This is a genomic window from Streptomyces sp. NPDC058864 (assembly GCF_042742985.1).
Classification (GTDB): domain Bacteria; phylum Actinomycetota; class Actinomycetes; order Streptomycetales; family Streptomycetaceae; genus Actinacidiphila.
In genome coordinates, this window is record NZ_JBHYMQ010000070.1 from 1 (window position 1) to 45,322 (window position 45,322).

The 45,322-nt window shown below is 73.7% G+C and carries 47 protein-coding genes and 2 pseudogenes; 31 read left to right on the forward strand and 18 right to left on the reverse strand.

The genetic code is table 11. The annotated features are described in order from the left end of the window. Positions 1 to 88: 88 nt before the first annotated feature. Both ACFW3D_RS34450 and ACFW3D_RS34455 read right to left on the reverse strand, forming a co-directional pair. Positions 89 to 274, reverse strand: a complete 186-nt coding sequence (locus ACFW3D_RS34450; RefSeq protein ID WP_500511181.1) for a hypothetical protein — start codon at positions 272 to 274, stop codon at positions 89 to 91. Positions 275 to 537: 263 nt separating this feature from the next. Beyond that, positions 538 to 984, reverse strand: coding sequence for a lamin tail domain-containing protein (locus tag ACFW3D_RS34455; RefSeq protein ID WP_500511183.1), 447 nt, complete (start codon positions 982 to 984; stop codon positions 538 to 540). Positions 985 to 1,311: 327 nt separating this feature from the next. On the opposite strand from ACFW3D_RS34455, the gene ACFW3D_RS34460 reads away from it, so the two are divergent. After that, the gene (locus ACFW3D_RS34460; RefSeq protein ID WP_500511185.1) at positions 1,312 to 2,175 is read left to right on the forward strand and encodes a methyltransferase domain-containing protein; all 864 of its coding nucleotides are present in this window, start codon (positions 1,312 to 1,314) and stop codon (positions 2,173 to 2,175) included. Here ACFW3D_RS34460 and ACFW3D_RS34465 read toward each other — a convergent pair. Next, positions 2,138 to 2,728 carry a TIGR03086 family metal-binding protein gene (locus tag ACFW3D_RS34465; RefSeq protein ID WP_500511188.1) on the reverse strand — a complete coding sequence of 197 codons (591 nt, stop codon included), beginning with the start codon at positions 2,726 to 2,728 and terminating at the stop codon, positions 2,138 to 2,140. The genes ACFW3D_RS34460 and ACFW3D_RS34465 overlap by 38 nt on opposite strands. A gap of 211 nt (positions 2,729 to 2,939) precedes the next feature. Here ACFW3D_RS34465 and ACFW3D_RS34470 point away from each other — a divergent pair, with 211 nt between their 5' ends. Continuing rightward, positions 2,940 to 5,381 carry a SpoIIE family protein phosphatase gene (locus ACFW3D_RS34470; protein ID WP_500511190.1) on the forward strand — a complete coding sequence of 814 codons (2,442 nt, stop codon included), beginning with the start codon at positions 2,940 to 2,942 and terminating at the stop codon, positions 5,379 to 5,381. A 115-nt stretch (positions 5,382 to 5,496) separates the two neighbouring features. On the opposite strand, the gene ACFW3D_RS34475 is transcribed toward ACFW3D_RS34470, so the two are convergent. Beyond that, positions 5,497 to 6,633 carry a PP2C family protein-serine/threonine phosphatase gene (locus ACFW3D_RS34475; RefSeq protein ID WP_500511193.1) on the reverse strand — a complete coding sequence of 379 codons (1,137 nt, stop codon included), beginning with the start codon at positions 6,631 to 6,633 and terminating at the stop codon, positions 5,497 to 5,499. A gap of 97 nt (positions 6,634 to 6,730) precedes the next feature. Beyond that, the gene (locus ACFW3D_RS34480) at positions 6,731 to 7,489 is read right to left on the reverse strand and encodes an IclR family transcriptional regulator (protein ID WP_500511196.1); all 759 of its coding nucleotides are present in this window, start codon (positions 7,487 to 7,489) and stop codon (positions 6,731 to 6,733) included. 339 nt (positions 7,490 to 7,828) lie between these two features. Here ACFW3D_RS34480 and ACFW3D_RS34485 point away from each other — a divergent pair. After that, positions 7,829 to 8,061, forward strand: a pseudogene (locus ACFW3D_RS34485) (DUF1905 domain-containing protein); the annotation flags it as partial. Positions 8,062 to 8,099: 38 nt separating this feature from the next. On the opposite strand, the gene ACFW3D_RS34490 reads toward ACFW3D_RS34485, so the two are convergent. Beyond that, complete coding sequence (locus tag ACFW3D_RS34490) at positions 8,100 to 9,086, reverse strand: phosphotransferase (RefSeq protein ID WP_500511197.1); 987 nt, start codon at positions 9,084 to 9,086, stop codon at positions 8,100 to 8,102. Between the two features lie 112 nt (positions 9,087 to 9,198). Between ACFW3D_RS34490 and ACFW3D_RS34495 the strand changes: the two genes are divergently transcribed. Together ACFW3D_RS34495 and ACFW3D_RS34500 are read left to right on the forward strand one after the other, a co-directional pair. Beyond that, entirely contained in the window at positions 9,199 to 9,936 is a 738-nt protein-coding gene (locus ACFW3D_RS34495) for a dienelactone hydrolase family protein (protein WP_500511200.1), read from the forward strand. After that, a complete protein-coding gene (locus ACFW3D_RS34500) occupies positions 9,936 to 10,226 on the forward strand; it encodes a DUF6295 family protein (protein WP_089223216.1) in 291 nt (96 codons plus the stop codon). Before ACFW3D_RS34495 ends, ACFW3D_RS34500 begins: the two co-directional genes overlap by 1 nt. A 12-nt stretch (positions 10,227 to 10,238) precedes the next feature. On the opposite strand, the gene ACFW3D_RS34505 is transcribed toward ACFW3D_RS34500, so the two are convergent. Continuing rightward, complete coding sequence (locus tag ACFW3D_RS34505) at positions 10,239 to 11,450, reverse strand: damage-control phosphatase ARMT1 family protein (RefSeq protein ID WP_500511202.1); 1,212 nt, start codon at positions 11,448 to 11,450, stop codon at positions 10,239 to 10,241. Positions 11,451 to 11,628: 178 nt separating this feature from the next. Here ACFW3D_RS34505 and ACFW3D_RS34510 point away from each other — a divergent pair. The 6 genes and pseudogenes from ACFW3D_RS34510 to ACFW3D_RS34535 form a co-directional block, all read left to right on the forward strand. After that, positions 11,629 to 11,808 (forward strand): annotated as a pseudogene (locus ACFW3D_RS34510) (hypothetical protein); the annotation flags it as partial. A 159-nt stretch (positions 11,809 to 11,967) separates the two neighbouring features. Continuing rightward, a complete protein-coding gene (locus tag ACFW3D_RS34515) occupies positions 11,968 to 12,546 on the forward strand; it encodes an HD domain-containing protein (RefSeq protein WP_500511269.1) in 579 nt (192 codons plus the stop codon). Positions 12,547 to 13,488: 942 nt separating this feature from the next. Then, positions 13,489 to 14,709, forward strand: coding sequence for a sensor histidine kinase (locus ACFW3D_RS34520; protein WP_500511204.1), 1,221 nt, complete (start codon positions 13,489 to 13,491; stop codon positions 14,707 to 14,709). Further along, a complete protein-coding gene (locus ACFW3D_RS34525; protein ID WP_500511207.1) occupies positions 14,706 to 15,494 on the forward strand; it encodes a response regulator in 789 nt (262 codons plus the stop codon). The genes ACFW3D_RS34520 and ACFW3D_RS34525 overlap by 4 nt, the downstream gene beginning before the upstream one ends. Positions 15,495 to 15,550: 56 nt before the next feature. Further along, complete coding sequence (locus tag ACFW3D_RS34530) at positions 15,551 to 16,759, forward strand: serine hydrolase domain-containing protein (RefSeq protein WP_500511209.1); 1,209 nt, start codon at positions 15,551 to 15,553, stop codon at positions 16,757 to 16,759. Positions 16,760 to 16,992: 233 nt separating this feature from the next. Then, positions 16,993 to 17,232: a WhiB family transcriptional regulator gene (locus ACFW3D_RS34535; RefSeq protein WP_500511211.1), complete on the forward strand. Its 240-nt coding sequence runs from the start codon at positions 16,993 to 16,995 to the stop codon at positions 17,230 to 17,232. Positions 17,233 to 17,507: 275 nt separating this feature from the next. Here the strand turns inward: ACFW3D_RS34535 and ACFW3D_RS34540 are convergent, their stop codons facing one another. Next, positions 17,508 to 17,834, reverse strand: coding sequence for a DUF3040 domain-containing protein (locus ACFW3D_RS34540; RefSeq protein ID WP_500511213.1), 327 nt, complete (start codon positions 17,832 to 17,834; stop codon positions 17,508 to 17,510). Positions 17,835 to 17,959: 125 nt separating this feature from the next. On the opposite strand from ACFW3D_RS34540, the gene ACFW3D_RS34545 reads away from it, so the two are divergent. Further along, positions 17,960 to 18,514 (forward strand): DUF5133 domain-containing protein, encoded by a 555-nt coding sequence (locus ACFW3D_RS34545; RefSeq protein WP_500511271.1) that lies wholly within the window; start codon positions 17,960 to 17,962, stop codon positions 18,512 to 18,514. Between the two features lie 62 nt (positions 18,515 to 18,576). Here the strand turns inward: ACFW3D_RS34545 and ACFW3D_RS34550 are convergent, their stop codons facing one another. The 3 genes from ACFW3D_RS34550 to ACFW3D_RS34560 all read right to left on the reverse strand — a co-directional run bounded on the left by ACFW3D_RS34550 (position 18,577) and on the right by ACFW3D_RS34560 (position 20,172). After that, on the reverse strand, positions 18,577 to 18,987 hold the full coding sequence (locus tag ACFW3D_RS34550) for an NUDIX hydrolase (RefSeq protein WP_500511215.1): 411 nt from the start codon (positions 18,985 to 18,987) through the stop codon (positions 18,577 to 18,579). Positions 18,988 to 19,227: 240 nt separating this feature from the next. Then, positions 19,228 to 19,494 (reverse strand): hypothetical protein, encoded by a 267-nt coding sequence (locus ACFW3D_RS34555; protein WP_500511217.1) that lies wholly within the window; start codon positions 19,492 to 19,494, stop codon positions 19,228 to 19,230. 291 nt (positions 19,495 to 19,785) lie between these two features. Continuing rightward, the gene (locus tag ACFW3D_RS34560) at positions 19,786 to 20,172 is read right to left on the reverse strand and encodes an SMI1/KNR4 family protein (protein WP_500511219.1); all 387 of its coding nucleotides are present in this window, start codon (positions 20,170 to 20,172) and stop codon (positions 19,786 to 19,788) included. Between the two features lie 194 nt (positions 20,173 to 20,366). Here ACFW3D_RS34560 and ACFW3D_RS34565 point away from each other — a divergent pair, with 194 nt between their 5' ends. The 4 genes from ACFW3D_RS34565 to ACFW3D_RS34580 all read left to right on the forward strand — a co-directional run bounded on the left by ACFW3D_RS34565 (position 20,367) and on the right by ACFW3D_RS34580 (position 23,335). Next, on the forward strand, positions 20,367 to 20,879 hold the full coding sequence (locus tag ACFW3D_RS34565; RefSeq protein WP_500511221.1) for a GNAT family N-acetyltransferase: 513 nt from the start codon (positions 20,367 to 20,369) through the stop codon (positions 20,877 to 20,879). Between the two features lie 213 nt (positions 20,880 to 21,092). Beyond that, on the forward strand, positions 21,093 to 22,298 hold the full coding sequence (locus tag ACFW3D_RS34570; protein WP_500511273.1) for a glycoside hydrolase family 64 protein: 1,206 nt from the start codon (positions 21,093 to 21,095) through the stop codon (positions 22,296 to 22,298). A 44-nt stretch (positions 22,299 to 22,342) separates the two neighbouring features. Next, positions 22,343 to 22,909, forward strand: coding sequence for a cysteine hydrolase family protein (locus tag ACFW3D_RS34575; protein ID WP_500511223.1), 567 nt, complete (start codon positions 22,343 to 22,345; stop codon positions 22,907 to 22,909). Positions 22,910 to 22,978: 69 nt separating this feature from the next. Further along, a complete protein-coding gene (locus tag ACFW3D_RS34580; RefSeq protein ID WP_500511225.1) occupies positions 22,979 to 23,335 on the forward strand; it encodes a hypothetical protein in 357 nt (118 codons plus the stop codon). A gap of 35 nt (positions 23,336 to 23,370) precedes the next feature. On the opposite strand, the gene ACFW3D_RS34585 is transcribed toward ACFW3D_RS34580, so the two are convergent. The 3 genes from ACFW3D_RS34585 to ACFW3D_RS34595 form a co-directional block, all read right to left on the reverse strand. Beyond that, positions 23,371 to 24,489, reverse strand: coding sequence for an XdhC family protein (locus ACFW3D_RS34585; protein ID WP_500511227.1), 1,119 nt, complete (start codon positions 24,487 to 24,489; stop codon positions 23,371 to 23,373). A 9-nt stretch (positions 24,490 to 24,498) separates the two neighbouring features. Next, the gene (locus ACFW3D_RS34590) at positions 24,499 to 25,344 is read right to left on the reverse strand and encodes an SRPBCC family protein (protein ID WP_500511229.1); all 846 of its coding nucleotides are present in this window, start codon (positions 25,342 to 25,344) and stop codon (positions 24,499 to 24,501) included. 262 nt (positions 25,345 to 25,606) lie between these two features. After that, the gene (locus ACFW3D_RS34595; RefSeq protein ID WP_500511231.1) at positions 25,607 to 26,566 is read right to left on the reverse strand and encodes a LysR family transcriptional regulator; all 960 of its coding nucleotides are present in this window, start codon (positions 26,564 to 26,566) and stop codon (positions 25,607 to 25,609) included. A 159-nt stretch (positions 26,567 to 26,725) separates the two neighbouring features. Here ACFW3D_RS34595 and ACFW3D_RS34600 point away from each other — a divergent pair, with 159 nt between their 5' ends. From ACFW3D_RS34600 to ACFW3D_RS34625, 6 genes are read left to right on the forward strand one after another with little or no spacing between them, the layout of a single operon-like run. Then, on the forward strand, positions 26,726 to 27,616 hold the full coding sequence (locus ACFW3D_RS34600) for an FAD binding domain-containing protein (protein ID WP_500511233.1): 891 nt from the start codon (positions 26,726 to 26,728) through the stop codon (positions 27,614 to 27,616). Continuing rightward, complete coding sequence (locus ACFW3D_RS34605; protein WP_375819695.1) at positions 27,613 to 28,113, forward strand: (2Fe-2S)-binding protein; 501 nt, start codon at positions 27,613 to 27,615, stop codon at positions 28,111 to 28,113. The genes ACFW3D_RS34600 and ACFW3D_RS34605 overlap by 4 nt, the downstream gene beginning before the upstream one ends. After that, the gene (locus ACFW3D_RS34610; protein ID WP_500511235.1) at positions 28,110 to 30,488 is read left to right on the forward strand and encodes an aerobic carbon-monoxide dehydrogenase large subunit; all 2,379 of its coding nucleotides are present in this window, start codon (positions 28,110 to 28,112) and stop codon (positions 30,486 to 30,488) included. Before ACFW3D_RS34605 ends, ACFW3D_RS34610 begins: the two co-directional genes overlap by 4 nt. Next, a complete protein-coding gene (locus ACFW3D_RS34615; protein ID WP_500511237.1) occupies positions 30,485 to 31,450 on the forward strand; it encodes an XdhC family protein in 966 nt (321 codons plus the stop codon). The genes ACFW3D_RS34610 and ACFW3D_RS34615 overlap by 4 nt, the downstream gene beginning before the upstream one ends. Further along, positions 31,447 to 32,349 (forward strand): AAA family ATPase, encoded by a 903-nt coding sequence (locus ACFW3D_RS34620; RefSeq protein ID WP_500511239.1) that lies wholly within the window; start codon positions 31,447 to 31,449, stop codon positions 32,347 to 32,349. Before ACFW3D_RS34615 ends, ACFW3D_RS34620 begins: the two co-directional genes overlap by 4 nt. Further along, the gene (locus ACFW3D_RS34625) at positions 32,339 to 33,643 is read left to right on the forward strand and encodes a vWA domain-containing protein (protein WP_500511241.1); all 1,305 of its coding nucleotides are present in this window, start codon (positions 32,339 to 32,341) and stop codon (positions 33,641 to 33,643) included. The genes ACFW3D_RS34620 and ACFW3D_RS34625 overlap by 11 nt, the downstream gene beginning before the upstream one ends. A gap of 57 nt (positions 33,644 to 33,700) precedes the next feature. On the opposite strand, the gene ACFW3D_RS34630 is transcribed toward ACFW3D_RS34625, so the two are convergent. Continuing rightward, positions 33,701 to 34,603 carry an MHYT domain-containing protein gene (locus ACFW3D_RS34630; protein ID WP_500511243.1) on the reverse strand — a complete coding sequence of 301 codons (903 nt, stop codon included), beginning with the start codon at positions 34,601 to 34,603 and terminating at the stop codon, positions 33,701 to 33,703. Between the two features lie 311 nt (positions 34,604 to 34,914). Further along, positions 34,915 to 35,823: a squalene/phytoene synthase family protein gene (locus tag ACFW3D_RS34635; protein WP_500511245.1), complete on the reverse strand. Its 909-nt coding sequence runs from the start codon at positions 35,821 to 35,823 to the stop codon at positions 34,915 to 34,917. A 266-nt stretch (positions 35,824 to 36,089) separates the two neighbouring features. On the opposite strand from ACFW3D_RS34635, the gene ACFW3D_RS34640 reads away from it, so the two are divergent. From ACFW3D_RS34640 to ACFW3D_RS34675, 8 genes are all read left to right on the forward strand, one after another. Next, entirely contained in the window at positions 36,090 to 36,851 is a 762-nt protein-coding gene (locus tag ACFW3D_RS34640) for a DeoR/GlpR family DNA-binding transcription regulator (protein ID WP_500511247.1), read from the forward strand. A 116-nt stretch (positions 36,852 to 36,967) separates the two neighbouring features. After that, positions 36,968 to 38,362, forward strand: coding sequence for an ABC transporter substrate-binding protein (locus ACFW3D_RS34645; RefSeq protein WP_500511249.1), 1,395 nt, complete (start codon positions 36,968 to 36,970; stop codon positions 38,360 to 38,362). A 7-nt stretch (positions 38,363 to 38,369) separates the two neighbouring features. Beyond that, complete coding sequence (locus tag ACFW3D_RS34650; RefSeq protein WP_500511251.1) at positions 38,370 to 39,344, forward strand: carbohydrate ABC transporter permease; 975 nt, start codon at positions 38,370 to 38,372, stop codon at positions 39,342 to 39,344. After that, positions 39,341 to 40,189, forward strand: a complete 849-nt coding sequence (locus ACFW3D_RS34655; RefSeq protein ID WP_500511253.1) for a carbohydrate ABC transporter permease — start codon at positions 39,341 to 39,343, stop codon at positions 40,187 to 40,189. Before ACFW3D_RS34650 ends, ACFW3D_RS34655 begins: the two co-directional genes overlap by 4 nt. Then, positions 40,186 to 41,175 (forward strand): zinc-dependent alcohol dehydrogenase family protein, encoded by a 990-nt coding sequence (locus tag ACFW3D_RS34660; RefSeq protein WP_500511255.1) that lies wholly within the window; start codon positions 40,186 to 40,188, stop codon positions 41,173 to 41,175. The genes ACFW3D_RS34655 and ACFW3D_RS34660 overlap by 4 nt, the downstream gene beginning before the upstream one ends. Beyond that, positions 41,172 to 42,119 (forward strand): carbohydrate kinase family protein, encoded by a 948-nt coding sequence (locus ACFW3D_RS34665; protein WP_500511257.1) that lies wholly within the window; start codon positions 41,172 to 41,174, stop codon positions 42,117 to 42,119. The genes ACFW3D_RS34660 and ACFW3D_RS34665 overlap by 4 nt, the downstream gene beginning before the upstream one ends. Before the next feature lie 75 nt (positions 42,120 to 42,194). Then, positions 42,195 to 42,566, forward strand: a complete 372-nt coding sequence (locus ACFW3D_RS34670) for an ASCH domain-containing protein (protein WP_500511259.1) — start codon at positions 42,195 to 42,197, stop codon at positions 42,564 to 42,566. 2 nt (positions 42,567 to 42,568) lie between these two features. Continuing rightward, positions 42,569 to 43,021, forward strand: a complete 453-nt coding sequence (locus ACFW3D_RS34675) for a DUF5990 family protein (protein WP_500511261.1) — start codon at positions 42,569 to 42,571, stop codon at positions 43,019 to 43,021. Positions 43,022 to 43,144: 123 nt separating this feature from the next. On the opposite strand, the gene ACFW3D_RS34680 is transcribed toward ACFW3D_RS34675, so the two are convergent. Further along, positions 43,145 to 43,303: a hypothetical protein gene (locus tag ACFW3D_RS34680; protein ID WP_500511263.1), complete on the reverse strand. Its 159-nt coding sequence runs from the start codon at positions 43,301 to 43,303 to the stop codon at positions 43,145 to 43,147. A gap of 239 nt (positions 43,304 to 43,542) precedes the next feature. Beyond that, positions 43,543 to 44,742 (reverse strand): PP2C family protein-serine/threonine phosphatase, encoded by a 1,200-nt coding sequence (locus ACFW3D_RS34685; protein WP_500511265.1) that lies wholly within the window; start codon positions 44,740 to 44,742, stop codon positions 43,543 to 43,545. Between the two features lie 284 nt (positions 44,743 to 45,026). Between ACFW3D_RS34685 and ACFW3D_RS34690 the strand changes: the two genes are divergently transcribed. Further along, on the forward strand, positions 45,027 to 45,263 hold the full coding sequence (locus ACFW3D_RS34690; protein ID WP_500511267.1) for a hypothetical protein: 237 nt from the start codon (positions 45,027 to 45,029) through the stop codon (positions 45,261 to 45,263). The last annotated feature ends 59 nt before the right edge of the window (positions 45,264 to 45,322 follow it).

Genomic DNA, 45,322 nt, shown 5'->3' on the forward strand with positions numbered 1-45,322 from the left:
CCCTCCCCCAACCCCTCAACCCCTCCCCCGGGGCCGCGGCCGGCGCCGGGGCCCCGGCGGTCCCCCGGCCGGGCCCCACGGCGCTCCGTCATCCCCGCCGCCCCCGGCCGTACGCCCAAGGGCCCCACCACGCGGGGATCGGCGGATCAGCGGGGGCGGACGTCGGCTGGTCCGGGTGGAGTCCGAGCCGGCGCAGGGCGTCGGCGTCGATCCTCACGCCGTGGGTGCAGTGCCAGTGGCCGTCCTCCCGGATCCCGCAGACGAGGTCGATCACCAGCTCATGGTCGGCGAAGGGCCACCAGTCGATCCCCCGGTCCCGCAGTCAACGTGCCGTCAGCTCGGTCGGCCGGGGGCGGCCCGGCAGGTTCTCGTAGCCGAAGAGGGTCACCCATGCGCCCGGTTCGCGGTCCATGCCGCCATGGTCGCGCAGCACGACGGCGTGCCGCAGCGGATTTCCGCCGCGGCACGCCGTGAGGGGGACGGGGTGGGCCGTGCCGGCCACGGGGATGCGGCGGCACGGCCCGGATCGGGTGCCGGTCAGCGGCGGCCGCTCCAGGACTTCACGTCGACGACCCGGCGGTGGTCGTTGCGCAGGGTCGCGGCGTCGCGGCGGTCCCAGACGGAGTTGCGGCGGTCCTGGAAGACGTCGCGCCGGGTGTCACGGCCGAAGCCGGTGTGCACGCGCACCTTCGAGTGACCCACGAGCCACACGTTGTTGAAGCGGTAACGGTTGCCGTCGCGGTCCGACAGGGTCCAGCCACGCAGGTTGACCGAGCCGCGGCCGGTGTTCACCACTTCGATCCATTCGTCACCGCCGCGGCCGAACCGGCCGTGGCCGTCGCGGGTGTTGACGTCGCCGATGACCACCCGGGACCGGCCGTGGTCGCGGTGGTCCGCCGCGGTGGCCGGCAGGGAGGCGGCGGCCACGACCGCTCCGGAGGCGAGGACGGTGGCGACGACACGACGGGTGATACGAGCAGACATGATGCCCCCTCAAAAAGGTGCGTTCCCGGCCCTTCCGGGCCGTTCCCGCGGTGCGGATGCTTCGGCGGTTGCCGATGACCCAACTCTGGCCCAGCGGCGACGCACACAACCGGAACAATCGCTTCGCGTTACAGAATGCGGACATATCCGTAACTGTTAGCTGTAAGCGACATCTGTCAGTCTCGGCTGAAATATCGACTGTCTGCGCGATGCACCCACCCGCTGGGCACCGCGTCCCGGGCTTTCCGGTGTCACCCACACGAGTGCCCTGATCGCCGGGCGCCCCCTGGTGGCCGGAGAAGGGCCCCGGTAACGGAGAATCGCGCCATGACGACACGCGGCACGGACCACGGGGGCGGCCCGGCACAGGACATGGGCTATCTGCTGGACAACCGGCGGGCCGAGGCGGGGACACGCTTCGCCGCCTTCGCGGAGCTCTTCGACCCGGTGACGTTCCGGCACGTCAACGCACTCGGCGTCGGGGCGGGGATGCGCTGCTGGGAGGTGGGCGCCGGGGGCGCCTCGGTGCCCCTCGGTCTGGCCGGGCGTGTCGGCCCAGGCGGTGCCGTGGTCGCCACCGACATCGACGTGTCGTGGGCGCGTGATGCCGCGGGCGGCGTGGTCGAGGTGCTGCGGCACGACGTCGCCGCCGACCCCGCGCCTCCGGGCGGCTTCGACCTCGTCCACGCGCGGCTGGTGCTGGTGCACGTCACCGACCGGGCGGAGGCGCTGCGGCGCATGGTCGGCGCGCTGCGCCCCGGCGGCCGGCTGCTGCTGGAGGACGCCGATCCCGGGCTGCAGCCGCTGCTCTGCCCGGACGAGTCCGGACCGGAGCAGCGGCTCGCCAACCGTCTGCGCTCGGGCTTCCGCGCGCTGATGGCCGAGCGCGGCGCGGACCTGGCCTACGGGCGGACGCTGCCGCGCCTGCTGCGGGAGGCCGGGCTGGAGGACGTCGGGGCCGACGCCTACTTCCCGATCACGTCACCGGCGTGCGCCGTCCTGGAGACGGCCACCGTGCGGCACATCAGGGACCGGCTCGTGGCGGCCGGGCTGGCCACCGACGAGGAGGTCGACCGCCACCTGGCGAACGTCGCCACCGGCACGCTCGACCTGGCCACGGCGCCCATGGTCTCCGCCTGGGGCCGCCGGCCGCTCAGCGCGGCGGGGTCCACCCCGGATCCCGGCCGGTGAGACCGACCAGCCGGTCCAGCGCCGGCGCCGAGTCCGGGACCGGTACGGGCCGGCCGAAGGGCCCCGAGCCGTCGCCGGATGCCGCCCCGACGGCGGTGAGCAGGGCGAACACGACCTGCGCGGCGGACTCGTCGGGCCGGTAGTCCAGCCCCGTCGCCCGGGCCAGGTCCCAGCCGTGGACCAGCAGCTCGTTCAGGGCGAAACGGCCCGCGGCGTCCGCGGGCAGGACGATCCCGCCGACCCTCGTCCCGCCCTCCCACGCCCCGGGGACGTTCCAGGCCTCCGCCACCTCCGTCAGCAGGACGGGCAGCACGTCGCGCCAGGCGGCCGGGAGCTCGGGGAGGGAAGCGCCGGGATCGGTGTCCGTGGTCGGCCCGAAGTCCTTGCGTGCGGCGTCGCGGAAGGCGGCGCAGAGCCCGGCGACGTGCCCGATGAGGTGCGCCACGGTGTAGTCGGGACAGGGCGTGGGCGCGTCGAGGTGCTTGTCGCCGATCTGCTCCAGCAGCGCGGCGACGTCGCGGGCGGCCGGTCGGAGGTCGGGATGAGGCGTCATGGGGATCCCCTGGGTCGGTTGTCGTCACCCATGAGGACCGGTAGGGCACCGGAAACTCATCGCCGTGCGCCACGACGGCCCTGTCGCCCGCGTCCGTCCAGGTCACCGGGGCGGAGAGCATGCACCGCGTGCCTCAGATCTTGACGGCGGGCAGTATTGGTCTGTGGGAATCCTTGGGTGTGCCAGGCCCGGGTGGGCGTGACGGGTGGACATGCGCGGCACGCTGTTCGCCGACGCCCCTGACGGTTTCCCCCGGTCAAGAGGCGACGCCTTCGCCGTCGTGGACGCCCGGGGCACGGTGCTGAACTGGACGCCCGGCGCCGAGCGGCTGCTCGGCTGGGCCGCCGCCCAGGCCCGCGGGCCGGTGTCCCGGCTGCTGTGGTCCCGCGCCGACGGCCCCCGCCTCGCGGGCCTGGTGTGCCCCGAGAACTCGGTCTTCCTGGGCCCGCTGCTGTTGCGGCACCGGGAGGGCGTGCCCGTCGCGGTGGTGCTGTGGGGGCATCCCCTCGCTCCCGACCGGTGGCTGCTGCAGGCGGAGAACGCCGAGGCGGTGCGGCAGGACGACCTGCTCGGCGCGCTGCTGCGCGGCCTGTTCACCGAGTCCCCGTTCATCATCGACGTCTTCGACACCGACCTGCGCTTTCTGGCCCGCAACGACTCCCAGATCCGCGCGACGGGCTTCCCCGACGACTTCATCGGGCGCACCATGCGCGAGGTGGCGCCCCCCGGGCTGCTGGACGCGGATGCCTTCGAAGCGCGCCAGCGGCTGGTGCTCACCTCGGGACGGGCCATGATCGGCAGCGAGGTGCGCGGCCGCGACCCCCGCGACCCGGACCGGGACACCGTCTGGTCGGAGACGATCCTGCCCCTGCGCGGCGCCGACGGTGACGTGGTGGCCCTGGCGCACATGGTCTTCGACCTCACCACGGAGGCACGGGCCCGGGAACGGCTCGACCTGGTCAACGAGGCCAGCGGGCGGATCGGCAGCACCCTGGACGTGCTGCACACGGCGCAGGAACTCACCGACGTGGCCGTACCGCGGTTCGCCGACTTCAGTTACGTCAACCTGCTGGACCCGGTGCTGGGCGGTGAGGAGCCGCTGCCCGGGCCGGTCGCCGAGGCGGTGCCCCTGCGCCGCGCGGCGGCGACGATGGTCCCCGACGGTCCGGCGCGGACCGTGGTCTCGCCGGGCGAGGTGGACCGCTTTGCGTCCACCCCCGGCACCCCGGCCGCCAGGGCCCTGGCCACCGGCAAGCCGGTCCTGCTGACGGGCGAGGAACTGCTGGTCGAGCTCGAGGCCGCCGATCCCGTCCGGGCGGAGCTGATCCGCGGCTTCGCGGTGCGGTCCTGGCTGCTGGTGCCGATGTTCGCGCGGGGGGCGGCGCTGGGCGTGGTGCTCTTCGTACGGTTCACCCGGGCCCACGCCTTCGAGGCGGACGACGTCCTGCTCGCCCAGGAGTTCGTCGCGCGCGCCGCGGTGTGCATCGACAACGCCAGCCGCTACACCCGGGAGCGGGCCACGGCCCTGGCGCTGCAGCGGAACCTCCTGCCGCAGCGGCTGCCGGTGCTGGCGACGGTCGAGGCCGCCTCGCGCCAGCTGTCCCGGGGCGGCAAGGCCGCGATCGGCGGCACCTGGTTCGACGTCATCCCGCTCTCCGGCGCGCGGACCGCCCTGGTCATCGGCGAGGCGGGCGGGCACGGTCTGCACTCGGCGGTGTCCATGGGCCGGCTGCGGACGGCGGTACGGACGCTGGCGGACCTGGACATGGCGCCGGAGGAACTGCTCACGCACCTGAGCGACCAGGTCAAGCGCTTCCAGGACGAACAGGGCGGGCCCGCCCCCGGGACCCCCGCCCCGACCTGCCTGTACACGATCTTCGACCCGATCACCATGCGCTCCGCCGTGGCGAGCGCCGGGCACGCGATGCCGGCGCGGGTGAGCCCCGAGGGCAAGGTGTCGGTGAGCGGCGGGGCCCCTGGGACCCCCGCCCTGGGCACCGGCGGCATGCCGTTCGAGTGCGCGGAGGTGGCCCACACCGACGGCGACCTGCTCGCCCTCTACACGGAGGGCCTGCTCGGCCCGGGGTCCGGGGACGGCGCGGCGCTCCGGCTGGGCGAGGCGCTCGTCGAGGCAGGGGCCGCTGCCGGGAAGGGGCCCGGCGAGATCGCCGACGGGGCATTGCGCCGTCTCGTGCCCGGCGGCCGTCCCGGGGAGGACGTGGCGCTCGTGGTCGCGCGGCTGCGCCGGCTGCCGCCGGACCGCTACGCGACCTGGGACCTGCGGGACGCGCCGGAGTCGGTCGGCCGGGCGCGCGCTCTGGTGACCGGGAAACTGGCCGAGTGGAACCTGGAGGAGCTGGAGTTCACCACCGAGCTGCTGGTCAGCGAGCTCGTCACGAACGCGATCCGCTACGGCTCACCGCCGGTGCGGCTGCGGCTGATCCGCGACCGCCGGCTGATCTGCGAGGTCGGCGACGGCAGCAGCACCTCGCCGCACGTCCGGCGTGCCCTGGAGACGGACGAGGGCGGCCGCGGGCTCTACCTGGTCTCGCAGCTCGCGTCGCTCTGGGGCACGCGCTACCACGCCCGCGGCAAGACCATCTGGGCCGAGCAGCCGCTGCCCACGCCCGACGGGGCGCCGGAGGACGCCTGACGGCCGTCGGCGGCCCGGCCCGGCCCGGCGCGGTCCGGGCGGCATCCGCGCGTCCGCCGACGCGTCTTCCCCCGGCCGCGGGATCAACCGGCCGCGGGATCAACCGGCCGCGGGATCAACCGGCCCGGGTGCCCTGCACGCCGCCGGTCACGGCGGGCACGGGCATTTCGACGACGGATGCGGCGCCGGAGGTGCTGCGCAGCAGGAGCAGCGCGGCGTCGTCGTGGAGCTTGCCGCCGACGTGGTCCAGCAGGTCGCCGTGGAGGGCGGCCAGGGTTCGCGCGGGGTCGTCGGTCAGGTGGCGGGTGACGCGCTCGTCCAGGGGGTAGAAACGACGGCCGTGGTCGCGGGCCTCGATGACGCCGTCGGTGTACAGCAGCAGCTGGTCGCCCTCGGAGAAGGGCACCACCTGGAGCACCGGCTCCTCCCCGGCGAGGGCGCGCAGCCCCAGCGGCGGGACGTGGCCGGAGGACTCGACGGCGACGACGTCGCCCCCGCGCAGCAGCAGCGGATGGGCGTGGCCGCAGTTGACGACCTCCATGCGGCCCGGACGGGGATGCCCGACGACGACGGCGGTGACGAAGTCGTCCGGGCCGAGGTTGCGGGCCAGGCTCCGTTCGATCCGGTCGACGACGTCGAGCAGGTCGGGCTCGTCGTAGGCGGCCTCCCGGAACACGCCCAGCACCAGGGCCGCGGTGCTCACCGCCGGCAGGCCCTTGCCGCGGACGTCGCCCACGATCAGCCGCACCCCGTACGGCGTGGGGACCAGGGCGTACAGGTCGCCGCCGATCCGGGCCTCCGCCGCGGCGGCGCTGTAGCGCACGGCCACCTGGAAGGGGCCGACGGTGTCCGGCACGGGCAGCAGCAGCGCCTGCTGTGCGGCCTCGGCGACCGAACGCACGGCCGCGAGCACACGCTCACGGCGCTTGCGGACCGCGGCGCCGAGCCCGCTCGCCAGGGTGACCGCGGTCAGCGCCCCCAGCACGATGGCGAGCTTGTCGCCGGGCGTGTCCTTGTAGGCGCCGAGGACGGCGGCCAGCGCCACGGTGATCACGCCCACCCGCAGCACGCGCCAGGGGCCCCCGATGGCCGCGGCGAGCGCCGGACCGACGGCGAGCAGGGGCAGCCAGTCCGGGCCGCTGCCGCTGACGAAGGCGACGAGGGCCACCGTGGAGATGATCAGAAAGGGCGCTCCCGTGGCGACGTGCCACGTCGGCCGGCCGCCGTGCCGCTGGTCCGGGGCTTGACTCATGTTCGTCCGCAATCCCTGCCTGTGCGAGGCGTCACACCGCCGCTGTCCGTTTCGACCAGTTAATGGGGGTATGACGCCGGCCACAAGGGCGGGAATTTCAGATAGTGAGCGACAGGCCCCGGGTCACCCGGCTCGCGATCGGGAGCAGCTTGGCGCGTACCTCGTCGAGGGCGCCGACCCGGTCCGCGCGCAGTGACACCCCGAGCGAGCCCAGCGTGCAGCCGCTGTAGACGGGCACCGCGATGCACACCGTGCCGAGGGAGTACTCCTCCAGGTCCATGACGGCGGGCGGGGCGGGGACGGCCTCCAGGCGCCGCAGCAGCTCGGCGCGGCGGGTGATGGTGCGCGGGGTCAGATCGGCCAGCGGGTGCCGGGAGAGGTAGTCGTTGCGTGCCTCCTCGCCCAGCTCGCGCAGCACGCACTTGCCGAGCGCGGTGGCGTGACCCGCCTCGTCGAAGCCCACCCACAGGTCGACGCGCGGGGTCCGGGGGCCGTCGACGATGTCCGCCACCCGGATCTCGCCGTCCTCGTAGAAGGTCAGGTAGGCCGCGGCGGACAGGTCGTCGCGCAGCGCGGCCAGCGCCGGCCGGACGCGGCTGAGCGGCATCTGCGGGCGGCTCGCGGCGTGCAGGGCCTCGAGCTTCTCGCCGAGGGCGAATCCTCCGTCGTCGAGTTTGCGCACGTAGCCGTCGTGGGTGAGGGTCCGCAGCAGGTGGTAGGCGGTGCCGAGCGGCAGTTCCGTCTCGCGCGCCAGCTGTTTCGCGGGCGCACCGCCTTCGTGTGCGCCCACCGCCTCCAGCAGGCGGAAGGCCCGCTGGACGGACGTGATGAGCGTCGGCCCGCCCTGAGCAGCCATGCCTCCAGCCTGCGCCCCCCGCCCGGCCCCGGCAAGCGACGACCGGGCCCACCCCGCGCACCTCTCGTACCGCTTCGCACGGATGCCTGCGTCTGCGCGCACCGCAGTGCCAAGTGACGAGCGATGCCGGTGGGCCTCGTCGTCACGACGCGGGCGCAGCCCGCCGAGGGGACGAGCTGCGCTCGTTCCGGCCCGGGCTGCTCGACGACCCCTGTGCACGGCGCAACGCCGAGGTGGTCCTCGCCGGGCGCGGCCCCGTGCCCGGCCGGTGATCCCCGCCGCCATGGAGCGCCGGATCCGCCGCGGTGCACGATGATCGACAAGTAGTTCTCCGCCGCGTTGCGGAAGAGCCCCGCCGAGGGCGGCTGGACCTACGTCGTCCGGCCCGAGGCGGCGGAGTTCTACGGCACGCGCGGGCCGGTCAGGGTACGGGGCACGATCGACGGGCATCCGTTCCGCAGTTCCTTCATGGCCCTGGGCGACGGCAGCCACAAGCTGCCCGTGAACGCCGCGATCCGCGAGGCCAGCGGCAAGGGCGAGCGGACACCGTCACCGTGCGCCCGGGGGAACGGCCGGACCACTGGGGGGGGTGTTCGGCCCCTCACCCCGTTCAGCCCGGCTGCGCCAGGGCACGCACCGTGCCGGACAGGGACCGCCAGGCCAGGTCGGTGTCGGCCGTGGCCGCGTGCGCGGAGCGGAAGCCGCCGAGGAAGACGGCGACGTCCTCCAACTGCCAGCGCAGCCCGTGGAGGGCGAGGGCCTCCGGATCCGGGCGGCGACCGGCCGCGTCCTGGTAGCGATCGAAGTCCTCGGGCCCGGTGACGACCAGCCACAAGTCGCGTTCGGGCAGGGCGAGGCCCACGGTGTCCCAGTCGACGAGGGCGTGTCCCGCGCCGCGGCGCAGCAGGTTGCCGGGGTGCGGCTCGCCGTGGGTGACGACGCGCTCCGCTCCCCCGCGTTCGAGGGCGGCGGCACGCCGGTCGAACTCCGCCAGCCGCCGACGGAGCACCGCGGCGTGTTCCCTCGTCAGGTCCCTGGCCGGCTCGGCGTACGGGCCCCCGTGCCAGGGGTCGTGCAGGCCGGCGAGCGCCGACTCCAGTGCGGGGCGCCCGGGGAGGGCCGGCCGGAGGCGCGGGGTGGTGGCCGGGGGCGGCGTCCGGTGGAGCACGGCGAGGGTGTCCAGCAGGGCGCCGCGTTCATGTGCGTCAAGGCGGTCGCCGAACCCGCCGGCGACGCCGTCGACGTGCGGGAAGACGCTCACCGCGTACCGCGCACCGATCCGGTGCACCGTGCCGCCCCCGGCGGCGGGCAGCGGGGCGACCACGAACTCCCGTCCCGCGTGCTCCCGCAGGGCGAGGGCGGTGTCCATGGCCCGGCTCAGCCCCTCGAAGGCGGCGTCGGCGCCCGCGCCGCAGTGGCTCTTGTGCGCCAGGTCGGCGACGGTGACGAACCAGCGCCGCCCCCGGGGGTCGGCCGCCGTCCAGTGGTGGTCGCCGAAGCCGACGGGCTCGTGGGTCCATGACACACCGTCGATCCCCCAGGCGCGCAGCGCGTCGTCCAGCTCCGCCTCGCCGATGCCCTCGGGCCGCTCCCTCATGCGGCGACCCTACGGAGCGGCCCCGACGGGGTCCAGGGCGGGGCGGCGGCAGGGGGAAAGCGCATGCGGCATAGAGTGCTGATCATCCGTCCCCCCGGAAGGATCGACATACATGTATGACGCACTCCTCGCCGAGACCGTGACCGTCACCGGTCACGGCGGCGACCGCATCGAGGCGTACTCCGCCCGTCCCATGGCCCCGGGTCCGTTCGGCGGCATCGTGGTGATCCACCACATGCCCGGCTACGACGACCCCACCAAAGAGATCACCCGGAGGTTCGCGGCGGAGGGCTTCGCCGCCGTCTGCCCGAACCTCTACAGCCGCGAGGCGCCCGGCGCGTCGCCGGACGACGCGGCCGCCGCGGCGCGTGCGCGGGGCGGCGTGCCCGACGAGCGGTTCCTGGGGGACGCCGCGGGCGCCGCCGAGTACCTGCGCGGCCTGCCGTCGTCCAACGGCAAGGTCGGCGTCATCGGTTACTGCTCCGGCGGGCGCCAGGCCTTCCTCGCCCTGGCCTCGCTGGACGTACAGGCCGGCGTCGACTGCTACGGCGCCTTCGTCGCGGGCCGGCCGCCGGAGGGCTTCCCCCTCCAGGTCGAGCCGATCGTCCACCTGACGAAGGACCTGCACGGCCCGCTGCTGGGGCTGTTCGGCGCGGAGGACAGCTACCCCTCCCCCGAGCACGTCGCCGAGCTGGAGGCGGAGCTCAAGGCGCAGGGCAAGCCGTACGAGTTCCACACCTACGAGAACGCGGGCCACGCCTTCTTCGCCGTGAACCGTCCGAGCTACCGCAACGAGGCGGCGGTCGACGGCTGGTCGAAGGTCCTGGCCTTCTTCGGGGAGCACCTCTGATGTGCACGTACCTCACCGAGAAGATCCGCATCGACGGCAGCGGCAAGGGCGCCCAGGGCTACTTCGGGCTGACCGAGGCCATGGTCTACGTCGACCACCCGCAGCACGCGCCGTACGAGCACACCGTCAACATCGACTTCCTCAACCCGGCGCTGGGGCCCTCGGCGCGGGTCGCCGTCGAGCTCACCGAGGAGGCGGCGCTGGCCCTCGTCGACGCGATCCGCTCCGCGCTGGCGGCCGCCCCGCCGGGGCTGGCCTCCTCCGGGCAGGCCGCGCCGGCGGCGCACTGACCGGACGGGCCGTCACCCCGGTACCGTGACCTGGATCAGGGCGTGGGTGCCGCTGGTGCGCCACGCGGTGCCTCCGGCGTCCAGCCGGGCCACGGTCTCCGGCGCGAGCCCGGCCACGGTGTCGGACTTGAGGGTGCGCAGGGTGGCCACCGGTCCCGGGAAGTAGCCGGTCACGTCCTCGAACGGCACGGTCGGTGGCCAGTGCCGGTCGTCCACCAGGCGCCGGTAGTTCAGGTCGCCCTTCATGACCGTCAGCTGCGCGGCCGCGCAGCGTTCCCGCAGGTCGCCCGGCATGTCGCGGTAGCCGAGCGGCGCGCAGGCGAAGGGGTGCGCGGTCAGGGTGAGCCGGCCCTCGCGCAGGGCCGCGAGCAGCCGTCCGCCGATGCGGGCGGCCTCGCCGGGGGCGGCGGTCATCCGGCGCAGGCAGGACAGGACGTCCTGGGTGGTGGCGTCGGAGACGTAGTACGGGCGCGGTTTGACGAGCAGGTCGACCTCGCGGGCGCGGCCGCTCGTGAGGAGGCCGTCGACGAGGGCGAGGTCGGCCAGGACCTCGCGGGCGCTGTTGTCGGTGACCACGACGACCGTGCCGCCGTCCAGCAGGGACCACATCCGCTCCGACTCGTCGGCGACGAACGTCCCGGACGCCTCGGGGCCGCCCGCCTCGGCCACCATGGTGAAGCCGAGGTCGGCCTGGTTGCCCCACACCGCGGCCGCGAGCAGTGCGTGTTCGCGGTCGGCGGGGGCGAGCCCGGGCAGCCCGTCCAGAGCGGCGAGGTCGGCCGCGAATCCGGGACCGTCCAGCTCGGCGTCCTTGAACGGTGCGAACAGGTCCACGCCCTGCCACGCCCCGGCGACGAGGTACCCGGCGGGGTCCAGCAGCCGTCGGTAGAAGTACGACTCCGACCACAGGAAGGGCAGTTCGGGCCACGGCCGCCCGAAGCGGCCCTCGCCCCACTCCTCCCACGCCCGCCGGTCGGGCGCGTCCCCCGGCAGCTCGGCGACCGTGCCGGAACGCGACTCCTCCAGCAGCGCCGCGAAGCCGCGGCGGCGCTCCGGGCCGTACGGGACGGCGTCCAGGATGCGCCGGATCAGCACGGGGTGCCGGTCCTGGAAGACGCTCCGGGCGAAGGACCCGGGCTCGTCACAGGTGATCGGCGGTGCCTGCGGAAGCGGACGCGAACGCGGATCCGCGGGGCCGGGGGTGTCCTCGGGGTGTCCACCCATGCGTCGTCGTCCTCCAGTGGTCGGGGGCGGGGGCAGCGGTCGCGGGCATTCTCACAGGAAGCGGAGGGGAAGTGCGGCACCCGGGCCGTACGTGGGCCCGCGCACGCGCGCTTCCCCTCCGGGGCTGCCTCGGGCACGCTGTCCGCGGCGGGGTGGTGGGGAACGACGGGGAGGACGTATGACCGGGCTGCGGCAGGTGGGAGCGGGGGACGGCGGGGTACCGGCGACGGTGGTGCTCAGGGAGGCGGGGCCGCGGGCGGCGGACGTCGTGGCCGTGCTGGGCCGGCTGACCGGTCTGGGCGCGGAGCACTGCCGGTTCCTCACGGACCGGGCGCCGGTGCCGGTGCTGCGGGACGTGCCGGAGGAGGACGCCGAGGCGGCGGTCGCCGCGCTGCGCGCGGCCGGGGCCACCGCCGAGGCAGGAGCCACCGCCGGGGCAGGAGCCACTGCCGGGGCCGCGGGTCCCGAGCGGACGCCGGACCTCGACCGGGCCCTCACCGAGGGAGGGGAGCGGCCGCTGCCGCCGGAGGTCGCACGGCTGCTGCGGGACGTCGCCGCTCCGCCGCGGCTCGCGGCCCACCTCCGGCTCGTGCACGACGTGGCCTGCGAACTGGTCGAGTGGGTCGGGCGGTACGGCCCGGACCTGGTCGTCGACCACGAGGCCGTGCTCTTCGGCGCGGCCACCCACGACATCGGAAAGGCGCTGCACGTCGCCGAGTTGTCGGCGCCTGGCAGCGCCCACGAGAAGGCGGGCCGCGCGCTGCTGCTGGCGCGGGGCGTCACGCCGCGGCTGGCACGCTTCGCGGCCACCCACGGTTCGTGGACGGACGCCGCCGTCACCCTGGAGGACCTGCTGGTGAGCGTGGCCGACAAGGTCTGGAAGGGCAAACGCGTCACGGAGCTGGAGGACCTGGTCGTCGACCGGCTGGCCGGGGCGACCGGCGACGAGCGGTGGGAGGTCTTCCTCGCGCTGGACGGCTTCCTGGGCGACGTCGCCGCCGACGCCGACCGGCGGTTGGCCTTCCACACGTCGTTCCCCGTGTCCCGGGGCGCGGGGAGCCCAGCGTCCTGGGGGCCCGAACCGGCCGGTGCATGATGGCCGGCGCATGATGGCCGCGGCCCTGTCGGCGCAGGTGCCGCGCGAGAAAGATCGCCCGCCCGCGCGCTTCGTTGTCACACATCGACGGGCTGTCCGGTCTCTGTGAGCGCAGGCTGCTTGACAGGGCAGTCTGCGCCGGCACGGTGATCGGCCGTGCCGCGCGCCCTCGGCCCGGTACGACACGGGCCCGGCGCACCGAAGCGCCCGCCTCGGCGGGGCGGGCGCTTTGCGCGCCGGGAACTCCGGAGGCCCCGCCGCGACGGGGGAGACACGGCGGAGCCACCACGGCCAGTGTGCTGCGGGGACCGCGACGGCGGGTCCGATTCGGCCACGTACGGTCTCCACCACGGCGCGGATGGCGACGACGGAGACGGCGGTCGGGCCGGTGACGACGCCGAAGGCGACCACTGCCAAGGGGCCGTTGCTGCTCACGTGTCGTCGCCTCCTTCCCGGTCGTGGTCGCCGCAGGTCCGGGCACAGCCGCCGCAGGCACCGGTCGGCCGGGTCCACGGCATCGCGCAGGGAGCCGCCGTCGTTGGGGTACGTCTCGTGTCCGACCCGCACGATGCGGCGCATCCAGGGCCTGGTGATCGAGCCGCGCTCGGCGATCAGCCGGGCGTCTCCGTCGAGTCCCCGCGACGCGGGGAGGCTCTCCCCCGGTGCCGATCGGACGGGTGGGCGGCCGCGAGATGATGTCCGCTGCCGGCGATCACCGCCCGGCAGGGTCGACGTATCGCGCCGGGTCCTGGCAGGGTCGGGACAGGCGTTCACGGTAGCGGGGGGAACTGAAGTGGCAGGCACGACCGGTCGCACGGCGATCGAGGAGCCGGATCTGCCGGTACCCGGGATCGCGTCCTGCTCGGGCGGACGTCCGGACGACCGGTCGGAACAGGGGCCGGAGACTGCGCGGTTCCGGCCGGCCGCCGGAAGGCCGTGCTGGTGACCGACCGTTTCGGGCTCTTCGCATCGCGTCTTCGGCTGTCGCTCGCCAACCCCTTGACGGTGGACGCGGGGCTGATGCTGCTCGTGCTGGCAGCCGAGACCATCCCGTTCGTCGTGCCGCGCTCGCCTTCACTGCCGCCCGCCACCTGGGCGTCGTACGGCCTGACGGCGCTCGGCGTGCTGCCCCTGCTGTGGCGGCGCAGGGCGCCGGTGGCCGTACTCGCCGCGGTCCTCGCCGCGCAGGGGCTCTACCGGTTCACGCTCGACGGGCCTGGGCAGCCCCTGCCGTACAACGCGCTGGTGGCGCTCTACACGGTCGCGGAGCTGACCCCGGCCAGGTGGCGCCTCCCCGTGGCCGCGGGAACGCTGGCGCTGATCTTCCCGTCGGTGGCGCTGAACTCCGGTGAGGCCAGGGAGCTGCTGTTCTCGCTGTTCCTCTTCGGCGCGGCCTACGGATTCGGCCGTCTCACGCACACCCGGAAGGCCTACACGGCCGCCCTGGAGGATCGGGCGGCCCAACTGGAGCGGGCGAACCGCATCGAGCGGGAGCAGGCGGCGGCAGCCGAACGGGCGCGGATCGCGCGGGAGATGCATGACATCCTCTCGCACGCGGTCAGCCTGATGGTGGTGCAGGCGGAGGCCGGCCCCGTCGCGGTGCGTACGGCGCCGGAGCGTGCCGAGGCGGCGTTCGAGGCCATCTCCGGGACGGGTCGTGACGCGATGGCGCAGTTGCGCAGGATGCTTGGGGTGCTGAGGCAGGACGCGGCGGTCCAGGAGCCCGCGTCCCGGAAACCCCTGCCCGCTCTGGCGGACCTTCCGCTGCTCGTGGAGCAGGTGGCCTCGGGCGGCCTCGCCGTCGAATACGTGACCGTGGGGCTTCCGGGGCCCCTGCCGCCGGCCACCGAGGCGACCGTCTACCGGATCGTGCAGGAGTCGCTGACCAACGTGGTCAGACATGCGTCCGCCGAATCGGCCACAGTGCGCGTGGAGTTGGGAGCCAGGACCGTGGAGGTCACGGTCACCGACGACGGCAGGGGCGCTGCGGCCGGCACCGGCGGCCGGACAGCCGGAGCCACGGGGCACGGTCTGATCGGGCTGCACGAGCGGGCCGCGGCGCACGGCGGGACCGCCGAGACGGGCCCCGGCCCGGACGGCACGGGATTCCGGGTGAGGGTGCGCTTTCCGCTGGACGACGTCTTCACGGAGGTGGACGGGTGACCATTCGGGTGGTGGTGGCCGACGACCAGGAACTGGTACGCAGCGGCTTCGCCATGATCCTCGACGCCCAGCCCGGCATCGAGGTGGTGGCGGAGGCGGCTGACGGCGCCGAGGCGGCGGAAGCCGTACGGCTCCAGGGCGCGGACGTGGCCCTCCTGGACGTCAGGATGCCGGGCACGGACGGGATCGAGGCGTGCCGCGCCATCAGCGCGGCGACCGACTGCCGGACGATCATGCTCACCACCTTCGACTCCGACGAGTACGTGTACGAGGCGCTGCACGCGGGGGCGAGCGGCTTCCTCCTCAAGGACGTCAGGCGCGACGACCTGGTCCACGCAGTGCGGGTGGTGGCCCGGGGCGACTCCCTGCTCGCGCCCACCGTGGCGCGCCGGCTGGTCGAGGAGTACAGGCGCCGACCCCGGCCGGCCCGGGCGGCGCCCGCTTCGGCACCGCTCGACGCGCTGACCGCCCGGGAGCGCGAGATCCTGCTGCACCTCGCCCGGGGTCTGTCCAACGCCGAGATCGCTGCGGCGCTGACGGTCAGCGAGCACACCGTGAAGACCCATGTCGGCAACGTGCTGGCGAAACTGGGCCTCAGGGACCGCATCCAGGCCGTCATCTGCGCGTACGAGAGCGGACTCGTGACCGCGGGGGAAACGGCCGCCGCCGGGCACCCGGCGGGCGATCCCTCTCCCGGGGGAGGCGGACCCGATTCCTCCCCCGCGCGGGCGAGCCGGAGCCCGCGGCAAGACCGCCCGCCCGGGCGATCCCCTCGGGGGCTGTGATCAACAGGATGGCAGGCAACGGCTCGAGCCGTTTCCCGTCGTCAGGAGACCACACGATGAACACCCCCGCCCGAACCCGTACCGCGACCGCGCTGGCCGCTCTCCTCGCCCTGGGCGCCGTGGCCCTCCCCACGGCCCAGGCGGCTGTGGCCGCCCCGCCCCTGTCACCGTCGTCGTGCACCTCCACCGCGCACGCGGGCGGGCTCGACACCGGGGCGTTGTGCGCCGCGCTCGGCTCGCTGCCCGACTCCGACACCACCGCGGCGCTCGTCCGCGTCGGCGGCACCGACGGCACCTGGCGCGGCAGCGCGGGTGTGCACGACTTGGACAGCGGACGCCCGGCCGATCCGCAGGGCCGGTTCCGGGCCGGCTCGGTGACGAAGGTGTTCACGGCGGCGGTGGTTCTGCAACTCGCCGCCGAGCGGAAGGTGGACCTCGGCGCGCCCGCTCGCCATTACCTGCCCGGACTGATCCCCGCCGCGTACGAGGGCGTCACCGTGCGGCAGTTGCTCAACCACACGAGCGGCATCCCGGCGGCCGACATGCCGGGCGGCACCGTCGAGGAGGCCTACGCCCACCGGTTCGATCTGTTCACACCCGGGGACATGGTCGAGAACGCGACCGCGAAGGCACCAGAATTCGCGCCCGGCACCCGGCAGCACTACCTCAACATCAACTACACCGTGCTCGGTCTGCTCATCGAGAGGGTCACCGGGCATGCCTACGCGGAGGAGGTCGGCCGGCGCGTCCTGCGTCCGCTGCAGCTCCGCAACACCTCCTACCCCGGCACCGATCCGCGCATCAAGGGGCCCCACAACCACGGCTACCAGGCCTTTCCGCGCCCCGACGGCTCGACCGAACTCCGCGACGTGACGGTGTGGGGCCAGACCGAGGGCTACGCGGCGGGCGACGTCATCTCCACCACCGCCGACCTGGAACGGTTCCTGCGGGCGCTGTTCACCGGTCGCGTTGTCCCGCGCCCGCAGCTGGAGGAGATGTTCACCCTGCCCGCGCCGTCGGTGCGCGAGTACGGCTCGGGCGCCCCGGCCTCGTACAGCGCGGGGCTGTCCGTGGTCACACTCGGCGGCCGCGAGGTCTGGGGCAAGACGGGCAGCCGGTACGGCTACACCAGCGTCATCGCCGCCACCCGCGACCTGTCCCGCACGATGGTGCTGAACGTCGGCGCCACCGACGCGAAGGGCGAGGGCATGAACCCCACCGAACTGGCCCTGCTCGTGGCGGCGTTCGGGGCCCCGTCCGCCTGAGCCCGCCCGGTCGTTCCCCGCTCCGGCGACTCCCTGAGGGACGGATACCGACTCGAGGTACCCGCGTGGCCGCGGGCCTCGCCCATGCGGAGTGCGATGGCGACGGGGGACTTCCGGCCGTTCCGACATCCATCGCCGATCGACCGGCATTGCATCCCGCACACCGGGTACGCGACGCATCACGGCAATGTCCGATACACCCCCGAACGCTTCCTCCGGAAGGAGTCGAAACGATGGGCTGGTGGCGAAGCGCCGCTTGCGCAGACGAGGATCCGGAACTGTTCTTCCCGGTCAGCACGTCGGGCCCGGGTGCGGGGCAGGAGGCCCGCGCCAAGGCGGTCTGCGAGAGGTGCCCGGTGGTCGGCGACTGCCTCGAGTGGGCACTCAGTACGAACCAGTCCCCCGGCATTTGGGGCGGCACCTCCGAGGAGGACCGCCGCGCGCTGCGCCGCCGCGCGGCCCGCAGCGGGTGAGCCGTCCGGCCTCGCGAGCCTCAACCGCGCAGTACAGCAGGGGCGTTGGGGCCCATCAGGTCCCGCGCCGACGAAGACGGAACGCACCACGCGGGCGCCGGTGGCCCCCGCCGCCGTGGCCAAGGCGGCGGGGGCCGCGACGGACGTGGACGCCGGACGAGTTCGTCCCGGACCAACGCCCGGCACACGAGGAGCGCGCCCTCACCCGACGCCGCGCTCGACGGGACCCGCCCGGACGGACACCCCGCCCGGACGCGGAGGACAGCGGCGGCGGATCAGCCGCGCCGGCCACCGCGGCGGCGGGCCGTACCCGGGAGCCGTACGGCCACGACCAGCGTGACCAGCCACGTCACCACGAAGGCGCAGACGACCGCGAGCAGCGTCGTCACGGTCGCGGCGATCAGCAGTCCCAGGCACACGATCGCCAGCAGCGCCAGCAGCAGGCTGCGCGGCCGCCGCAACAGGTCGGCCGGGCCCGGACGTGGTTCCGGGTCCAGACGCATCGTGCGCAACTGACGTTCGAGCACGTCGTCGTCGCGCATCAGGTGCTCGATCTCCGCCAGCGCACGCCGTTCGCGCTCCGTGAGCCCCGAACCCTCCATCACCGCCCCCTCCGTCACCCGCCCATGCCTGTCACTTACCCCGAATGGCGGAGGGGATGAGGGGTACGCGGTCGCGGAGTCGCAGAATGTGCCGGTGTCGTGACGGAGGGATCCCGATCATGTTGATGGCCCATCCCGTGGTCCTGCACATGCTGGCCGAGCAGTACGAGGCGTTGCGGGCGGCGAACGCCGGGAGCGGTGGGAGCCGCGGCTCCGAGGCGCGCCGGCGGCTGGAGGACGTGGCGTACGCACTGTGCGTGGCCACGGGGACCACGGACGTGGAGGCCGCACTGGCGGCCGCTCGAGGCAGGCTGCCGGCTGCGCGGCCGGCGGAGGGGGTCCCGTCCGGGGTTCCTGAGGACGGGCCGCGTGAGCGGCGGGCCCACGGGTACGCGCCCCTCAGCGGAGAAGGCCCGAACCGGGAGGAACGCATGACGACGAACGCCACGCCCCCCAACGATCCGGTGCCCCCGAGCCCCACACCGTCCCCCGGCCCCACGGGTCCGGAACCGGGTCCGGCGCCCGGTCCCCTTCCGCCGCCGGTCGGCCCGGACCCGCTGCCGCCGTCGCCCCCGCCGCCCGGGCCGGACCCCGTGCCCCCGGACCCCACCCCTCCGGGCCCAGGGCCCGAGCCGGGGCCGCTCCCGCCTCCGGGACCCAGCCCGCAGCCCGCGACCTGAGGGGAGCGGACCGTGCCGGCGATGGATGCGCCGGCCGAACCCTGCGGCAGGTGCTTGATCGCCTACCTGGCCAGGGCGTCGTCGAGGTACTCCCGTACGGGCTCGAACAGCCCGTACGGCACGTACACGGCAAGCTCGGCGCGGGCGACCCATGCGAGTTCGGCGAGCTCGTCCTCATCGGCGATGTGAGCGGTGCCGGACAGGACATCGCACGCGGTGTAGGACATCAGCCGCTTGGTCTCGGGGTGTACGCGCCCGCCCAGGAACTCGACGGCACTCACGGTGAGTCCGGTCTCTTCGAGCGTCTCCCGCACAGCGGCTTCCCCGGGACTCTCACCGGGTTCAGTGCCTCCGGCGGGGAACTGCCAGGACAGTTCCCCTTCGCGCATCCGCCGCCGGACCATCAGGACGCGTCCTTCCCGGACCACGATCGCAGCGGAGATGACGGGCTGTTCGTCGTTCTGCCGCGTCATGTCTGCGCCTCCGGATCGGCCGGGATCAGCGGGGACGAATCGCGTGCCGCCGGCGACGAGGCGCCGAATGCCGCCGTGAGCGGGATGTGTTACCGCACGAGAGTGGCACGGACCCCGACTCGTCGGGCCCCCATCCGGTGAAGTCCGTACCGCCTCCGCGGCGGTCGTTGCACGGCGCGCTTGCCCCCGGGAAAGAAGCCTGCCCCCATGCCGGGGGCGGGCTTGTTCTGGTTCCGCGCCTCAGCGCAGGGGCTTTTTGCGAGGCTTTCCCGTCACCTCGCCCGGGACGACCTTGGAGGTCGGGAAGTTCACATTGAGACCGGCAGGGCTCTTCTCGATCTCCACCCTGTGCCCGTTCACGGTGAACCCCGCGCTGAAGCTTCCGTCCTTCTGCCTCTGCCAGGAGAGATCACCGCGGGTCCTGGCCCACACCACCAGGTCCGTGACCAGCGAGACCAAGGATGCGTCCTTGGGGTCCTTCTGGTTCTGGTCCTTCTTCTCTTCCATCAGTCCGCCCCCTACTCGTTCCGCCCAGTCCGTTCGACTCGGCTGCCCGCCGCTTCCACGCGGGCCGACCACTGCACGGTTCCGTACGCGGGTCGCCCGCGCTTCGATACCGGCCCCATTCCCCCGGCCCCAGCCTCCCGGACGCCCTCAACCCACCGGCAGGTGACCGGTTCGCTCGCCCCGAGCGGCGGTGCTTCCACTGCGCGGGGACTCCGTGAGGGCCCGAGGGCTGTTCACCCGCACGTACCCTATAGCCGGTACCACGCGCCGACCCCGTTTACGGGGCAACCCTCATTCCCAGACCCACCCTTGCTCGTAGAACTGGCCCAACAGCGCGGTCAGGGACTCCGCTTGTGGAATGGCGTCTGCCCAGGACTCGGCACAGCCGTCCACGAGAAGCAGCGGCGGCGGTTGCTGACGGACGTCGTACACGAGCAGCTCACGGCTCCCGTCGCCTCCGATGACCACACCCCCTGGAAGACGGCCGGCCAGCCCGGCCGCCTCGTTGATACCGGGCACTTCGGTCAATGGGTCCAGCACGAGGCAGTCGCCGGTGGACGACCATCGAGCCGTCGCATCCGGATCGCCCGCGACGAAGTCCTTGTAGTCCTGGGGAAAGGAAGCGCCAAACTCCTGCTCCAGTCTCCTGATCCCTTCCGGCCACGCATCCACTGGCATCCTGCTCCTGTTCCAGTCCCTCGCCGCGCCCTGATGACTCCCAGACGTCCGGCGAGAGCCTAGAGGTCGGGACTGCCGTCGCCTGAAACCCACTTGTGGTGCCGCCCCGCATCGTGGCGTTCGGGACGAAGGCCGACGTGCGGGCCCTGGCGGGAAAGGTAGGTTCGGCCGCCGGACACGAGAGGCGGAGAACGATGGAGCTGCTGCGGGCCGACGGGTCGGGCGGGCCGAGCGCGCCGACCCAGGGCGGCGGCGCGACGTACGCCGGCGCGGTGGCGGGCTGGCCCGCCACCGCGCGCGAGGTGACCTTGTGGTGCGGCCGGCCGGAGCACCCCCTGCCCGCCGAGGTGGTCGCGGGCTGGCGGGACGCGGAGGACGTCGAGGCGTACCTGCTGTACGAAGGACGGGAACTCGTCGGCTACGGCGAACTCTGGCTGGACGCCGATGAGGACGAGGTCGAGCTGGCCCGGGTCATCGTCGCGCCCTCCGCCCGCGGGCGCGGCGTCGGGCGGCGTCTGATCGCCGCCCTGACCGCCCGGGCCCGGCTGACCGGCCTGGCCGAGGTCTTCCTCCGCGTGCACCCCGACAACAGCGCCGCGCTGCGGTGCTACCTCGGGGCGGGCTTCTCCCCCGTCCCCGCGGAGGTGGCCGCCGAGTGGAACGTGCCGCAGCCGGTCGCGTACGTCTGGCTGCGGCACACGGGCTGAGACCCGGAGGCGGAAGGCCCGGCCGCACACGAAGGTGCGCGCCGTCGACGATCCCGACGCGATGGATTGACATGTCTGCCTCACACACTGACGCTTGAGAGCGCTCTCAACGCACTTTCCCGCCGCCCCTGGCGGCCCTCCACCCCCCACACAAGGAGGAAGCGCGTGCACATCCGACGCCACCCCGTCGCGGCCCTGTCGGCCGCGCTGCTGATGACGGCCGGCCTCGCCGTCCTCGGCACCACGTCCCCCCGCGCCGAGGCCGCCGTCCCCGCCACCATCCCGCTGACCGTCACCAACAACTCCGGCCGCGGCGAACCCGTCTACCTCTACGACCTGGGCACCGAACTCGCCACGGGCCGTCAGGGCTGGGCCGACGCGAGCGGCACGTTCCACCCCTGGCCGGCCGGGGGCAACCCGCCGGCCCCGGCGCCCGACGCCTCGATCGCCGGGCCCGCGAACGGCAGGTCCGTCACCATCCGGATCCCCGGGTTCTCCGGCCGCATCTACTTCTCCTACGGCCGGAAGCTCGACTTCAGGCTGACCACCGGGGGCCTGGTGCAGCCCGCGGTACAGAACCCCTCCGACCCGAACCGGGACATCCTCTTCAACTGGTCCGAGTACACGCTGAACGACTCCGGACTGTGGATCAACAGCACCCAGGTGGACATGTTCTCCGCCCCGTACGCCGTCGGCCTCAAGCGCGCCGACGGCAGCACCACGGCCACCGGTCACCTCGTGCCGGGCGGCTGGAACGGCTTCTTCGCCGCCCTGCGCGGCCGGGCGGGCGGCTGGGGCGACCTGGTCCAGACCCGCTCCGACGGCACGGTGCTGCGCGCGCTCTCCCCGGGCCACGGGATCGGGACAGGCGCGCTGCCGCGCACCGTCATGGACGACTACGTCAACCGCGTCTGGCAGAAGTACTCCACGGCGACACTGACGGTGACCCCCTTCGGCGACCGGCCCGGTACGAAGTACCACGGGCGGGTCTCGGGCGGCGTCATGAACTTCACCGACGCCTCCGGGACCGTCGTCACCTCGTTCCAGAAGCCCGACGCGGACAGCGTCTTCGGCTGCCACAAGCTGCTGGACGCGCCCAACGACTCCGTGCGCGGGCCGATTTCGCGTACGCTGTGCGCCGGCTTCAACCGCTCCACCCTGCTCACCAACCCGGCCCAGCCGGACACGAGCGCGGCGGGCTTCTACCAGGACCCCGTGACCAACCACTACGCCCGCGAGATCCACGCACGGATGGCCGACGGCAAGGCGTACGCCTTCGCCTTCGACGACGTCGGCAACCACGAGTCGCTGGTCAACGACGCCAACCCGCAGCAGGCGTACATCACGCTGGACCCGCTCGACCAGGCCGTGAGCCCCGGGCCGGACCGCCAGGGCCCCATTGTCAGTGGCCCGGCCTAGGGTGGGGACGACACAGGAACCGCGACGAGAGACTGGAAGTCCCCATGACGACCCTTTCCGACCGTCCGAACACCGCGCTGCTCGTCATCGACGTCCAGAACGGGGTGGTGACCGGCTCGCACAACCGGGACGACGTCATCACGAACATCAACACCCTGATCGGCAAGGCGCGGGCCGAGGACGTACCGGTGATCTGGGTGCAGCACTCGGACGAGGACCTCCAGAAGGGCAGCGAGAGCTGGCAGTACGTGCCGGAGCTCGTGCGCGAGGAGTCGGAGCCGCTGATCCACAAGCTGTACGGCGACTCCTTCGAGGACACCGAGCTGGAGGCGGTGCTCGCCGACCGCGGCGTGGGCCGGCTGGTCGTCACGGGCGCCCAGACGGACGCCTGCATCCGCTCGACCCTGCACGGGGGACTCGTCCGCGGCTACGACGTCACCCTCGTCGGCGACGCGCACACCACGGAGGACCTCAGCGCCTACGGGGCGCCCGTGCCGGAGCTGGTGATCGCACACACCAACCTCTACTGGAGGCACCAGAGCGCTCCCGGGCGCCGCGGCGGCACCGTCGACACGGCCGAGGTGTCCTTCGCGGCGGCCGAGGAGAGCTGAGCCGTCCGGAGTCACGGACCGATCCGCCCGGCTGCGACGGCCGCCGCCGGGCGGGACGGCGCCGGCTCCGTGGTCGAGGACGCACGTCGGCAGACGGCCGGCACCCGCGTCGACAAGGTGATCAGCGCCAGGTCGGTGCATCAGGGGAGGGTGGTCGGAGTGGTCGGCGTGTACAGTGCCGCGCAGCAGAGCGGCACCCCTTCACCGGTGCATCTCCTCGGTACAGCGATCACCTTCCTGCTGCCCGGTCTCTTCCTGCTCCACCGGCGTCGGCAACTCGCCCAGGAACCCCCCGTGATCGGGCGCCCTGCGGACGCCGTCGCGCGGCTGCGCCTCACCTACCTGATCTCCGGCTGGTACTGCACGGGCTTCGGGGCGTTCGCCCTGCTGGTGTCCGCGATGGTCGCGCTGACCTCAGGTCGGTGAGGCGACCGCCTCGAGCCGCCGGCTGAGCGGGTCCCTCAGAGCGCGGTCCCGGCACCTCCCATGAGCACGGCCGAGGCGTGGATCGGTCCCGCCGTGCCGCGCAGCGGGGTGCCTGAACCGCCGCGCCGCCCGGCGATGATCTCGGCGGCGATGGAGACCGCCGTCTCCTGCGGGGTGAGGGCGCCGATGTCGAGGCCGATCGGCGAGCTCAGGCGGGCGAGTTCGGATTCGCCCAGGCCGGCGTCCCGGAGACGTTCGAGGCGGTCCTCGTGGGTGCGCCGGGAGCCCATCGCCCCGACGAACCCCAGGAACGGAAGCCGGAGTGCCACTTCCAGCAGCGGCACGTCGAACTTCGGGTCGTGGGTGAGGACGGCAACCATCGTGCGGGCGTCGACACGGCCCGCCGCGGCCTCCGCGGCGAGGTAGCGGTGCGGCCATTCGACGACGACCTCGTGGGCGTCGGGGAAGCGGGCCTCGGTGGTGAACACGGGGCGCGCGTCGCAGACCGTGACCCGGTGGCCCAGGAGCGCGCCCTGACGGGCGAGGGCGGCGGCGAAGTCGGTGGCGCCGAAGACCAGCAGGCGGGGCGGCGGCGCGTAGGAACGGACGAAGACCCGCCGTTCGCCGTAGCGGCGCTGCGCGCTCGTGCCGCGGGCCAGCATGGCACGGGCGTCGTCGGTGACGAGGTCGTCCAGTTCGGCGGAACCGAGGCCGCCCGCGCGTTCCCCGGGGCGCACCACCAGGCGGGCGCCGGCGCCGGGGCCGGCGACCACCGTGGCCACGGCGACGGCCCGAGCCGCCGCCATGTCGTCAAGAACGGCCGGCAGTTCGGGAAAGGTGGCCGGGGAGACCGGCTCGACGAAGACGTCGATGGTGCCGCCGCAGGTGAGGCCGACGGCGAAGGCGTCGTCGTCGCTGATCCCGTACTGGTGCAACTGCGGCGTCATCGTACGGACGACCTCGCGCGCCACCTCGTACACGGCCGCCTCGACACAGCCGCCGGACACGCTCCCGGCGACCTCGCCCTCGGCGGACACGGCCATCACCGCGCCCGGGGGACGGGGCGCGCTGCGGTAGGCGGCGACGACGGTGGCGAGTCCGATGGTGCGTCCCGCCGCGTACCAGGTGCGGAGCGGGTCCGCGAGCTCACGCATCGCGGCGCCTCAGACGAACCAGACGACGAGCAGGACGACCACGACGACCGCGACCGCCGCCGGAATCGCCCGCTTGAGCACCGCGCCCCTGGCGACGCCCATGAGGTCGATCGGCTCGGGTTCCGGCGCGGGCCGCACCGGGGCGGGCGCCGGCTCGCGCATGGGGGCCGGCTCGCGCACCGGGGCCGAGTCTGCCGCGCCGTCTTCCGTCCCGCCGTGCGACGCCCCGTCCGCGACGGTCTCCTCCGCGGGGGTCTCCTCCGCGACGGCCTCCGCGGCCCCGGCGTCCTTCGCGCCCGGTGCCGCAGCCGGGGCCTGTACCGCGGCCGGGGCCTGTACCGCTGCCGCCGCAGCGGGCCCGCTGCCGCCGTCCTCACCGCTCCCGCCGACCACGACGGGCTCGGGGGCCCGCTCCTCGGCCAGTTGCCGCTCCAGGGCCTCCACGAACTGGCCCAGCAGCTTCCTGCTGACCTCCTCGATCATGCCCTTGCCGAACTGCGCGATCTTGCCGGTGATCGTCAGCCGGGTCCCGACCGTCACCAGCGTCGCCTCGCCCTCGGGGACCAGCCTCGCGGTGATGCGCGCGTCGGCGTTGCCCTGGCCGCGGGCGTCGCGGCCGCGCGCCCGCAGCACCGCGGTCCGGCTCCCGGCGTCCTGCTCCTCGAAGGCGGCGGTGCCCTTGTACTGGACGGTCACCGGGCCGACCTTCACCTTCACGAGGCCGTTGTACGTGTCGCCCTCCCGCCCGGTGAGCTGGGCGCCCGGCATGCACGGCGCGATCCGCTCGACGTCGGTGAGCAGCGCCCAGGCCTGGTCCGGCGGCAGGCTCACTCGGAACTCGTTGGTGAAGTCCATCGAGGGCAGACCTCTCTTCCGGTGGTGGCGTCATCGGCGGTCCCGGACGGTGCCCACACCTTGGGCCCGCCGTCGCGGGCCGTCAACGCGCAGTTCAGCGTTCGCTTAAGACACCGGTTCCCGGGGCCGGACAGTCCGCCGCGTGCCCCCGGGTCCGCGAAGCGACGTACATCGCAGCACACATGACGGTCCGTCACGATGTTGGCGGCGTGTTCACATCCGTGCGGAGCCGGCTGACACACGCCGGCGCCCGGGTCGCCGGTCAGCTCCAGAGCGTGACGTGGACGGGAGGCCGGAACTCCGTCAGCGGGACGCCGTTGGAGCGGGCCAGCAGGGCCTGGGTGGCGGCGGGGGTGGTGACGAACCGGCAGAGTGCGGCGGCGACGGCGGAGCGGCGGTCCGGGGCGAGTGTGCTCGCGTAGAGCATGCCGTTGACCGGCATGCCGAGGACGTCGAGGACGACGAGGTGGGAGCGCCGCAGTTCCTCACGCACGACGTGCAGCAGGGCCAGCGTCACCCCGTCGCCGGCGGCGACGGCGTTGAGCGAGGCGGTCACGCTCGGGAAGGCGGTGGCCTTCGCGGGGTCGACGCCGATGCGGGCGAGGAAGGCACCGGCGAGGGTGTCGGGGTCCATGCCGGCGGGTCCGAAGAGCCAGGGCTCGCGGCTGAGCCGGCCCGGGGCGATGCGGGACTGCTGCCGCAGCGGGTGACCGGGCGCCGCGACGACGACCAGCTGGAAGCGGAGGAAGGGCACGGACTCGATCGCCGGGTGCGGGGCGGGCGCGGGCCCGATCGTCACGTCGGCCCTGCGGTCCCTGAGCAGTTCGCCGAAGACCCCGACGGGCACCGCCAGGGTGTCGGCGTCCAGGTCGGGCTGGCGCCGCCCGAAGGCCGCGAGCAGGGCGGGGAGCACCTGCTCGGCACCGGTCTCGGTGGACGCGACGCGTAGTTGGGCGGTCCCGGCGCTGGCCTGCCGTACCCGGTGGCGGGTCTCCTCCGCCAGGCCGACGATCTCGGCGGCTCCCGCGGCGAGGCGCTGGCCGCCCGGGGTGAGGCTGATGCCGCCGCCGGCGCGGATGAAGAGGACGTCGCCCAGTTCTCGGCGGAGGGCCGCGACGGCCCCGGACACGGCGGGCTCGGTGACGCCCAGCGACTCGGCGGCAGCCTTGACCGATCCCAGTCGGGCCACGGCGACGAAGGCCCTCAACTGCGTGAGCGTCATGGGGACATTACATCTGTTCGAGCGTCAACTGTCTCAGTCCGGATTAACCATTCTCTTCAGTTGCCGTTGACCGGTCCCGCCCGCGGCGCGAGTGTTCCCCCCACATGCACCCCGCATCGACCCACACCGTCGACCGTCCGGGCAGGGAAGGAGGGTGCCGTGCAGGTACCCGCTTCGTTCGAGTACCAACGGGCGCAGAGCGTGGAGGAGGCCCTGGAACTGCTGGGGCGCTTCGGCGAGGAGGCCAGGGTCCTCGCGGGAGGGCACAGCCTGCTCCCCATGATGAAACTGCGTCTGGCCGGGCCGGAGGTGCTCGTCGACATCAACGACCTCACCGAACTCGACCACATCGACGAGACCGGCGGCGAGCTGCGGGTCGGCGCCCTCACCCGGCACCGCACGCTGCTGGAGTCGCCGCTGGTCGGACGGCACTTCCCGATCATCCACGACGCCGAGCGGGTGATCGCCGACCCGCCGGTCCGCAACCGCGGCACCATCGGCGGCTCGCTGTGCCAGGCCGACCCGTCCGAGGACCTGTCGGCGGTGTGCGCGGCACTGCACGCGGTGGCCGTGATCCGCGGCGCGGACGGCGAACGCGACGTCGCGATGGCCGACTTCCACCGCGGCCCGTACGAGACGGCCGTGGGCGCCGGGGAGATGCTCACCGAGGTGCGCTTCCCGGTCCGGCCAGGCTCCGGAAGCGCCTACGAGAAGCTGGAACGCAAGGCCGGTGACTGGGCGGTGGCCGCGGCCGGGGTGGCGCTCTCCCTGGACGACGGGCGCATGACGCACGTCGGGGTGGGTCTGGCGGCGGTCGGCGCCGGCGGACTGCACGCGGATGCGGTGCAGGAGCTCCTGGAGGGCCGTGAGCCGTCGCCGGAGCTCTTCGAGGAGGCCGGGCGGGTGGCGTCGGCGAGTTGCTCGCCCGTCACCGACAGCCGCGGGACGGCCGACTACAAGCGGCATCTGGCCGGAGAACTGACCAAGAGGGCCCTGCGGCGCGCCGTCGCCCGGGCCGCCGCGCCGGCCACGGCCGTGCAGGAGGGATGACGGACGTGCGGATCACGGTGAACGTCAACGGCGAGGACCACACCCGCGAGGTGGAGGCCCGCCATCTGCTCGTCCGCTTCCTCCGTGACGACCTGGAACTGACCGGGACGCACTGGGGCTGCGACACCTCCAACTGCGGCACCTGCGTGGTGCTGATGGACGGCGAGCCGGTCAAGAGCTGCACGGTCCTGGCCGCCATGGCCGAGGGCCACGAGATCCGCACCGTCGAGGGGCTGGCGGACGGCGACCGGCTCGACCCCGTGCAGCAGGGCTTCATCGAGGAGCACGGGCTGCAGTGCGGCTTCTGCACCCCGGGGATGATGCTCAGCGGCCGTGCGCTGCTGGACCGCAATCCCGACCCGTCCGAGGACGAGGTCCGCGAGGCCATCTCGGGGCAGCTGTGCCGGTGCACGGGCTACCTCAACATCGTCAAGGCCATCCGGTGGGCCGCCGCCCACGAATCCGCCGGCCGTGAGGAAGCGGGGAGCCAGGCATGACCACCGTCGAGGAACCCGCCGCCCCCGCCACCGAGGAGCGGCCGATCGGCTTCGGCCGGATGAAGCGCAAGGAGGACCCGCGCTTCGTCCGCGGCAAGGGCCGTTACGTGGACGACGTGAAGCTGCCGGGCATGCTCCACGGCGCGGTGCTGCGCAGCCCCTTCGCGCACGCTCGGATCGTGTCCATCGACACCTCCGCCGCCGAGGCGCACCCCAAGGTGAAGGCCGTCATCACCGGGGAGACGCTGGCCGGGCTCGGGCTGGCCTGGATGCCGACGCTCTCCTACGACACCCAGGCGGTGCTCGCCACCGACAAGGTCCGCTTCCAGGGCCAGGAGGTCGCCTTCGTCGTCGCCGAGGACCACTACGCGGCGCGTGACGCGATCGAGCTGATCGACGTGGACTACGAGCCGCTCGACCCCGTCGTCGACGCCCGCCGCGCCCTCGACCCCGCCGCGCCGGTCATCCGCGACGACCTGGAGGGCCGCACCGACAACCACATCTTCGACTGGGAGGCGGGCGACCGCGCCGCCACGGATGCGGTGTTCTCGGAAGCCGACGTCGTCGTCGAGCAGACCATGCTCTACCCGCGGGTGCACCCCGCGCCGCTGGAGACCTGCGGCGCGGTGGCCTCCATGGACCCGGTCGACGGCAAGCTGACGCTCTGGACGACCACCCAGGCGCCGCACGCGCACCGCACGCTGTACGCGATGGTCGCGGGGCTGCCCGAGCACAAGATCCGGGTCATCTCCCCGGACATCGGCGGCGGCTTCGGCAACAAGGTCGGCATCTACCCCGGGTACGTGTGCGCGGTCGTCGGCTCCATCGTCACCGGAAAGCCCGTCAAGTGGGTGGAGGACCGCTCGGAGAACCTGATGAGCACCTCCTTCGCCCGCGACTACCACATGACGGGGCAGATCGCGGCGACCCGCGAGGGCCGCATCCTCGGCGTACGCGTCAAGGTCCTCGCCGACCACGGCGCCTTCAACTCCACGGCCCAGCCGACGAAGTACCCGGCGGGCTTCTTCCACATCTTCACCGGCTCGTACGACATCGAGGCCGCGCACTGCGAGGTCACCGGCGTCTACACCAACAAGGCGCCGGGCGGCGTCGCCTACGCCTGCTCCTTCCGCGTCACCGAGGCCGTCTACCTGATCGAGCGCATGGTGGACTGCCTCGCCGCGGAACTCGGCGCCGACCCGGCCGAGCTGCGGATGCGGAACCTGCTGCGGCCCGAGCAGTTCCCGTACCAGAACAAGACCGGCTGGGAGTACGACTCCGGCGACTACCCGGCCTGCCTGCGCAAGGCGATGGACCTCGCGGGCTACGAGGAGCTGCGCCGCGAGCAGGCGGAGAAGCGCGGGCGCGGTGAACTCATGGGCATCGGGCTGTCGTTCTTCACGGAGACGGTCGGCGCGGGCCCGCGCAAGCACATGGACATCCTGGGCCTGGGCATGGCCGACGGCTGCGAGCTGCGCGTCCACCCCACCGGCAAGGCCGTGGTGCGGCTGAGCGTGCAGACGCAGGGGCAGGGCCACGAGACGACGTTCGCGCAGATCGTCGCCGAGGAACTGGGCATCCCGCCCGAGGACATCGACGTCGTGCACGGCGACACCGACCAGACGCCCTTCGGCCTGGGCACCTACGGCTCCCGCTCCACCCCGGTGTCGGGCGCGGCCGCCGCGCTGGTGGCCCGCAAGGTGCGGGACAAGGCGCGGATCATCGCGGGAGCAATGCTGGAGGTGTCCCCGGACGACCTGGAGTGGACCAAGGGCCGCTGGTCGGTCAAGGGCGACCCGGCCATGACCCGGACGATCCAGGAGATCGCCCTTGCGGCGCACGGCGCGCTGGAGCTGCCGGAGGGCGTGGAGGGCCATCTGGAGGCCACCACGGTCTACAACCCGCCCAATCTGACGTATCCGTTCGGGGCGTACGTCTGCGTGGTCGACGTCGACCCGGGCACGGGCGCGGTGAAGGTGCGGCGCTTCATCGCGGTGGACGACTGCGGGACGCGCATCAACCCCATGATCATCGAGGGGCAGGTGCACGGCGGCCTCGCGGACGGGGTCGGCATGGCCCTGATGGAGTTCATCGGCTTCGACGAGGACGGCAACTGCCTGTCCGGCTCCTTCATGGACTACCTGCTGCCGACCGCACTGGAGGTGCCGGCCTGGGAGCTGGGGCACACCGTCACGCCGTCCCCGCACCACCCGATCGGTGCCAAGGGCATCGGCGAGTCCGCCACGGTCGGCTCGCCCCCGGCTGTGGTCAACGCGGTGCTGGACGCGATCGGCGTGCGCCACGCCGACATGCCGCTCACGCCCGGCCGGGTGTGGCAGGCGATGCGGCACGGCCAGGTCGAGGCGCCGCAATGAGCCAGGCCCCGGTGCTGGACGCGCGGATCGCCGAACTCACCGCGCGGCACGTCCCGTTCGTCCGGGCGACCGTGGTGCGCGCCCGCCGCCCGGCGAGCGCGCGCCCCGGCGACACCGCCGTGGTGCTGGCGGACGGCAGGATCGAGGGGTTCGTCGGCGGCGTCTGCGCGGAGGCCACGGTCCGCGCGCAGGCGCTGCGGACGCTGGCGAGCGGCGAGGCGCTGCTGCTGCGGATCTCCCCGGAGGCCGCCGAGGAGGGCGCCTCCGGGGGGACGGAGCCGGAGGAGGGCGCGCTGAGCCTGCGCAACCCGTGTCTGTCGGGCGGCGAGCTGGAGATCTTCCTCGAGCCCCGGCGTCCCGTCCCGCGGGTCCTGGTACTCGGTGAGACACCCATCGCCCGGGCGCTGACCGGCTTCGGCACCCCGCTGGGTTACGAGGTGACGGGGCCGCCCGCGGATGGGTTCACCGAGGAGTCGCTGTCCGGGGTCCACGCGGTCGTCGTGGCCTCGCACGGACGGGACGAGGAGGCCGCGCTGACGGCGGCCGTGCGCGCGGGCGTGCCGTACGTCGGCCTGGTGGCCAGTCCGCGGCGCGGGGCGGCGGTGGTCGCCGGACTGGACCTGACGCCGGAGCAGCGCGACGCGGTCCGGACGCCCGCGGGCCTGTGGATCCGCGCCCGCACGCCGGGCGAGGTCGCGTTGTCCATCCTCGCGGAGGTGGTCGCCTCGGTGCGGGACGGCGGGATCCGGGAGGACGGGATCCGGGAGGACGGGATCCGGGAGGACGGCACGGCACCGCGGCCCGCCCCGCCCACCGCGCCGGACCCGGTCTGCGGGATGACGGTGGCCGCCGTACCGGACACCCCGTACTCCGACGCCGGGGGTGAGCGCCGCTGGTTCTGCTGCGCGGGCTGCCGCACGGCGTTCGAGGCCGACCCCGCCCGCTACACGGGGGCGCGGTGAGCACGTTCACCGAGGAGCGCGTCCCCGACCCCGCGGGTCTGCGCCGGGCGCTCGACGAGCGCGGCTACCTCGCGGACCCCGGGCTGGTCACCGCGCTGTTCCTGGCGCTGCGGCTGCCCCAGCCGCTGCTGCTGGAGGGCGAGGCCGGGGTCGGCAAGACGGAGGCGGCGAAGGCGCTGGCCGACGTGCTGGGCGGCCCGCTGGTGCGGCTGCAGTGCTACGACGGCCTCGACGCGGCGGAGGCGCTGTACGAGTGGAACCACGCGCGTCAGCTGCTGGGCATCCGGCTCGCGGAGTCGCGCGGCGAACGGCTCGCCGAGGCCGATCTGTTCACGGAGGAGTACCTGCTGCGGCGCCCCGTGCTGACCGCGCTCACCCATCCCGGCCCGGAGCCCGCCGTGCTGCTGATCGACGAGATCGACCGGGCGGACGACGACTTCGAGGCGTTCCTGCTGGAGGTGCTGGCCGAATCGGCGGTGACGATCCCGGAGGTCGGCACCGTACGGGCCGTGGTGCCGCCGGTCGTGGTGCTCACCTCGAACCGGACCCGTGATCTGCACGACGCACTGAAGCGGCGGTGCCTCTACCACTGGATCGACTACCCCGAGCCCGAGCGCCTGGTGCGGATCGTCCGCCGCCGGGTGCCCGGGACCTCGGCGGAGCTCGCGCAGGCGATCTCGGCGGCGGTGCGGCGGCTGCGCGACCTGGAGGTCCAGAAGGCCCCCGGCATCGCCGAGAGCATCGACTGGCTCGCGGCACTCGCCCTGCTCGGCGTACGGCGGCTGGACGCGGAGGCCGCCGGGGCGACGCTGGGCACGCTGCTGAAGTACCGCGAGGACCAGGAACTGGTGCGCGAGCGGGGTCTGGAGTGGCTGGTGGGCAGCGGCCGTGACGCCTGAGCCGGCGGCCGGGCCACCGCCGGGGCCGCCGCCCGGGCCGCCGCTCCCTCTGTTCGACACTGCCGAGTTCGGCGGCCGGCTCGGGGAGGCGCTGCGCCGCGCGGGCCTGCCGGTCACCCCCGAGCGGACGGTGTGCTTCCTGCGGTCGCTGCGTCTGGCGCCCCCGGTGGACCGCGAGGCCCTGTACTGGGCGGCACGGCTGGCCTTCGTCACCGACCGGGAACTGATCGCGCCCTTCGAGCGGGTCTTCGAGGCCGTCTTCGGCGGGCTCGGGGGCGTTCCCGCGGGGCGCGGCGACCGCGGCGCCGCACCGCCGGGCGCGGCGGAGGAGCACGTACGGACCCCTGTACCCGGCGCCCGCACCGCACCGGGCCGGGCCCCCGCCGGTGCGGGGCCGGTACGGGCGGCCGCCGCGCCCCGCACCGGGGAGGAGACGGACGGCCCTCCGGGAACGCTGCCCACGCTGGGCAGCATCGCGGAGGTCGTCGCCCACAAGGACTTCGCCGCCCTCGATGCGGCCGAACTGGCCGCCCTGGACCGGCTGATGGAGCTGATCGCGCTGCGCACGCCGCTGCGCAGGACCCGGCGCCGCGACACCGATCCGCACGGCCCCCGGGTGGACCCGCGGCGCACGCTGCGCGCGATCCGCACCACGGGGCTGGAACCCGTACGCCTGGCCCGGTCACGCCCGCGGCTCCGGCGCCGCCCGCTGGTGCTGCTGTGCGACGTCTCGGGCTCGATGGAGCCGTACGCCCGTGCCTACCTCAGGCTGTTCCCCCGTGCGGCGGCGGTGGGTGTGGCCGCCGAGGCCTTCGTCTTCGCCACGCGCCTGACCCGACTCACCCCGGTGCTGCGCCACTCGGGGCGGTACGGGGTGGACGCGGCGCTGCGCCGGGCGGGGGCCGCCGCGTCGGACTGGTCGGGCGGCACCCGGATCGGGCACGCTCTGGCGCAGTTCAACGACCGGTTCGGCCGGCGGGGCATGGCGCGCGGCGCCGTCGTGGTGATCTTCTCCGACGGATGGGAGGGCGAGGACCCGCGGGCCGTGGGGCGCGAGGCGGCCCGGCTGCGGCGGCTGGCCCACCGCGTGGTGTGGGTCAACCCGCGCAAGGCGGCGCCGGGTTACCTTCCGCTCGCGGGCGGCATGGCGGCGGCACTTCCCCATTGCGACGAGTTCGTGAGCGGCCACACCTTCGCCGCGCTCGCGGAAGTGGCCGAGGCGATGGGCGGAGGTGAGAACGGAAGAACAATCGGAAGGGGACGGGAAAGGAGAAGCGCAAGGGGGCGGAGCTGACCGGAATTTACGTCCCGGCAGCCCGGCCCCCTCAGTTCGCCTTCGTTTCTCGGTATTTCAGCCCCGGTATTCGCGGGAATCGCGGTACGGGTCGGCCTGATCGCCTCCGAATGCCTCGAATCGCGAGGCGGGAGCGGGGACGTGATAACTCGTCGGCGCCGCGTGCTGCGGGGCCTCCGGGGCGGGACGGCTCTCGAACGGACGGGAGGTGGATTCCTCGCGCGGCGCCGTTCCGTTCCCCGTGACGACGACGGGATTCACCAGGACGGCGAAGAGGACCAGCAGCACCTCGATGCCCAGGCCGATGATCAGCGGCGCGACGAGGGTGAGTCCGGTGACGCCCTCCTCGCTCGCGAGCCCCGACACGCTTCGCACCGTGACGGCCGACATCCCCGTGTAGTGCATCCCGCTGATGGCGATCGCCATCACCAGCGAGGCACCCACCGTCGCGCGGGCCCCCGTCACGCGCAGGGTGAACCACAGCGCCGCGGTGGCGGCCACCACCGCGATGACCAGGGAGAGCACCACGAGCGAGGTCGTGTAGTCGAAGGTGCCGGGGAAGCGCAGGGCGGCCATGCCCATGTAGTGCATGGCGGCGACGCCTATGCCCGCTCCGACGCCGCCGACGAGCAGCCCGCCCCAGGAGCGCCGCAGGCCGGCCACCAGCATGCCGGCACCTGTGATCACGACCGCCACGAGCAGGCTGAGCACGGTGAGCGGCACGTCGTAGCGGAGCTGCACACGGTCGACCGAGAAGCCGAGCATGGCGATGAAGTGCATGCCCCAGATGCCCGACCCGAGGGTCAGCGCCCCGGCGGCCAGCCACGGCCAGCCCTTGGCGAGACCCCGCGCGTGGAAGCGGGCGGCGCAGGCGAGCCCGAGGCCCGAACCCACCGCGGCCATCACGTAGGCGAGCAGGGGATAGAAGGCGTGCGAATACAGATGCTGCTGGTGCCCCACGAATGAACTCCCCACCTGGCACAGACGGCGAGCGCCATGACCGCGGACCGGGCCGGCACCTTTGCCTGCTGTCCTCGCCCGGCGCGCCGTTGACGAATGCGGCACCGGACGATCCCGCAGTGAATGACTGCCGGACCCCACCCCGACGACCGATGCTTGAACCTTATACTAAGGATTCCGCGGCGCCGCACAACCACGGAAACGGAAACGTCGCGTTCCCGCGCGGGAAATTCCCGCCGACCAGGAATTCCCGCGAACTCCCCACTGGAATACGGACGTTGGTCCGCCTTACGGGGTGGGGTGCGGACCGCTCAGGACCGGGCGCGGTGCCGGAAGGTGCTCGCGTACGCGCGGAGCAGGGTGAGCAGGGCCGGACCCAGCGGACGCGGGGCGGACTTGCGGGCCAGCGTCGCACCGGCGCGCTCCGCGCTGCTCAACCGGTGCCCCTGGAGCGTGATCAGGACCCGGACCATGGGCCGGTTGGGCTCCGGCACGACGTCCACGAGTCCGCGCGCGCCCGCGAGTCCCGCCCGGACCAGCCCGGCCTGGTCGCGGACGAGGGCGGCCACCGACGCCGGATCGGGGTCCCGCTCCAGTGCCGCGCGGTCCAGGCCGTGGCGGGCGAGGGCGTCCTCGGGGACGCCCAGCCGCCCGTCCGCGAGGTCCTCGGCCATGTCCTCCAGGAAGTCCAGGCGCTGGGCGGCCTCGATGAAGGTGCGGCAGGCGGCACGGTAGGCGTCGAAGCCGGTGGGTGGCGCGAGCAGTCCCGCGACGAGGAGGAAGGCGGGCAGCGAGTACGCGTCGACGTAGGCCTGGAAGTCGGCCTCCGTGGCGAAGCCGCGCCACTCGGCGTCGGCGGGGGCGGCGACGAGGTGGTCGGCGACGATGCCGCGCAGCACCGGTCGCCGGGTGACGGTGTGCGCGAGGGCACGCGTCAGGGGGTCCACCGGGTCGCCGGCCAGGGCCGCCCGGACCCGGCCCTCCCACTCGGCGAAGGCGCGGCGGCCGTCCGGACCGCGGTCCAGGAGGTTGTCGCTGTGGTGCATGAAGGCGGTGGCCACGAGTGCGTCGGGGACGAGCGGCGCCGGCAGCAGCAGCCGCACGGCGGCGTACGAGGCCCGGTCGAAGCCCGCGACCAGGCGGCGTTGCGCGCTGTACGCCTCGCGCAGGGCGGGGTCGGTGATGCCGGCCCGGTCGAGCGTCCTGCGCCAGCTGGTCATCGTTCCACCGCTCCCCTCGTCCGCCCGCCGGACGTCACCGATGATCACCCAAACGCAGAAAAACCCGCAAACTCACTGGCGTGGTCCCGCCCGACCATCGCCGACCTGCGTCACCTCCCTTCCGCAAACGGGCAGAGGCGGGCGGACTCTTGTCCGGTACGGGCTGACCACCCCGCCCTCCCCGGCGGTATAAATCTCGAGCGGGCGGAAACGGGCGGCCGGTGCCCGAACGGCCATGACGGAACCGGGACCAGGGAGGTGCGGCCATGCGCGGCGACGAACGGCAGCACAGGATCCTGGCGCTGGTGCGGCAGGCCGGACGGGTGGAGGTCACCGCGCTCGCCGCGGACTTCAAGGTGGCACCGGAGACGATCCGCCGCGACCTGAGCGAACTGGAGCGGCGCGGACTCGTCCGCCGTACACACGGCGGGGCGTACCCCGTGGAGAGCGCCGGTTTCGAGACGGACCTGGCCCGCCGCGAGACGCACCAGGTGGAGGGCAAGCGCCGGATCGCCGCGGCGGGGGTGAAGCTGCTCGGCGAGGCGGAGACCGTCTTCGTCGACGAGGGCTACACCCAGCAGTTGCTGGCGGCGCTGCTGCCCACCGACCGTCCGCTGACCGTCGTGACGGCCTCGCTGCCGACCGCGGCGGCGGTCGCCCGGTCCGCCGAGACCACCGTGCTGCTGCTCGGGGGCCGGGTACGGGGCCGCACCCTGGCCACCGTCGGCTCCTGGGCCACCCAGATGCTGTCCTCCTTCGTCATCGACCTGGCGATCATGGGGGCCAACGGCATATCCCGCGACTTCGGCCTGACCACCCCCGATCCCGTCGTCGCGGACGTCAAGGCGCAGGCGGTGCGCTCCGCGCGGCGCCGTGTGCTGGTCGGGATCCACACCAAGTTCGGCGCCTCGAGCTTCTGCCGGTTCGCGGAGATCGGCGACTTCGAGACGATCGTCACCGACACGGGCCTGCCGGCCCCCGAGGCCCACCGCTACTCGCTGCTCGGCCCCAACGTCATCCGCGTCTGATCCACCGCACCTCGCCTCAGCCTGCGCGCGAGCCGCCGCAGGCCGCCCCGGCACACCTTGACGCGCCCCGAGCCGCGGGCGCGCCGCCGGGACCCCCCTCACAGGAAGGCCTCCCCATGCCCAGGACCGACACCGATCGCGGAAGGGCGCCACGGCGCCGCCCCACCGTCCGGCTGACCGCACTCGGGGCCTGCACGGCCCTGCTCGCCACCGGCTGCGCCGGCGCGGGCGGCAGCGGAGGAGACGGCGGGGGCGGCGGCGCCTCCGTGAACGTCCTGATGGTCAACAACCCGCAGATGCTGGACCTGCAGAAACTGACGGCGTCGGACTTCACCAAGTCCACCGGCATCAAGGTCAACTTCACGGTGCTGCCGGAGAACGACGTCCGCGACAAGATCAGCCAGGAGTTCTCCAGCCAGGCCGGCACCTACGACGTCGCGTCCATCAGCAACTACGAGGCGCCGATCTACGGCAGGAACGGCTGGCTGGCACCGCTGGACGACACCGTCGCCAAGGACCCGGACTTCGACCAGGCGGACATCCTCCCGTCGATGAGGGAGAGCCTGACCGGCGCGGACGGCAAGCTGTACGCCGAACCCTTCTACGGCGAGTCGTCGTTCCTGATGTACCGCAAGGACGTGTTCGAGGCCGAGGGCCTCACCATGCCCGAGCGCCCCACCTGGCAGCAGGTCGCCGCCCTCGCGGCGGAGGCGGACGGCGCCGAGTCCGGCATGAAGGGCATCTGCCTGCGCGGACTGCCCGGCTGGGGCGAGGTGATGGCGCCGCTGACCACGGTCGTCAACACCTTCGGCGGCACCTGGTTCACCAAGGACTGGCAGGCCCAGGTGAACGCGCCCGCGTTCAAGGAGGCGACGAAGTTCTACGTCGATCTGGTCCGCGAGCACGGCGAGGCGGGCGCGCCGCAGGCCGGCTTCGCCGAGTGCCTGGGCGCCTTCCAGCAGGGCAAGACCGCCATGTGGTACGACGCCACCTCGGCCGCGGGCATCCTCGACAGCGCCGGCTCCCCCGTCGCGGGCAAGGTCGGCTACGCCCCGGCGCCCGTGGTGAAGACGGACAACTCCGGCTGGCTGTACACCTGGGCCTGGGGCATCCAGAAGGCGAGCAAGCGTCAGGACGACGCGGCGAAGTTCGTGGCCTGGGCCTCCGGCAAGGGGTACGAGGAACTCGTCGGCAAGAAGCTCGGCTGGGCCCGCGTCCCCGCGGGCAAGCGCACCTCCACCTACGAGAACGCGGACTACCTGAAGGTGGCGGGCCCGTTCGCCAAGGCCACCGAGGAGGCCATCGCCGGGGCCGACCCGCGCGACCCCGGCGTCCAGCCGCGGCCCACGCTCGGCATCCAGTTCGTCGACATCCCCGAGTTCCCGGACCTCGGCACCAAGGTCTCGCAGGAGATCGCCTCCGCCATCGCCGGGCGCACCTCGGTGGACGCGGCGCTGGACAAGTCCCAGCAGCTCGCGGAGAAGGTCGCCGCCCAGTACCGGAACGGGTGATTCGGACATGACCGGTACGTCGGGCGCCGTCACCGACGAGGTGCGCGGCCGGCCTGCGGTCCGGGCGGTGGCCGCCCGGACCGCGGGCCCCGGCCGGGCCGCCGCGTGGGCCCGCCGTGGGCCCCTGATGCCGGCGCTGGTGTTCATGGTGGTCGTCACCCAGCTGCCCTTCGTGGCCACGCTGGTGATCTCCTTCATGGACTGGAACGCCCTCTACCCCGACCGGCGCGGCTTCACCGGACTGGCCAACTACGCCGACGTGTTCGGCGACGCCGGCCTGCGGGCGTCCGTCCTGACCACCGTCTGGCTCACCGCCGGCGTGGTCCTGGTCAGTCTCGTGCTGGGGCTGGGCCTGGCGCTGTTGCTGGACCGCCGCTTCCGGGGCCGCGGGCTGGTGCGGACCCTGCTGATCGCGCCGTTCCTGCTGGTCCCGGTCGCCTCGGCGCTGCTGTGGAAGCACGCCCTCTACAACCCCGAGTACGGGCTGTTCAACGGCGCGCTGACCTGGCTGTGGCAGCTGTTCGGCAGCGACCGGCCGCCGCAGCCGGACTGGATCACCTCGATGCCGCTCGGGGCGATAGGGGCGTCCTTGGTGTGGCAGTGGACCCCGTTCATGATGCTGATCCTGCTCGCCGGACTGCAGAGCCGCTCCACGGAGGCGGTGGAGGCGGCCCGGGTGGACGGCGCGAACGCCTGGCAGGTCTTCCGCTTCCTGACCCTGCCCCACCTGCGCCGCTACCTCGAACTGGCCGCCCTGCTGGGCTCGGTGTACGTCGTGCAGAACTTCGACGCGGTCTTCACCCTCACCTCCGGCGGCCTGGGCACCGCCAACCTGCCGTACACGATCTACGAGTCCTTCTACAAGGCGCACGACTACGGCCGGGCGTCGGCGGCCGGCGTGGTCGTGGTCGCCGGGACCATCGTCGTCGCCACCCTCGCGCTGCGCCTGGTGTCGACGCTGCTGAAGGAGGAGTCCTCATGAGCGCCGCCGCGCCGCCGGTCCGCAGCCGTCGTTCCGGCTCCCTGTGGGGGCTGGTTGCCTGGGCCGCCGCCCTGCTGTTCGTCCTGCCGATCGCCTGGATGGTGCTGACCTCGCTGCACAGCGAGACGGACGCCGCCACCAACCCGCCCTCCCTCGGCGCCGGGCTCACCCTCGACGGCTACCGGGAGTTCTTCGGCGCAGCCACCGGCGCGAGCCCCTGGCCCGCCCTGGTCAACTCCCTGACGGCGAGCCTGGTCTCCACCCTGCTGGTGCTGGCGCTGGCGATACCGGCCGCGTACGCGCTGTCGATCCGCCCCGTCCGCAAGTGGTCCGACGTGCTCTTCTTCTTCCTGTCGACGAAGATGCTGCCCGCGGTCGCCGGGCTGCTGCCGGTCTACCTCGTGGCGCAGAACCTCGGACTGCTCGACAACGTCTGGCTGATGGTCCTGTTCTACACCTCGATGAACCTGCCGATCGCGGTCTGGATGATGCGGTCCTTCCTCGCCGAGATCCCGGTGGCGATCCTCGAGGCCGCCGCGATCGACGGCGCCGGGCTGCCGGCCGTCTTCCGCCGGATCGTCATCCCCGTCTCCGCCCCCGGCATCGCCGCCACCTCGCTGATCTGCTTCATCTTCAGCTGGAACGAGATGCTCTTCGCCCGGGTGCTCACCGGTGTCCGCTCGGTGACCGCGCCGGTCTTCCTCACTTCCTTCGTCACCAGCCAGGGACTCTTCCTCGCCAAGGTCTGCGCCGCGGCCGTCGTGGTGTCCCTGCCCGTCCTCGTCGCCGGATTCGCCGCCCAGGACCGCCTGGTCCAGGGCCTGTCACTGGGAGCCGTCAAGTGAAGGCAGTCGTCATCGCCGAGCCCGGGAAGATCGAGATCGCCACCGTCGAGGATCCGGCTCCCGGTCCCCGCGACGTGGTGGTCGCGGTCGCGGCCTGCGGGCTGTGCGGAACCGATCTGCACATCCTGCAGGGCGAGTTCGCGCCGACGCTGCCGATCGTGCCCGGTCACGAGTTCGCCGGGGAGGTGGTCGCGGTCGGCTCGGCCGTCACCGAGGTGGCGGTGGGCGCCCGGGTCGCCGTCGACCCCTCGTTGCACTGCGGCGAGTGCCACTACTGCCGCCGGGGCCGCGGCAACCTGTGCGAGCGGTGGGCCGCGATCGGGGTCACCGAGCCGGGCGGCGCCGCGGAGTTCGCCATCGCGCCGGTCGCCAACTGCGTGGTCCTGCCCGGCCACGTGGCGACCGCCGACGCGGCGCTGATCGAGCCGCTGTCGTGCGCCGTGCGCGGCTACGACGTGCTGCGCGGCCGGCTCGGAGCCCATGTGCTGATCTACGGCTCCGGAACGATGGGCCTGATGATGCTGGAGCTCGCCAAGCGCACGGGCGCGGCGAGCGTGGACGTCGTCGACGTCAACCCCGAACGGCTGGCCACGGCGCGGCTGCTGGGCTGCGACAAGACGGCCGCGTCGGCGCAGGAGATCGTCCGCCCGCGCGGCTGGGAGGTCGTCGTGGACGCCACCGGCAACGCCGCCGCCATCCAGGACGGGCTGCAACGGGTCGGCAGGGGCGGCACCTTCCTGCAGTTCGGGGTCGCCGACTACGCCGCCCGCGCGGTCATCGAGCCGTACCGGATCTACAACCAGGAGATCACCATCACCGGTTCCATGGCCGTCCTGCACAGCTACGAGCGGGCCGCCGAACTCTTCGCCGCCGGCGTACTGGATCCGGGGGTCTTCATCAGCGACCGCTTCCCGCTCACCGATTACCCCCACGCCATCGAGCGCTTCAAGGAGGGCATCGGCCGCAAGATCCTGGTGCAGCCGTGACCGCGCCCGCCACGCTGGTCGCCGGTGAGGCGCTGACCGACGTGGTCGTCGGACCCGACGGGACGCTGCAGGCCCACCCGGGCGGCAGCCCGGCCAACACCGCACTCGGACTGGCCCGGCTCGGGCACCCGGTCACCCTGGCCACGCGCGTCGGCCGGGACGCGCACGGCGACGCCCTGGTCGAACGGCTGACGGAGGGCGGGGTCCGGCTGCTGCCGGGGTCGGTCGTCCACGCTCCGACGTCCACGGCCAGGGCCGAACTCGACGGTTCCGGCAGCGCCGCGTACCGGTTCGACATCACCTGGGACCTGCCCCCGGTCGGGCCCCTCGGCGTGCCGGGGCACCTCCACACCGGTTCGATCGCCACCGCGCTGGAGCCGGGCGCGGGGCGGCTGCTCACCCTGGTCGCGGCGGTCCGCCGCCGCGGGCACACCGTCTCGTACGACCCGAACCTCAGACCCGCGCTGCTCGGCCCGCCCGAGGCCGAACGCCCGCGCGTCGAAAGGCTGGTGGCCCTCGCCGACGTGGTGAAGGCCAGCGAGGAGGACCTCGGCTGGCTCCACCCGGGGCGGGATCCGGGGGAGGTCGCCGCCGACTGGGCGCGCCGCGGCCCGCGCCTGGTCGTCCTCACCCGGGGCGCGGCGGGCGCCGAGGCCCACTGGGGGCCGGACGGCCGGCACAGCGTCCCCGGCCGACGGGTACGGGTCGTCGACACCATCGGCGCCGGTGACGCCTTCATGGCGGGCCTGCTCGCCGGCCTCCTCTCCGCCGGGCTGCTCGGCGGGGCGGCGGCCCGGCGGCGGCTGCACGCGGCCGGGGACGGCGGTCCCGTGCCGCGAGCGGTGGCCGGGGCCCTGGAGCTCGCCGCGCGGGTCGCGGCCCTGACCTGCGGGCGCGCGGGAGCGGACCCGCCGTTCCTGGCGGAGGTGGCGCCCGTCGTGTGATGATCCGGCCGACGGCACTCCCACGCACCGAGGGGCGGTACGACGATGTGGCCGCGGGTCGACGGAATGCGCTCCATGGAGCTCGGCACGCCCGATGCGCTGCGGGACGAGCTCAACTCCCTGGTCCTGGCGGGAAAGAAGACCGCCACGACCGGACTGCTCTCCGAGTACGTTGAGGAGAGCGAAGGTCTGGAGTTCGTCGGCGAGCGGCTGGCCCTGCTGGACCGGGAGAGCCACCGCGTCGGCGTCATCGAGGTCACGGGCGTGGAGGTGACGTCCTTCGCGCAGGTGACGTGGGGGCACGCTGCCGCCGAGGGCGAGGGGGACGCCTCCCTCGCCGACTGGCGGGCCGGGCACCGTCGTTTCTGGGAACGCGCCGGCACCCCCGTCGAGGACGCGACGCCCGTGGTGTGCCTGGCGTTCCGGCTCGTCACGACGGGCGGCTGACGGTGCGTATCCGCATCGAGGCACGCGACCTTCCGGGCCGCACCTTCGGTTGCCACAGCGGTGTCCACGTCGCCGTGCAGCGCCGCGCCCGTCCGGCGGAACTCCTGGACCCCCGTCCCGGGGACGCCGCCGTCGCGACGTGGGACCTCGACTGCCGGGTCCGCGAGACCCCGGACGGCCCCGACATCACGGGCGACTGGGTCCAGGGCGGCCCCGGCGCCCGCTTCGTGTACCTGGTCTGGGGGACGGTGGAGGGCTCCGGGGACTTCACGATGTTCCGCCGCGCCAAGCTCATGCTCGACGGTGTGGAGCCCGCCACGCTGCGCGCCGCCGCCCGCCACGGGACGCTCGTCGGACGGCTGGGCCTCACCGACGCCAGGGGCGGCCCGCTCTGCGCCGCCGTACGGCCACCGCTCGTCACCTGGTCGGCGCCGACGCCGGACGCGCCGCGCTGACGGCGGCATGTGAACGGGACCACCACCCCGCCGGTGGGCGCGCCCACGGTCCGCACGACCGCTTACGCCTTCCCACCGGCGCCGGGCAGTGGTCCCGCTCGGTCACACGGGGGTTCGGGTCCCTCAGTCCTCTCCCCTGACGATGTTCCATTCCTTGCCGCTGTCGGGCTCCCGCTGCGGCGGATTGCCCCGGCCCTCCTTCAGTACAGCAGGCCTGCACGTGCGTATCTGCTGGTCTCGGGGGATGCGGGTGCTGGTCGGGTGGCCGTTGCGTGTGTCCACGGCTGGGCGCCTCCTCATGTCTTCTCGACACCGCATACCCATTCGAACGTGATTTACACGACATAACATTCCGGATCGGGGCATGTTTGTCGGACGCATCCGCACGGCACCCGGCCACCGTCGCGTTGCGCACCGTTCCCGGCACCGGCCGTGTCCGCCGCCCCGCGGGCCAATCGCCCACCCGTCGAGGGTGCGGCTGCCCCGGGGGGCACAGCGGAAACCGCCTCGGGCACGTGGGTTCAGCGCGTGGGGTGCCACTCGGCGAGCAGGACGGTGGCGTCGTCGTCGAGGCGGCCGTGCCGGTGCGCCAGGATGGCGTGGACCAGGCGCCGCAGGACTTCCGGGGCGGGGTCGCCGAGCGCGGTGGCGTGCACGACGTACTCGGTGAGGCGTCGCTCGCCGAACTCGTCGCCGCCCTCGGCGCGCGATTCGGTCACGCCGTCGGTGTGGATGAGGACCCGGTCACCGGGTTCCAGGTGCGCGGAGTGGACGGAACGCGGCCGGCCGCCGTGGCCGGGACCGAGGCCGAGGGGCAGCTCCGCGTCGCGCTCCAGGGCGCCGGTGACGACGTGCCGGGCACGGATCAGCCGGGGCGGGGGGTGCCCGCAGTTCGCCCAGGCGAACTGGCCGCTGCGGATGTCGAGGTCGGCGAAGACCGCGGTGGCCAGCCGGTCCGGGATCCACTCGGCCAGGGTCTCGTCCACGGTCTTGACGATCTCTCCCAGATCGGCGCCGGCCCGCCGGGCCGCACGGCAGCCGGCCAGCGCGACGGCCGCCGTGAGCCCCGAGGCGAGGTCGTGGCCCATCGCGTCGACCACGGCCACGTGCAGGTGGTCGTCCTGGAGGCTGTGGTCGAAGGCATCGCCGCCGATCTCGTACGCGGGTTCCAGCACGGCGCTGGAGGTGACCTCGGTCGTGCCGAGGGTCCGCGGCGGCAGGAACGCCCACACGAGTTCCGCGGCGGTGCTCATGGGGCGGCTGCGGACGAGCCGCAGCAGGTCGTCGCCGAACCCCGCCCTGGAGACGATCGTCAGGGTCGTGACGTCGGCGAGCGCGCGGCAGCGGGAGAGGAGTTCGGGGTCGATCCGGTGGGTGGTGACCTCCATGACGCCGATCCGCTCCGCACCGTCGACGAGCGGGAGCCACATCGTGATCCGGTCGTCCCGTTCGCTCAGGCGCAGCGAGACCGTCCGGTAGGCGGCGCCCGCGGGGGTGCCGTCGACGGCCACGGCGCGGCGGGCACGGGACGCGGGTTCTCCGGGCAGCGGGACGAGCCTGACCTGCTGGACGTCGGCGAGGAGGACCGTGACCTCGTCCAGGCCCACCTCGTGCGCGGCACGTCCGAGCGCGGCGCCCCAGTCCTCCGGGGCGGCCTCGTGCGATTGCTGCAGGAGTCCGCTCAGCAGGGCCCCGAAGCCGGTGTCGTCCACCGTCACCATCACCTGTCGGTGCGCCGTCCCCGTCGCGGGGCCGGACCGTTCGGGCGCCTGCCCCGGGGTCCGCCGCCGAAACATCGCACCGCCCCTGACCTGCGGCGCCGCCGCGGAGCCGGCGCGGGCCTCCCCGGATCGCCCACAGGCGCCGGTTCCGCAGAACGTCATATTCCAGCAAATCGAGTGCCAATACGGGCGTGCCGCACCTCAACGGGCACACCGAGGCCCGACGCTTCTCGTGTCCCACCCGTGCGGGTGCCCACGGCACCCGCGGAGACAGGAGTCGATCCATGCGCGTTTCCCGTTTCGTGGCCGCGGTCGGTGTGGCCGTGGCCGTCGTCCTGGGCGGTGCGGCGGGTGCCGGTGCCGTCACGCCGGAGACCGTCGGCGGCGCCCACGGCACGCACGCCACTCACGGAGACCACGGCCGCGGCCACCACAGCCACCACGGCAAGCGTCATCACCACCGCTGGCACGGTCACCGCCACCACCGTCACCACCACGTCGTCAACCACCACCGCCGCTGACCCGCGGCCCGAGCCGCGGAACCCCCCGGGGGGGGGGGGGCGGGGGGCGCGGGGGGGGC

What these genes read in the sequence shown, in the direction of transcription:
- ACFW3D_RS34455 (WP_500511183.1), bottom strand. Translation starts at nt 984, where the DNA reads ATGTCTGCTCGTATCACCCGTCGTGTCGTCGCCACCGTCCTCGCCTCC.
- ACFW3D_RS34460 (WP_500511185.1), top strand. Translation starts at nt 1,312, where the DNA reads ATGACGACACGCGGCACGGACCACGGGGGCGGCCCGGCACAGGACATG.
- ACFW3D_RS34465 (WP_500511188.1), bottom strand. Translation starts at nt 2,728, where the DNA reads ATGACGCCTCATCCCGACCTCCGACCGGCCGCCCGCGACGTCGCCGCG.
- ACFW3D_RS34470 (WP_500511190.1), top strand. Translation starts at nt 2,940, where the DNA reads ATGCGCGGCACGCTGTTCGCCGACGCCCCTGACGGTTTCCCCCGGTCA.
- ACFW3D_RS34475 (WP_500511193.1), bottom strand. Translation starts at nt 6,633, where the DNA reads ATGAGTCAAGCCCCGGACCAGCGGCACGGCGGCCGGCCGACGTGGCAC.
- ACFW3D_RS34480 (WP_500511196.1), bottom strand. Translation starts at nt 7,489, where the DNA reads ATGGCTGCTCAGGGCGGGCCGACGCTCATCACGTCCGTCCAGCGGGCC.
- ACFW3D_RS34490 (WP_500511197.1), bottom strand. Translation starts at nt 9,086, where the DNA reads ATGAGGGAGCGGCCCGAGGGCATCGGCGAGGCGGAGCTGGACGACGCG.
- ACFW3D_RS34495 (WP_500511200.1), top strand. Translation starts at nt 9,199, where the DNA reads ATGTATGACGCACTCCTCGCCGAGACCGTGACCGTCACCGGTCACGGC.
- ACFW3D_RS34500 (WP_089223216.1), top strand. Translation starts at nt 9,936, where the DNA reads ATGTGCACGTACCTCACCGAGAAGATCCGCATCGACGGCAGCGGCAAG.
- ACFW3D_RS34505 (WP_500511202.1), bottom strand. Translation starts at nt 11,450, where the DNA reads ATGGGTGGACACCCCGAGGACACCCCCGGCCCCGCGGATCCGCGTTCG.
- ACFW3D_RS34530 (WP_500511209.1), top strand. Translation starts at nt 15,551, where the DNA reads ATGAACACCCCCGCCCGAACCCGTACCGCGACCGCGCTGGCCGCTCTC.
- ACFW3D_RS34535 (WP_500511211.1), top strand. Translation starts at nt 16,993, where the DNA reads ATGGGCTGGTGGCGAAGCGCCGCTTGCGCAGACGAGGATCCGGAACTG.
- ACFW3D_RS34540 (WP_500511213.1), bottom strand. Translation starts at nt 17,834, where the DNA reads ATGGAGGGTTCGGGGCTCACGGAGCGCGAACGGCGTGCGCTGGCGGAG.
- ACFW3D_RS34545 (WP_500511271.1), top strand. Translation starts at nt 17,960, where the DNA reads ATGGCCCATCCCGTGGTCCTGCACATGCTGGCCGAGCAGTACGAGGCG.
- ACFW3D_RS34550 (WP_500511215.1), bottom strand. Translation starts at nt 18,987, where the DNA reads ATGACGCGGCAGAACGACGAACAGCCCGTCATCTCCGCTGCGATCGTG.
- ACFW3D_RS34555 (WP_500511217.1), bottom strand. Translation starts at nt 19,494, where the DNA reads ATGGAAGAGAAGAAGGACCAGAACCAGAAGGACCCCAAGGACGCATCC.
- ACFW3D_RS34560 (WP_500511219.1), bottom strand. Translation starts at nt 20,172, where the DNA reads ATGCCAGTGGATGCGTGGCCGGAAGGGATCAGGAGACTGGAGCAGGAG.
- ACFW3D_RS34565 (WP_500511221.1), top strand. Translation starts at nt 20,367, where the DNA reads ATGGAGCTGCTGCGGGCCGACGGGTCGGGCGGGCCGAGCGCGCCGACC.
- ACFW3D_RS34570 (WP_500511273.1), top strand. Translation starts at nt 21,093, where the DNA reads ATGACGGCCGGCCTCGCCGTCCTCGGCACCACGTCCCCCCGCGCCGAG.
- ACFW3D_RS34575 (WP_500511223.1), top strand. Translation starts at nt 22,343, where the DNA reads ATGACGACCCTTTCCGACCGTCCGAACACCGCGCTGCTCGTCATCGAC.
- ACFW3D_RS34585 (WP_500511227.1), bottom strand. Translation starts at nt 24,489, where the DNA reads ATGCGTGAGCTCGCGGACCCGCTCCGCACCTGGTACGCGGCGGGACGC.
- ACFW3D_RS34590 (WP_500511229.1), bottom strand. Translation starts at nt 25,344, where the DNA reads ATGGACTTCACCAACGAGTTCCGAGTGAGCCTGCCGCCGGACCAGGCC.
- ACFW3D_RS34595 (WP_500511231.1), bottom strand. Translation starts at nt 26,566, where the DNA reads ATGACGCTCACGCAGTTGAGGGCCTTCGTCGCCGTGGCCCGACTGGGA.
- ACFW3D_RS34605 (WP_375819695.1), top strand. Translation starts at nt 27,613, where the DNA reads ATGACGGACGTGCGGATCACGGTGAACGTCAACGGCGAGGACCACACC.
- ACFW3D_RS34610 (WP_500511235.1), top strand. Translation starts at nt 28,110, where the DNA reads ATGACCACCGTCGAGGAACCCGCCGCCCCCGCCACCGAGGAGCGGCCG.
- ACFW3D_RS34615 (WP_500511237.1), top strand. Translation starts at nt 30,485, where the DNA reads ATGAGCCAGGCCCCGGTGCTGGACGCGCGGATCGCCGAACTCACCGCG.
- ACFW3D_RS34635 (WP_500511245.1), bottom strand. Translation starts at nt 35,823, where the DNA reads ATGACCAGCTGGCGCAGGACGCTCGACCGGGCCGGCATCACCGACCCC.
- ACFW3D_RS34640 (WP_500511247.1), top strand. Translation starts at nt 36,090, where the DNA reads ATGCGCGGCGACGAACGGCAGCACAGGATCCTGGCGCTGGTGCGGCAG.
- ACFW3D_RS34645 (WP_500511249.1), top strand. Translation starts at nt 36,968, where the DNA reads ATGCCCAGGACCGACACCGATCGCGGAAGGGCGCCACGGCGCCGCCCC.
- ACFW3D_RS34650 (WP_500511251.1), top strand. Translation starts at nt 38,370, where the DNA reads ATGACCGGTACGTCGGGCGCCGTCACCGACGAGGTGCGCGGCCGGCCT.
- ACFW3D_RS34655 (WP_500511253.1), top strand. Translation starts at nt 39,341, where the DNA reads ATGAGCGCCGCCGCGCCGCCGGTCCGCAGCCGTCGTTCCGGCTCCCTG.
- ACFW3D_RS34670 (WP_500511259.1), top strand. Translation starts at nt 42,195, where the DNA reads ATGGAGCTCGGCACGCCCGATGCGCTGCGGGACGAGCTCAACTCCCTG.
- ACFW3D_RS34685 (WP_500511265.1), bottom strand. Translation starts at nt 44,742, where the DNA reads ATGGTGACGGTGGACGACACCGGCTTCGGGGCCCTGCTGAGCGGACTC.
- ACFW3D_RS34690 (WP_500511267.1), top strand. Translation starts at nt 45,027, where the DNA reads ATGCGCGTTTCCCGTTTCGTGGCCGCGGTCGGTGTGGCCGTGGCCGTC.